Raw genomic sequence first — 57,671 nt, 5'->3', positions numbered from 1 at the left:
GCCGCAACAATAGCATCAATTAAGGACTGCTGGATATCTGTTAATTTCGCGCCTTCTATTTTAGCAATAGGCTTAGTTTGATTGTACCCCCAGACAATTACTGTTGAGATCCCATTTTTTGCAGTATATTGTTGTAAATTTCCTTTGGAATCATATTGATCGTAAGTAACCTCTGTAGAAGGATTATTCTGAAAATCATATGACAATACTGAGGTCGGAAGCAAGTTCGATGGATGATCATATTTTGTTTCCGTTTTTGAAAGGCTTTGGGTGGCAACTCCAATAGTTTGAGTGGTTTCCGTTTCTAAAGGAATTCCTATCATATTAGCATTGATCAGCTTTTGGTTGTTTTTTTCATAGGCATAGCTGTAGTTAGTTTCCTTGATAATTCCATCGGGTAAAGAGGTTTTCTCTTTCGTTACCTGATAATGATTGGGGCTTAAGCTTTTGTACTGAGTTTTGGTTACCAGATTGGTACCGTCCAGTATTTCAGTTCTGGTATTGGTAAATTCTTTGGGTAGTTCTTCAAAATTATTAAACTCATAATAAAAGAACTGAAAACCTAAATAAGATGATGAAAATAAAAAGCCCAGATTATACTTTAAATAGGTAAAATCCTGAGGTTTCAATACCCTGTCGTAGTCGATTCCATAGATTCTTTTAGGCTTTTTTTGTTCTTCAACACCTGTAGGGAAATTGGAGCTATATTGATATTTCTCCTCTGTGAATACATTAGATATTGTTCCAACCTCTTTGCTATTCAGCGGATGTTCATAGCAAGGTACTGTTGCAGACGCAAGATGCGCTTCCCCCATAGGTTTGATAAATAAACATGATCCTAAAAAGGCTCCCAGCCTGTTATTATTCTGGAAATAATGAGAGACTTTTATTTGTTCATTCGTCTGGAAATTAGTCTGAATTTCATCAGCTCTTACATACTGTATAGCAGTACTGCTATTGTTTTGCATCGGAAATCTACTTTGAGAAGCTACGAATATTTTGTTTTTACCGTATTGTAAAAAGTCCATCTCAAAATTGGAAATTCCTGATTCAATTCCGGCATCACTTTTATAAGCATATTCCTTTACCAATGAAAGTGTATTGGCCGAAGAATAGTTTTCAATTTTTTTAATTCTTAATCCTCCAAACGGAACTTCAAACCCTGCATCTGTTTTTTTTGTCAATATATTATCCAATTCTTTCCAACGTAAACTCACTGTAGCTTCATCCTGATTATAATTGAAATACTGCATTCCCGGCAGACTGCTTTGAGTCCCTGAATATACTTCTACCTTTAATGTATTATTAGCAGGAGTAAGTTTATTGATAGGGATTTGTGCCATTTTAGATAGATTACGTAACAGTAATCTCGGAACAATCACTTCATTGTTTCCATTGAGTACAGAATAGTAAATAGCACAGCTCCCACGTTCCGGTAAATTACCATCTTCATAAATACATTTAGTAGTTTGTCCATCTATTTGCAAATTAACATTTTGGAAACCGGTAAGATCCGATATATTAATTGCAATAGGAGATGTATAGGTTTTGTTGAGTTGCTGTGAAGTATTTTCATTGGTGGAGAAATGTTTATATTGTATTTTGTAAGGGGTGATATTATGAAATTCATTCCCTCTTCCTGCTGAATTGATGTTATCAATTCCTCTATTATTTTCAAAAATAAATTTAGTTTTTCCACCGGTAGGATATACTATTTCCTCCAATATACCTGCTTTGGTCGATTCCTGATCCACATCCCTTTTATTTTGTTCTTCCAATACAAGATCAATACTTGGCGTTAGTCCCTGATTATTCATCTGACCATTGTAATACCCCCACCAGTCACGGGCATAAGAGAATCTGTGAGGAAGTAACTGACTATTATATTGTAACTGATAACTGTAAGGCTTAATTGTATTGGCGTCAAAAATTACTTTATTTAAACGTAATCTTTTGGCGATATTATCATTAGGTTCATATCTGTTGCAGGAATATACAGGAGAAGGAACAGTGCTCGTCATATAATCATACTGAAGCTCTATTTTATTGATCACCCTGTTGTTGTTTTTAACTTCAATATTATCAAGTTTTCTTCCATAGGTAGCATAATCCAGTCTTTCACTTTTATTAAAGATGACTTCCCCAAAGTCACCATAAATTCTTTTGATAAAAGTATTGGTTCCTTTTGTTTTTCCATAATTGGTAGTGACCTCGTTCCTAGAATTATTCCCCCCTTCGGAAACAACCGTCTTGGTTTGATTGACCAGATCACAGTCATCATAATTAATGGGATCATATTCAAAATTTAATACCCTATTGGTTGGGCTTATAATTTTAGAAAGTATCCATGTATTATTATAGCTGTTTGTTCCTCCTGTTGGTGGAGTACCAATGAAACCGTCTCCAATAGAATAAGTATGGGAAAAATAAATTGTACTTCCTTTTTCATATACATATTGATACCCTAACGGGTTTGTGACAATCCAGCTTCCGGTAGTCTGATTATATTTTATTTTATAGTCTGATTCAGGGAATTGAACAATCTGACCAATCGGGTTTTCTGTGCTTCTTTCCTGGTTTACCATAAAAGAAATACTTTTTCCATCAGGAAGCGTGAGCCTGTAATCATCAGATTCAAGATCTAATATGCCCTGCTGATGTTTAATGCAAATTTCATCACATATTGTTTGTTGATCCGGTGTTTGAGCATTTCGTATGGCGTATACATTTTTAACAGTATACTGCTGCTCATAAAAGAAACCATAAGAAAGATCATCAGGGACTTGTCTTACATTTCTGGCTAAAGTGGAAATAGGTAGATTCCAGCCCAATCCAACCCATGTTGATCTTTCTCCCACAGTGATTCCACTGCTGTTGTAGGAAAGGCTAAGGTTGAAGTCAATATCTCCTTCTTTTATGGTATATATGGGAATTGAGATATTAGGTACCCCTGTATTTAATGAAACTGGAGTTTCAAAATTCTTAAATAAAGCATTGACTTCAGGGGTTTGTGGAACAATTCCCTGAACATAATCTTTATCCTGTGCCCAATAATAATGGCTTGCAATGCAAAGAGCCAATAATACTATTTTATTCTTCTTCATGGTTATTTTTTAATCAGTTTAGCATTCGCCATTTTATTGGTATCCGTTTTTATCGTCACCAGATAGGCTCCCTGAATTAAAGCCTGGGTATTGATCTTCGTTACTCTGTTCTTGGTTTTTATGCTCTGAAGCTGTCTTCCGCTCATATCGTACAACAAAATATCAGCTTCTTTAAAATCAAAGCCAATTTCTACATAAGCATAGTCTGAAACAGGATTTGGATAGATTTTGATATCATATTTTTCAATGAGCTGATCGACTTGTTTATCGCCCAGTTTTACAATCTTCCAATTTTCTTTCCCCAGTTCTTCTGCACTGGTTCCGGCCAAAATAATAGAGCCATCTCGGTTCAGTTTTAAGTCGGAAAGCCTTTCTTCTTTTTGTCTGGATTCTCCTTTCACGTGTTTTCTCCACTGTTCATTTCCGTTCTGATCCAGATAGAGCATCCAGAAGGTTTCATCATCGGTCTGTATTCTTCCTTCAGCCTGAGTATAGCCTCCCAGCAATATTCCTTTTGTAGAGTCTTGATTCTTGGTTCTTGTATCTTGGCTCTGAATCACACTCATTCCCATCAGAATATCCCGGTTCTTGAAATTGTAGGATTTCTGCCATTGTTCTTCGCCTCTTTCATTTAAAGCAATTAGCCAAAGGTCTGTTCCCTCTTCAATACCTACCGTTTTATTTCCTGATCTCTCCGATCTGGATTCTCCACCAATGATGAAACCTGTTGAAGTTAAAGCCAAAGTTCTGATATGATCATCTCCTTTTCCTCCAAAGTTCTTTTCCCATTCTACTTTTCCGTTTTTGTCTAACTTGACAATCCAGTAATCGCCTTCACCGAAGTTGTCGCTTTGTTTTGAGGTTGCAGATAGTAGGTTATGGGTTGCAGTTCTGTCAGACGGAATATTGGTATTAGTCGTTGATTGCTGATTATTTGTTTTAACAGATGTGCTTCTTGAATAAATTCCAAGCAATGCGCCGCCGTCTTTCGTGGGAATCATCTTTTCGACTTCATCTAAACCTTTTCCACCTAAGATTAATTGGGAAAGTTCTTTTCCGTTTTTATCCAATTTTGTGATCCAGACATCTTTGGAGCCGTAGCCTTTTGATGAGCCCTGTACATTCCCGGCTACAAAGAATCCTAGGTCTGTAGTTTGAATGACTGCTCTGGCTTCTTCATCGGAAGTGCTTCCTAAGGTTTTCTGCCATAATTCATCGCCAAATTCATTGATTCTGATTAACCAGATATCGGAGCCTCCTTTGGAATCTTCTTTTTTATCGAGCCCTTTTCCTGAATAGGATGTTCCGGCCAAGAGAAATCCGCCATCCTGAGTAGTAACGGTTGCGGATAAATAATCATGGTTGGATCCCGAAAAATATTTCTCCCAGACTTCCTGTCCCTGCTGGTTGAGTTTTACCAGATGGAAATCATAACCGTTGTTTTGCTTACTTCCAGCCTCCAGCTTCCCGCTTCCTGACTGTATAGAACTTCCGGTGATCAGATACTGCTGATCGATCGTGGTGATGACCTGGCTTAGAAAATCCTGGGTAGAGGATTTGATGTCTTTCTGCCACACCACTTCCTGAGCAGATACGCCCAGGATTGTGCATAGAGTGAATGCACCGAGATAAAGTTTTTTCATTCCCGTGTTGTCGTTTTTTGAGTTAGTAATTAGTTTCTTAAAACTTCGCAAATTTAACATTTTTTAAGGTAGAAAGTCACTTTTATGTGGTACCGTTAATCATGTTATTTATCATTTATTCTAGTATATTTTCATTCTACGATATGGCAAAAATATCTACCCACAACGACAAAACTTGTCGTATTAAAATCCAATTGAATTCATTGATTTTATACCACAAAAAAACCACTCTTCCGAGTGGCTTCGTATTTTTTAATTTAATCTTACTGATAAATTACTTCATCATTCTTCTTGATTTGGTAGCTTTTTTTATATGGAGTTAAAACATAGCTGTCTTTAATATGAGAACCGCTTTTCCAGACCTTTCCTTTTCCCTCTTTATTCAGGATAATGCTTTTTGCAGCTCCATCCGGAATAAAAACTTCAGCTTTTTTCATGTCTTTTGAGAAAATTATTGCTGTCATTGAAGTATAGCTTTTATCCGAATTTACTTCTTTGAGTTTTATTTTCTGCCTGAAAGTTTGTATACAGTCATTTTTTAACTGTGAATAGGTATATCCCGCGGAACCAATACAACCATGAACATCTCTGTCACCTCCCAGAACAGGAGTACTTTTTTGCGCAAAAACAAATGAACCAAGGAACATGGCACTGAGTAAAATTATTTTTTTCATATATAAAATTTTTGTTTTCTGATGGATTAAAAATATCCCAAAAATGTGATATTAATTAATTTCTCCCTAAGGTACAAAAAAAACCACTCTTGCGAGCGGTTTTTCTTTTTTGAAATCTGATCTTACTGATAGATCACGATATTATCTTTTTTAAGCTGATAACCGTTCTTTTTGTAAGGAACCAATACATAACCATCCTTTTTCCATGCTTTGGCTTTACCTCCTGCTCTGGTAAGGATAATACTTCTTTCACCGGCATCTTTTACAAAAACCTCAGCTTTTTTCATGTCTTTACTGAAAATAACTGCAGCTATTGAAGTATAGCTTTCTTTCGGAGCTACTTCTGTTAACTTAATCTTCTGTTCAAAAGTTCTTACACAGTCTTTCTTAATTTGAGAGTAAGTATACCCCGCAGAACCAATACATCCGTGCGCATCTTTGTCACCACCTTTTATTACTCCTTTCTGTGCAAATGCTAAAGAACCAAGGAACATTGTGCTTAATAAAATTGTTTTTTTCATGTCAATTTGTATATAATAATTACACGAGGTATTATTAAAAATCATGCCAAAAAAGACATAATACACAATTCTGTGAGCAACTTTTCTTCTATTACTTGGTCCAGTTAATTTTTGAATGCTGAACCTGATCAGAGCTTGTTCCGATCATGATATCAAATTCACCTGATTCCCAGTCGTATTTCAAATCTCCGTTATAGAATTTAAGCGTTTCAGGAGTGATATCGAAAGTAACTTTTTTGGATTCTCCTTTTTTCAAAAATATTTTTTGGAAACCTTTCAATTCTTTTACCGGTCTTGTAATAGTTCCCACCATATCTCTGATATACAACTGAACAACCTCAGCTCCGTCATAGTTACCGGTATTGGTTACCGTAACAGATGCCTGAACGGTTTGATTTCCTTTTGGATTCGCACTGGAAACTGCCATATCAGAGTAATTGAATTTCGTATAACTCAATCCATATCCGAAGGCATACAATGGAGTATTACATTCGTCCATATAGTTTGAACGGAATCTTTGGTATTCACATTTATCCGTCAATTCCTGACTTAATGGGCGACCTGTATTTTTAGCATTATAATAGATTGGCACTTGTCCCAGGCTTCTTGGGAAAGTCATTGGAAGTTTCCCGGACGGATTTACTTTTCCAAATAAAACGTCTGCAATTGCATTTCCTGCTTCAGATCCTGCAAACCATGCGTTCAAAATAGAATCAGGAGTATCTTTTACATTGGTTAAAGCTAATGGGCGACCTGTAAAAAGAACCATGGCAATTGGTTTTCCGGTTTTCTTTAGTTCATTTAATAAGTCAACCTGAGACTGAGGGATGGTAATTTCAGTTCTAGAAGATGATTCACCACTCATTTCTGCAGATTCTCCTATGGCGAGAACAATAACATCTGCTTTGTTGGCAACATCCACAGCTTCTTTTAACAATTCTTCTTTCGAACGGTTGTCTCTGTCTGTTTTTTTACCGTGAGCAGCATAGATGTCTTCTAATTTAGCATCATAATCAATATTGGCACCTTTAGCAGAAAGGAATTTCACCTCTTTACCATAGTTTGCCTGAAGCCCCTGCATCAGGTTTACAGCTTTATCATGTTTTGCAGCAACACTCCACGTTCCGGCCATATTGAGTGAATTGTTTACCAATGGTCCAATGACCGCAACCGTTCCTGATTTTTTCAAAGGAAGTACCTGATTTTCATTTTTCATTAACACCATAGACTGAGCAGCAACATTTCTTGCAACATTTCTGTTTTCCATGTTGTAAACTTCTTTTGCCGCCAGTTTTGCATCCCCATATTTGTATGGATCTGTAAATAATCCCAGGTCATATTTTGCTTCAAGAACTCTTTTGGCTGCCAGATCAATTTCAGCTTGTGTTACTTTTCCTTCAGATAAAGATTTTTTTAATGTTGTTAAAAAACCTTCTCCTACCATATCCATATCAACACCTGCTTTCAGAGCCAGTGCAGAAACCTGCTGAAGATCTCCCATACCGTGATCAACCATTTCATTGATCCCTGTGTAATCCGTTACCACAAAGCCTTTAAACTTCCACTGATTTCTTAAAACTTCGGTTTGAAGCCATCTGCTTCCCGTTGCAGGAACGCCGTCCACTTCATTGAAAGAAGCCATCACAGAAGCTACTCCTGCATCAACAGCTGCTTTATAAGGCGGGAAATATTCATTGAACATTCTCACGTGGCTCATATCAACCGTATTGTAATCTCTTCCCGATTCTCCTGCTCCATATAATGCAAAATGCTTCACACAAGCCAGAATGGTGTTTCCAACAGATAAATCTTTACCCTGATAACCATACACCATATTTTTTGCAATTTCACTTCCTAAATACGGATCTTCACCGGAACCTTCGGAAACTCTTCCCCATCTTGGTTCGCGGGAAATGTCTACCATGGGAGAGAATGTCCAGTTGATTCCATCAGAAGATGCTTCTTTTGCTGCTACTCTTGCTGACTGCTGAATCAGATTCATATCCCATGAAGCGGCTAAACCTAATGGAATCGGGAATGTGGTTTCATAACCGTGAATTACATCCATCCCAAAAATCAAAGGAATTTTCAAACGGCTGTTTTCTACTGCTACTTTTTGAACGGCTCTGATTTTTTCCGCTCCTTTTATATTGAATAATCCTCCTACTAAACCCTGTTCAACTTTTTTACCGATATCTGAACTTTTAGCCAGACCTGTGGTAAAGTCACCTGAACTTGGTAAGTTAAGCTGGCCGATCTTTTCATCCAAAGTCATTTTAGATAAAAGATTATCTACAAAAGCTTTCTTTTTAGCCTGATATTGAGCTGTCTGATAAGACTGAACGGGCTTCGTTACCATTTCCTGTGCAGAAAATACAGGAGCTAATGCTAAAGTGGCAATTACAATTAACTTTTTCATAAATCTATCTTCTTAAATTATTGTTTTTATATTTTTAGTTTTAATTCGATGGGTTTATCTTTCAATCATAGTGTGTCAGGCTATTTTCCTTTCTTTTTTGACAGCATCCATTCATACAGCGCAGGATTTGAATAGGCTGAATCCCATGAATTATGATTGTCATTCGGGAAGATAACCAATTCTGCTGTGGGATTTACAGGATGCAGCTTTTGATAAAAATTAAAAGCATTAGCGGGCAAAACAATATCATCCATGCCGCCATGAAATATTTTCATATTCAAATTCTTAAATTGATGAATATTAGCAGTCATTACCTGATCTGTAGGGGCACAAACTGAAGCCACAGCAGCAAACATTTCCGGATGCTCCATGGCCAGCTTTAAAGTTCCCCATCCTCCCATGGAAAGTCCTGTAAGATAAATGCGGGAGGTATCAATTTTATATTTCTTCTGAATTTCTTTGATCAGATTATAGACGGTAACGGTATCCCACCATGTTCCTTCCGGACATTGAGGTGCCAGAACAGCCACCGGTTCTTTGATCAGATTTTTATAGGTGAACGGGCTGTGAGCTTTTACCAAATCCAGATTAGTTCCACGTTCTCCTGAACCGTGTAGAAAAACAATCAAAGGTACATTCCCTTTTGTATTCTGTGGGTAATCCAGAATATAGGATACTTTTTCCTGTCTTTTAATTTCTTTATTGAGTTCTCCTTTTATCTCCTGCGCATTCATTTGTAATGAAAACGGCAATAGTAAAAGAGGGATATGTTTCAGTTTTAGTTTCATATTGTTATTTAGGTTTTGGCTAAAGCCAGCGGATTTGACCTTTTTTATTTAAACGGACTAAAGCCCGTTCCTATTAAATTATTTTATTCCATATTTGGTTGACTGGAAGCTTAGTTTTTTTAATCCCTGCTGAATTTCCGGTGCATTCATAAACAACTTCCAAAGGAATCCAGATCTGTAGTTTTCAACCATTGGTGCAATGGTTCCCTGGTCTATTGCAAGATATCTTGGGGTAAACCAATTGTTATAATTAACAGAAGTGGCATCATAAGGGCCTGCAGATCCTATGAATTCAGGTTTCTGGGTATACATGAATCTCAGGAACGCCATTGATTCTTTTGGAGTATATGGAAAGCTGCTTAAGGCTGCTGTAGGAGTGATCACTCCATTATCATTATTGCCAGGCATATGAGCGGTGTATCCTGTGCTTCCATCCTCATTTCTGGTATAACCGGCTGTAAGTCCCCAATAGCTAGGTCCATAACCTTTCCATTGTTTTGGATTTTCAACGCAATATTTATAGTCGATGAGGGTTTGATTTTTATTGACGTCAAAGTAGTTTTTGACAAGCTTATCGGATAATCCTGTTGGATCAAGTCCGATATACGAATATTGCGCCCAGAAAAGCGGTCCGCCATATTCTTCAGCATAATTGTGTTTTACATACAGGGGTAACCCGTATTTTGTTTTGTCTGTAAGGTAGGTTCCATTTCTGGTCCAGCCTTTATAATAGGTTTCCGCATCAATGGAATAGGTAGGTGAAGATGCTGCTAAAATATAAGTGATCAGACATTCATTATATCCTTCAAGAGGAAAATTCATTTCCCATTGGTAATCCGGTGACCAGTGCCAGTAAAGAACTTTCTGACCTCCTTTTGTATACCAGTTCCATTGGATTCCTTTCCATAGCTCATCACATTTTGCGGCAAGGGCTTTTTCTTCGGCACTTCCATTTTTAAAATATTCACGAACCATCAGTATTCCTGAAGTAAGGAATGCCGTTTCCACCAAATCACCACCATTATCTTTTTTTCCGAAAGGAACGGTCTTTCCAGTTTCCCCGTTGATCCAATGTGACCATGCTCCTTTATGACGGTCTGCCTTTGCAAGAAAATCCATGATGTGGGTAAGTCTTTTCACGGCTTCTTTTCTTGGAACAAATCCTCTTTCTACCCCTACCAGAATGGTTGCCAGTCCAAATCCTGAGCCTCCTGTAGTAATCACGTGCTTATCATTATCCGGATAGACATTGTCTTCATGATAACGCTCTCTCCCAAGCATTGAATTGGGCTCTGCATAGTCCCAGAAATACTTCAAAGCATCTTTCTGTACTCTATCCATCAGTTGTTCATCTGTGATATTGCTTTTTACTGCTTCAACTTTTCCTGCTTCCTGTTTGGCAACGGGAGCATTTTTACAGGAATACACAAAGAATAAAGAGGTAATAGCCATTGATAATACGTTCCTTTTCATGAGATCTCTTTTTATAGGGTTTCTAACTAAAAGAAGAGGAGAACTTTCATTCTCCTCTAATGTTTATGATTTATTTTTAATATCCAGGGTTTTGAGCCGACAATCCACCTGATTCCATAATAAAATCTTGTGGAAGTGGGAATAATTCGTGCTTTCCAACCTTGAAAACTTTTCCTCCGTCGGCAGCCATTGCAGCCTGAGCCTGACCTGTTCTTACTAAGTCAAACCATCGGTCATGTTCAAAAGCCAATTCCAGCCTTCTTTGCTTCCAGATATCTGATCTTACATCTGCCTGAGAAGAAGCAGGAGTATTACCGATGTTAGCTCTGTTTCTTACCTGATTCAGGAAAGGAACAGCTGCAGATGTTTGTCCCAATTCGTTCATTGCTTCAGCTCTGATTAATAATACTTCAGCATATCTCAAATAACGAATGTTTACATCTGTGGAAGCCTGATCTCTATAATTAGAAGAATAAGCTTTATAATTATAGAATTTATTTTCTGTATTTGGACCTACATAATAACCATCATATAATGTCATATCTCTGTGGATAATCGTAGCATCTCTTCTTGAATCTGTTGCAGAGTAAGCATCATACAAACCTTGGGTAGGTGTAGCAAACCCCCAGCCCCAGCCTGTAGTACCTCTGGCTCCCTGAACCTGGCTATACTGTTGGATTGCTCTTCCTGCTGTTCCTCCACTCCCATTAATTTCAAAGATAGATTCAGCATTATTTTCTCCTGAAACTTTATAAATATCCTGGAAAACAGGGGTTAATGAGTAACCTGTAACCTGATTGGTTTCATCTACAGCCAACTGCCATTTTTTCTGATATAAATACACCTTAGCTAAAAGAGCATGAGCAGCACCTTTTGTAGCTCTTTGTCCTCCAGTTCCAGAAGGCAAAACTGCTGCGGCATCTTTAAGATCTTTTTCTATAAATGCATAAATTTCTTCTTTACTTTTTCTTGTAAGCGTCATTAATTTATCTGCTTCAACTCCTGTTACAGGAACATGGTCTACTAATGGAACTCCTCCAAAAGATCTCACTAAAGTAAAATACATGAATGCTCTTAGAAATTTAGCTTCCCCCGTTAATCTTTCACGTAATTGAGGATCTGCTTTATCTAATTGTGGAAGATATTTCAATGCTTGATTACATCTATTAATACCCTGATAGTTAGAAGCAAACAACTCTTTAAATGATGGAGTTGAAGGTGTAAACGTTAAAGCGTCTAAAATATCTTTGTCTGAACCTGAATCACTCGCACTTGAACCTTTATCTGCATCATCAGAAACAATTGATGTAACCCCGATCCACGCAAATGTACTCATATTCCAGTCTAAAAACTTAGCGTAAATAGCCGTAACTAAACTATTTGCTCCTGCATCATTATTGTATATTTCACCCAATGCACCCTCAGGAATTGCTTCCGTAGGTGACACATCGATAAAGTCATTACTACAACTTTGGTTAACAGCTCCTAAAATTAAAAATGCAGCTGCTATGATATATTTCTTGTTCATTTTTTAAAAATTAAGGTTAACACCAAATACAAAAGATCTCAATGTAGGGTAAGCATCTAATTCTACCCCTGCACGTTTATATGGATCTCCTTCTGCAGTAGGATCCGTAGGATTATATCCGGATAATTCTGAAGAATATCCTGAGTATTTCTGGAACACAAAAGGATTAATTGCACTCACATAAAGCTTAATTGATTTTACATAATCAGTTAAATTCTTAAATGTATAACCTACCGAAATATTATTGATTCTGAAGTAATCTCCGCTTTCTAAATAGAACGTTGATGCAATTGGAATATTTGCAGGATTTACAGGATTGGCAGCATTAGTGTTTGTAGGTGTCCAGAAATCATTTGCTACAGAAGCCTCAACATTTTCTCCCCCATTTCTTTGGGCTTTTTTACCATTGTATACTTTAAATCCAAAAGCTCCGTACCCACTAAGGGCAAAATCCCAGTCTTTATAAGACATTGAGATATTCACTCCTAACGTTGACTTTGGTATGTAAGAATCAAAGAAACGTCTGTCTCCCGGATCTGCACTTCCCGTAACACCGTTACCATTTAAGTCTTTAAACTTCAGATTACCGTTTGCATCATAACCATCTGCTTCCCATAAATAGAAACTTCCTAATGCATATCCCACTGCATTAGCATTGAAAAGTTTTGTATCTTGTCCGTTTCCAAGATTTCCTCCCACAATTTGAGAAACAGGCTTAGAAAGATCAATGCTGGCAAGTTTGTTTTTATTATAAGAATAATTGGCACCAATTGAATAGGTAAAGTCTTCACCTACTTTATCAGCCCAATTCAGACTTACCTCAGCTCCTTTATTGACAACACTTCCCATGTGTGAATAATTCAAATCAGAAATTCCGGTTGCCATATATGGAACCACCCCCAAAATAAGATTTTTGGTTTTTCTGTTATAGATATCGAAAGTACCTGTCAACCTTTTATCCAGGATACCAAAATCCAATCCTAAAGAAGATTCTTCTGTAACTTCCCATCCTAAACCTGGATCGTAACCTTTATTGACAGTTACTCCATTACTTACTGGTGAGCTTCCAAATGCATAATTGTAAGTTGCTCCCATTGATAGTGGTAAATAATTCAAAGGAACATTCTGGTTACCGATTTTACCCCATCCACCTCTAAGCTTCAACAGATCAAAGAAACCATCTTTCATGAAGCTTTCTTCAGAGATAACCCAACCTGCACCAAATGATGGGAATGTACCCCACTTATTACCAGCCGCAAACTGAGAAGAGCCATCTCTTCTGATCGTTCCGCTTAATAAGTAACGGTTCATGAATTTATACTGGAATCTTCCGAAATAAGAAATTGTAGTATTTCTGTTTCCTTTTATTGATTCAAGGGCTTTTGTATCACTATCACTATACAGGTTACCATAGTAATCAACTCCGCTAAGGTTCCAGTAATCTTTTGAAACAGGAACATCTTTTCTGTTGATAATTAAAGTCTCCAGACCATTCTTTACCGAAGCTTCTGTACCTACAACAACTTCAATATCATGGTTTTCAATTTTCTTTGTATATGTTAAATAATTATTGAGCAACCAGTTGAAATAGTTCTGACTTTTATTGGTTAACCTTGTTAGTGGTGATGTAGCCGAGTATTGGTTTTCCGTTCTCATCGGATCACTATCTAACCAGAAAGATTTTGAATTTACAAAATTATAGTATTTATAATTACCATACTCTCCACTAAACTGAGAGGTAAATTTTAAATCTTTATAGATATCTATATCCAGTTTTAATCCACCTTGTAATAAGAAATTTCTACCTCTTTGATTATCGTAAGCAAGCTGCATTACAGGGTTACCTACGTTATTAAATCTTCCTCCTTCATAATCAATATTTCCGGTAGTCTTATTGTAAATAGGCTGACCATATTTTCCATTAGGGTAATATACAGGAACTAATGGTGATTGTTTATAAGCATTAGTAAAAGCTCCATACGATTTAGGAGTATCATTGGTAAAGGTAGCACTTAAAGTCTGAGCTAATCTGATACCTTTGGTAATTCTGAACTCGTTATTTGTTCTTACTGTAGTCCTGTTATAGTTTGTTCCTTTAAGGATAGATTGTTCATCGTAATTGCTTAAACTTAAAAAGTATTTTGCAACTTCTGAAGATCCGGAAATAGATAAGTTATGTTGGTTGTAAATCCCTGTTCTTGTAATTTCTTTAAACCAATCAGTATCGTATGGCTGATTAGGATTCAAATAATTACTGGCTTTACCCGCATTATTATAATTGGCAAATTCAGATCCGTTAGCCATTTTGATGGTTTTTAAAGGAGTTCTAAATCCAACCAATCCATCATAAGAAACGCTTAGCTTTCCTCTACCTGATTTCGTAGTAATAATGATTACCCCGTTAGCGGCTCTGTTACCATATATCGCCAATGCTGCAGCATCTTTCAATATGTCATATGTCAGAATATCATTAGAGTTGATATTGTTGATGTTATCAGTAAACATTCCATCAACTACATACAAAGGTGTTCTTCCTCCTAGTACAGTACCAAGTCCTCTGATCATCACTGTCGGAGTAGATCCTGGTGCGTCAGAAGCAATTACCTGTACTCCGGCTGCTTTACCCTGAATGGCCTGTGATGCATTCAATACTTTAGTTTTAGTTACTTCGTCTGCACTGATAGAACTAATAGAAGTAGTGTTATCTACTTTTTTACGACTACCATATCCAATCATCACGACTTCGTCGATCTTCTGGACTTTAGCAGAATCCTGTGTAACCTGTGCATTCACATTCATACCGAAGTACAAAACGGCAATGAGACATGGATACTTTAAATTACTTTGTTTCATATAGTTTCAATTTTATTCAAATAAATCAAATTCAATTTTGTCTTTAAATAGTGGAGTTATTTAAAATCTCAAAAAAAGACATTAGCCAAAAATATAAAAAATATTGAACAATGTTAAATTATCTTAAATATTTAAAAATCATCCTTTTTTATTAAATCAAAAATGACAAATATTCAAGTTTTATAATTTTATACTCAATATAACTATCAATTTTTCATTATTTCATCAATGTTAAATTACTATTTTAGGCAAAAAAATTCACCAAATCCCGCACTCACTTTAATATTTTGTTAAATAGAGAATAGTAATTACCTTTGGTGCAGTTTTTGACAAAAGCATCTTAGAAATACATAATAAAAAGATCAATGAAAAAATATATCATTGCAGCCGCTCTTATCATCGGGACCGGTGCTGTTATTACTACCAGTGTACAATCATGCACGTCACTGGCTACATCAGACATGGGGCTTTCCATTATTAAAAGAATCCTGCTCAATGGTATTGATAAAGGAATGGGTATTTACGGAAACAAAGAAGCGTTTTTACAGAATAATATGGTAGACAAAGCGCTTCCTAAAGAGCTGAGAGATATCAATTCTACACTGGAAAAAATTGCGCCTTCCCTGGTAGCCAAAGAAAGAGATTATATAGCACAGGCAGCGGCTTACACTGTGAATACTTCAAAACCTATTTTGCAGGATGCTGTAAACAGCCTGAACGCTCAGGATGTTACAAGAATTATGGAGGGAACTACCGCTACACAGATTCTTAAAGAAAAAACATCTCAACAGCTTATTGCTGCTATCGCTCCTAAAGTAGATGAAAAACTGAATGAATATGGAATTGTAAAAACCATTAATACCGCATTATCAGGAAGTAATTTTCTGGGCAGTCTTTTAGGAGGCAATAACAATACAGTCAATTCAGGAGGATTGAGTAAACTTGCTTCTGAACAGCTGGTGAATGGATTATTCAACATCATCGAAGATTATGAACATCAGAACTCCAAGTCTCTGCTGGGACCATTTGGAAAATAGGAAAAATTTCGTTATATTTATATTATATTAACAATTGCAGATGGATATATTACAAGGAAATCAACACGCAAGTCCTGAAGATTTTTATCAGTCTTTAAAGGAGAAACTGGAGGATCATCACGATTTTCCGGAAGATTATTTATTTAAATTTATTATTCCTACAGACAAGGCGAAACTTACTGAAATTTACAAAGTTTTTGATGGTATTAAATTTACCCTGGGAAACCGCGAAAGCAAAAATGGAAAATACACAGCCTGCAATATTAATGCATTTGTTCTGGATGCCAATCAGGTAGTGAATATTTATAAAGAAGTAGCCAAAATAGAAGGCGTTATTCTATTGTAAAAACACCAACCGTTTCATAGTAATGAGGCGGTTTTTTATTATATGAAATAAACAAAAACAGAATGAACATCCCACTGATCTTATTGAGCACTACCCTAGCGGTCACTACCACAAGCTGTATTCATAAAAACAACAGCGAAAATGCCTCATCGAATATCACCACTGCAGTTCAACAACAAAAGATTGAACAGGTTCAATTAATAGAAAGAACAAGAGGATTCAGCAGAAGCATTGTTGTTACTCCTTCCTCAAAAGCATCCAATATCAACGAAGAGATCACGAATACCAAGCTATCTCCTGCAGAATGGCAGGCAGTTTCCCAACTGGCAGGAAATATTGATTTATCCAAGATATCAGATCTTAAAGCTCCTACTACAGGCAGACATTCTGACCGGGCAATGATAGCCTCTATGATCATTACCTCTGGCGGAAAGGAGTATACATCTTCAGATTTTGATTCCGGGAATCCTCCAAAAGAGCTGGAAGCTTTATATAATGTGATCAACGGACCTAAGAAAACAGAAACCCAATAACATAAAAAAATCCGCTCTTACACAGAACGGATTTTTATTTATTTTTCAATAAAGAATTTTACATTTTCAATAGGCCTTCCCAGCATTGCTACCGAGCCTTTCACCAGAATTGGTCTTTGTATCAGAGAGGGATTTTCAGAAAGAATTTTTATCCATTCTTCTTCTGAATAGTTTTTATCTGCATAGTTTTCTATATACAGCTTATCTGCTTTACGGATAATATGGAAGACACTCTGGTTCAACTTCTTAAGCACCGTTCTGATCTCAAGAGGGCTTAACGGATCTTCAACAATATTGATGATCTCGAAAGGCACTCCGTTTTCGTCAAGATACTCCAGTACAGCATTTGACTTTGAACAGTTCCCGTTATGTAATACTTTAACTACCATGATATAATTATTCAATAATTAAACTTGATCTAAACAAATTTAAAAAGAATTACCCTGAGTATGTCTTAATATTCTGATAAAAATATGTTAAAACAAGCCATGCAATTCTGCCTCAATTTTCTCCAGAATAAATCCGAAATCTTCCGGTTTTTCTACAAAATCGAGATCATCCACTTCAACGATCAGAAGTTTTCCTTCCGTGTAATTGGAAATCCATTTTTCATATTTCTGATTCAGTTTTGAAAGATATTCAATACTGATGGATGCTTCATATTCACGACCTCTCTTATAGATTTTTTTAACCAGATTAGGAACATCTGATTTTAAATAAATCAGCAAGTCGGGAGCAGATACAAAAGATTTCATCAAATCAAAAACTGATGAGTAGTTATTGAAATCCCTGTCTGAAAGAAGATTCATATCATTCAGGTTCTCTGCAAAAATATGAGCATCTTCATAAATCGTTCGATCCTGAATAATGTTTTTGCCACTTTCTCTGATCTCTTTTACCTGACGGAATCTGCTTCCCAGGAAATACACCTGCAATGCAAAACTCCATTTGCTCATATCTGAATAAAAATCTTCCAGATAAGGATTATGATCTACATCTTCAAATTGTGCATCCCATCCGTAATGCTTGGAAAGCATCGTTGTCAAAGTTGTTTTTCCTGCTCCGATGTTTCCTGTAACCGCAATATGCATAATATTCTTTTTCCTTGTATTTTACTGATTAGTTGATAAGTTTTTCGATGGCTTCAGTCTGAACTTTAGAAGTGTCTTCAATCAATTTCTGTAAGGTATTGTCTGAAGGTTTCTCTACCGTATTCTCATTCGGTTTTTCCTCAGTTGTTTCTACTGGTTTATCTGTAGACTGCTGCAGAGGTTCCGGCTGAGCTTCGAGCTGTTTTTGCTGTTTGGCTTTCTTTACTTTTTCAAGGCTGTAAAGATAGAGTTTGTTCCCTTTGATTGCAAAATAAGAGAGGATGTTTTTATCCACAATTTGCGCTTCCTGATCTTCAAAAACAGTCTCCATCCCTTTTTCCGGAACGTATTGTGAAATGAAATTAGTGGCTACAACCAGAATAACATCATTTTCTCTTCGAAACCGTTTTCCGTTTTCTAATGGGGCTTCAAACAGTTTTTCAAATTTCAGGCTGTAAATCCTGATATGTTTTCTTGTTAAGACATACACCTTATTTTCATAGACCAGCATATCCATTAAATCTTCAAAACTGATATCAAATGGATAGGAATTAATGGTTGTATCATTCCTGAAATTGTACTGTATCAAACGTTTTGTACTATCATCCAAAAGCCACAGCTGCTGCAGGTCTTCGGCATAAGCCATTCTGATAAAACCAAATTTCTGTTTAAAATCCAACCTTTGAATTTCATTCATATTCTGGTCTACAAATTTCATTTCCTGGGCATTTTCAGAAAACAAGGGTACATTCAGAGGATTTTGTACGTTCTGCACTTTGTATGGAACGGTAAGCATCATTTTTCCAATCTGCTTTCCTAAAGAATCGTATTTGGTAAAACTAAAATCTTTGTTTTTATAGATATACAGATTTCCATAGTCATCGGCTAGCATATCTTTCGCTTCCTTTAGTTTCAAAGTATCTAAAGGAAGAATATTCTGCGCTGAAGCTGTACAGAAAAGGAAAAAAAATATTAAGTTTAAAAACTTCACTCTGTTTTTTTAATGGGGACAATTTACTGAAAAATAATTTCATCCAAAAGATGATAAAACCTGGTAGAATCTTCTTTGAACTTAATCAAAATCGAGACCATCTTCTGGATAAAAAGAAGTGTTTTAAAGAAAAATACAATGAATTTTATTTAAAAGCGACTTCGTATATTTTGGACCAGTTTTTTCCTGTTACGAGCATATTATCTCCTTTAAAAGCAATTCCGTTTAATACATCATCACTTCCTTTGGTATTCTGTTTTGCAATTTCTGTGAAATCAAAAGTTCCCACGACTTCTCCATTGGCGGGATTAATCTTTAGAATCATGGGTTTAAGCCAAACATTGGAATATATAAAACCATTGTGATATTCAAGCTCATTGAGTTGATCATAAATTGTAGCACTTCCGCCAACACAAACGGTTTTTACTACTTTTGACGGATCATTGACATCAAGAAAATAAAGATTTTTGGAACCATCGGTTGCAATCAGGTTTTTCCCATCATATGTCAGTCCCCAGCCTTCTCCAATGACGTTGGGAAGTGGAAATTGAGATATTTTTTTCAAGGTATTTTTATCGTAAATAAAACCAATTTTATTTTGATAAGTCAGCTGATATATTTTATCTCCAACAATTGCACATCCTTCAGAGAAAATTTCAGCGGGCTGCTTTGCCATGATTTTGGGTACAGATGATCCTAACGTATATTTTATAAGCTGTGAGGCTCCTTTCATTCCGTCACTTTCATATACTGTATTTCCTTCCACAACAAAACCTTCGATAAAGTTTTTAGGATCGTGAGGATAATCAGCAACTATTTTATAGGGAATATTCTGCTCCGGAGTTTTGGTAAATACATTAATGGTAGCATCCTGGTTCAGGACTTCACCTTTTTTTGTTTTGATGATAAAGATGACCTTGTTATCTCCCAGTGTGAAAAATTTAGGATCAATCGTTAAATCTGTTGTTTCCTTCCCTCTGAAACTGACGGCTATACTTTCTGTATTTGCTGTAATTTCTTCCGGCAATTCAATTTTATCTCCGAAATGGTAGCCTTTTTCTTCTTTTGAGTTGTTATAATCTGCAAGAGAATCAAGCATTTTTTCCTTGTTACTGCAAGAGACGAGTAATAGAACTGCTGCAAAACCAATGTTGATGTTTCGCTTCATAAAGATATTAATCATTTGCCAAAAATACTAAATTTTAATCCTCAAAACGAAAATAACGCCCCCAAGGGAGCGCTACTTCTTCTTTTTATGAATAGCATCAGATTATTTGATCTGAACTTCGTAAATCTTTGGCCAGTTTTTTCCTGTAACCAGCATATTATCTCCTTTGAAAGCAATTCCGTTGAGTACATCATCACTTCCTTTAGTATTCTGTTTGGCAATGTCTGTGAAGTCAAAAGTTCCCACTACTTCTCCATTGGCAGGATTAATCTTCAGAATGATCGGCTTCTGCCATACGTTGGCATAGATAAATCCGTTGTGGTATTCCAGTTCGTTCAGTTGGTCATACGCCTGAGAACTTCCGGCAACAGCGATATATTTAATCAGTTTCGAAGGGTCATTTACATCAAGGAAATACAAAAGCTTACTTCCATCAGAAGCAATCAAACTTTTCCCGTCATAGGTCAATCCCCAGCCTTCGCCTAATACATTTGGATAAGCAAATTCTGAAAGCAGCTTTAAAGAGCTTTTATCATAGATATATCCTTTTTTGCTCTGCCATGTCAACTGATAAACTTTATCGCCAACAATAGTGCTCCCTTCAGAAAAATCTTCCTGAGCCTGTTTGGTAGACGCAAGCGGAGTTGTTGTACCCAATGTGTACTTTAAAATCTGTGAAGATCCGTTCTGCCCGTCACTTTCATAGATGGTATTTCCTTCCACCTGGAATCCCTGTACAAAGTTTTTAGGATCGTGCGGATATTCTGCTACAATCTGATAAGCGATATTTTTTTCCGGATTTTTTGCAAATACATTGATCGTTGCATCCTGATTCAGGACTTCACCTCCTTTTGTTTTGACATTGAATGTAACAGCATTATCACCCAACGTGAAAAATTTAGGATCAATCGTTAAATCTGTTGTTTCTTTATCTCCAAAGCTGATGGTTACACTTTCTGCATTTTCCGTTACCTCTTTCGGAAGCTCAAGCTTATCTCCGAAATGGTATCCTTTCGCCTCCATTGAAGTATTATAGGTGTTCAGTGTATTAAGAATTTCTTTATCCTTATTACAAGACGCCAGTAATAAAATCGCTGCTAAACCCGCTATTATATTTTTTTTCATTGAATTTCTAAATATTTCTCCAAAAATAGCAAATTTTATTCCGTAGTGCCAATATTATCTACAGGTTCACCAAATTGTAATATATAGCCATTGTTGTCATAGATGGCAAATTCTCTCATTCCCCACTCAAAAGTTTCAATCTCATAGCATATTTTGGCTTTTGTTTTAAGATCTTCCCAAAGGTCGTCCACTTTATTTACATTGAAATAAAACGAACCGGAAAAACCGATTGATGTATTCGCTTCATGCTGATTGGGCTGAGACAGCATAATGTATATTTCATCTTTACGAAGTGAAGCCCATTGCCATTCATCATTCCTGTCCATCAAAGTAAACCCCAGAACACGACTATAAAATCCTATGGTTTCATCAAGGTTTTCTGTCCATAGAACGGGACGAAATGTGGTAAACTGTATCATGATTCCTGCAGTTTAAAAGTATTTTTATTGATTTTCATGTTTAGAGAAACCCATGTTTCCTTATCAATCCTGGCTTCACTTTTAACCTCCGGATCAAAATCAAAGCCTACTTTCCTGTAACATTCAATAGCTCCGGTATTCCAGTCGTAGACGTTCAGTTCTGCGGTTTCTTTATCAAAATGACTGAAACCATATTTCAGGAGTTCCAGCGTTACTTTTTTGCCATATCCTTTTCCTCTGTTGTTTTCATCCCAGATCAGAATTCTTCCCAGCAGAAATGTCTTTTCTTTTAAAAAAATCTGAGCATGACCGATTGTATTTCCGTCATCATCTGAAATTTTAAACAGGGTTCTTTTTTCATCATTCAAATCAGCCTCCAGCTGTTCTTCTGTGAGAGGAAAGCGGTATACAGGTCCGGCAAACTGAAGAAGCATTCTTTCGTCTTTTATCTTTGAAATCAACTGAGGAGCATCCTGAATGGTAAATGGAAGTAAGGTAATCATCATTTATTTTTCTAAATATTCTTTTAAACTCTGTCCTAAAATAGTATTCCAGCCTTCTGTAAAATTTTCTCTTGAAAAGCCTTCTCCCAAGTCTTTGAAGTTTTCAATGTCTTCATGGGTCAGCTTTATTAAAGTTGATCCATCTTCAGGCAGTAATTCCCAGGTTACAATGGTCTTCAATGCTGAAAAATCAGGATAAGACCAGGTATGTTTCAATTTCTGATTAGGAATTACTTCTAAGATTTGCCCCTGATGGTGATATTTATTGGCTCCTCCAGGTTCATAGAAATTAAATTCAGCGCCTGTTTCCAATACAAAATCCTGGATATCAAAATACCAGGATTTCATTTCATTTTTATCGGTTAATGCTTTCCAGACTTTTTCTATCGGAGCATTTATTGTGAACTGAACAATGATTGGTGTACTCATATTATAGGTTTACTATGTTTAAATGTACACATTTTGTCCGTAATATTTAACCACAAAAGTCACAAAAGTTTCATCTCTTAATGGTTTAAAGCTTAAGTTCCTACTCATGAAGAGCATACTTAAGTCACTAAAATATAACGACTTTCATTTTGTGATCTTTTCACCATTCGAGCTTCTTCAGTCAATATTCTTTTGTGACTTTTGTGGCTTATTTTTTAATTATCCATGTGAAAAACCAGTGATCTTTGCTTCATCAAAATCCAATTGCATTTCAATGGTTCTCATGACGTGATCATCAAATATCTTTTCTCTTTTCATTCTGTGCAGTTCGTTTCTCTGTGCCTGAATGATCTGTCGTAAGACATCTTTGTTTTCATTAATGGCCGTTACATAATCTCCAGTAGAGGCCATACATTGGGCTTTATCGGCCATCAGCATCATTTCATTTTCCAGCTTATGTTTTTGATGGCGAACCAGACTGTTTGTGACTGCCAGTTCAGAGAAGTCATTATCCAGTTTATGCAATGCTGTTTCTTTTAGTTTTCGCATAAGAATAACTTCCTGTTTTTCTTCCGGTAATTCGCTTCCGGCATCCTGGATATTTAATAATTTCAGGATTGGGCTGAGCAATAAACCTTGCCCTACCAGGGTAATCAATATGATAACAAAAGTTACAAATAAAATAATATTTCTGTGTGGAAATGCCTCTCCGTTTGGTAAAAAAGCAGGAATCGATAAGGCCGCTGCCAGTGAAACTACTCCTCTCATGGCTGCAAAACTGATGATAAACGGTTCCCGCCAGTCCGGTTTTGGAACTTTTAACCGTAATTCTTTGGAGCAGACTCTGGGGAAATACATCAATGCATAACTGTACAGAATTCTTGTTCCGATAATCGCTCCGCCAATGACAACACTGTAGAAAATACCTTCTGAAATAGTATATTCTTTCATTCCTTCCACTACAATCGGAAGTTCTAGACCAATCAGAATGAAAATGATGGTATTCATCAGGAATATCAGAACACTCCATACATTCCCTGACTGTATCCTTGAGGTATGACTCAAATAACAATGAGAATTATATGACATCAACAGTCCTCCTGCAACCACTGCCAGTACTCCTGAAAAATGGAAATGCTCTGCTCCCACATACATAATGTAAGGTACAATAAGGGTAATAATGGTATCTATATTGGAGTTGGTTGGAATAATCCTTAGTAAAGCTCCAAACAGAAAACCTACTGCCACTCCTACTGCAATTCCTCCGATAGCCATGGTAAAGAAATCCTGAACAGCATCTCTCCAAATGAACTGTCCTGAAATAACGGCAGCCAGAGCAAATTTAAACACAATTAAACTGGAAGCATCATTGATCAGACTTTCCCCTTCCAGAATATTAGTAATCTTTTTGGGAATTTTCATATGCTTTAATACTGAAGTAGCCGCCACTGCATCTGGTGGGGAATTTACACCACCCAATAAAAACCCCATTGCCACAGTAAGCCCGGGAATAATAGAAGATGAAAGGTAAGCTACAACGATGGATGTTAAAAACACCAATCCAAAGGCCATTGAAAAAATCTGCTTTCTCCATTTATGAAAGTCCTGCCATGAAGTAAACCAAGCGGCTTCAAACAAGATAGGCGGCAGGAAAATAAGGAAAACAAGATCTGGTTCTATTTCAATACGCGGCATTCCCGGCACAAAGCTGATCAGCAATCCTGCAATGACGAGGAAAATTGGATAAGCAACTTTTAATTTCTGGCCGATCATTACCAATATCATCACAGACAGCAGTACTGCAATAGATATTATAACATAGCTGTGAATCATTTTAAGTAAGTTTTTTAAGTATTTTTTTAATTTAATTAAATAATGTATTCCGTTGGATTGATTGATATCAGCGGAAATCTTTTAATTCTCTATTTAATTACAGAACAATATTATTCTTCGGTGTGATTGCCGGCGGAAGATCAGATTCATCCAGCATATCTCTCATATCAATTTCTATAGTACGGCTGATCTGGGTAATCGGCACATCATTGGGACTTCCTTCGAATGGATTAACAGAGGCCTCTCCTACGCTGTCTAATGTATGAAAGCACCATGTTACCAATAAAGAAAACGGAATATTAAACCATAAAGTCCATCCTTCTACCACTGTTCCGTCTCCTAATTTATCGAGCTCTTTCAGTAATCCGAAAGGCACAAAAACAATGAATAAAAGCAAAAGGTATGTGGTGATGGAAGAGAAATTTCTCGGATATGGAAAGTTCTTAATTCTTTCTGCTTTTCCCTGGTCATCGGTAAACTTTATCAGTTGCTGATTGATCTGTGTCCATTGAAAATCATTGAGTTCTCCTTTTTCATAGGCTTCAGACAACGCTTTACTCTGCTTCGCCATCAGTTGGGTAGCCCTGTTCTTTTTGCTTAAAATATACTGAAGTTCAGGTTCGGAAAGATATTTTTTCAATTCTTCATCCAGTTTGGACAACCTCTCCGGAATGTCATACTTTCTGGCATATTCATCAAACTGATCTGTCCCCATATTTTCCCATGCTCTCGGCTCCCGAAGCTGAAATCTCAAGGCGGTAAGCCATGCATAATGACGAAGAAACATCTCTTTTACTTTACCCGGATCTTTAGAAATCAGCGCATCTCTCAGGATATATCCAAAACTACGGCTGTCATTAATAATCGCTCCATAGATCTGTCTTGCTTCCCAGAGCCTGCTGTAGCTGGCATTGTTTTTAAATCCGACAATAAAGGCAACAGCTGTTCCCATAATGGCAATCGGCTGCCATGGAACGGAAAGAAACTTCCAGCCTAAAAAATACAGGACGGTAGGAATGGCTGATAATACAACCAAGGCGTAAATGCTCCGTCTTGTCCAGATAATGAACTCTCTGGCTCCGAATCTTTTTCCTGAATGCATAAGTGTTTATTTTTTGTGTTTATTATTTTTTATTTTCAAATAAAGGCTTTTCTCAGAGCATTCAGAAGCAGTTTTTATCATCAGTTTTTAGTAAATGGAATATTGTTATAAAAACCAATCTGAATCTGCCCGCGATTTCTATTTTCCTGAATCTGGTTCATATAACCTGCTTCAATCCTCATATTTTTGTTGATGACATATCCTAAAGCTCCGTAGACTCTGTTTCTGTCGAAAACCGGACTGTTTAAATGCAGGAAAATTTCATTATACACTGATGCGTAAAGGGTCTTTGGCAGCATTTCTTTTTGAGTAATCGGAATATTCACGCCCAGCATATAACGGAACCTCATCCTGAAATCATCCTGAAGAAAACGTTCTTCCAGGCGATAACGGTGCTGAAGATAGAAACGTCCAAATTTCTGTTTGGTAATATACTGCTGGAAAATTCGGTGTTCTATATTCTCTTTTTTCTCCCCGTTTACATAAGGCTGGCTCAGAATAAACCCATATCCTAACAAAACATTGTTGTTATTTTCGGTAAGATCATACCCTATCCCGGTACGGATCAGCAACTGTTCCAGATCTCCAAGGGCATCAAAATTACGGTACTGAATTTCATTATGCCAGTTCAGCTTTTTGCTGATTTTGTTATTTCCAAAATACATATACCATGCTCCCAGATCATTTTTCTGAGCAAATGTCAATATGGATCCCAAACTTAATACTGTGAATGCCAACTTCGTAAAAACCTTTCTCATGTTTACCAATTACTATTATCTATCGTTTTTAACAAAATTAATATTTTAAATCAATAATAGCAAACAATATTTTGCACGCGGATATAAAGAAGTCCGGATGCAATTATCTGCACCCGGTTTTATATAAAAGATTATTCTGGAATCTGTTTTGTCAGAACATTCGTTTCATTCTGGTCAAAATAAGTACAGTTCATCCCGTGAAGATCCATTGTCCATCCGTTGATTCCGTTTTCGGCACAGTCTTTACAGAAAGTCATGTAATCTGTTCCTCCCTGCTGATGAAGTTTCAGCCTTATTTTAAAATTTTCAAGGTTTAAAGTATCGGAAACAGGAAGTGAATCATACTTACTTCCAGTCTGCACAGATTGATTGTCATGATTAAAATATTCAGTATTTCCGTCTGAAACGTATGCCTTATAATGGGAAACACCAAGCCTTTTTATCGCCTGAATATATTGAGGAAAATCGGCTCCGGTTTTTACTTTTTGGTGTTCTTCTTTAATGTTTTCGATCGTAAATTTCATTCTTTTGTATTTTTCTGACTGTTATTATTTAAGAATATAAAATTATTATTTTTTCATAAACAAATCATGTGTATCTGCTTATAAAACAAAAACTAATTTAATCAGAAAATATAAATTTCATTTACTTTTTAATGAAAACAACGGCATGAATATTTACTCGAACCTGTCTTTTAAATAGTTCATATCTGCAATTTTACTTTCAATGGCATATACCACTAAACCTGCCGTATTTTTGGCTCCGGTTTTCAGCAGAAGACTGTTACGGTGGCCTTCCACGGTTCTGGAACTTATAAAAAGCTGATCTGCTATTTCAGAAGTGTTGTATTGTTTACAGATTAATTCCAATACCTCTTTTTCTCTTTTGGAAATATGGTTGGCATCAAAAATACTGGACACTTTCTTTTTAGGCTCTGTAAGGTTTTGATGTAATGCTTCCATTACTTCATTATTGTAAAAGAAACCTTTGCTATATACTTCCCGGATTGCAGTAAGTAATTCAGCAGGGCTTGAGTTTTTTTTAAGGAATGAACACGCTCCGGACTGTATCATATTGACAATAAACGCTTTTGTATTATAGCTGGTCAATGCAATAATCCTGATCTGAGGATATTTGATATGGATTTGTTTGGTAGCTTCTACTCCGTTAATTTCCGGCATATTGAGATCCATCAGGATAATATCAGGCAGCTCTTCCAGGGTTATAAGCTCATCAAGCAGCTCTTTCCCGTTACTGAAATCACTTACCAGTTCAATATCTTTTTCTCTCTGTATCAACAATGAAATTCCCTGACGAAAGAGTGCTTCATCGTCTACGGTTATTACACGAATTATATCCTTTTCCATCTTATAACTATTTAAAATGTAAATTCTACGGTGATTCCTTTATTGTTTTCACTTTCAATTTTCAGTGTTCCATTGATCAGTTCTACCCGGCTTCTGATGTTTCGCAAGCCTAATCCTCCTTTCAAAGTATTTTCATCAAGATTAAATCCTTTACCATCATCTTTATAGATACAGGTATTTTTTCCTTCTTTTCCTAAAAATTCTATATCAATATGAGTACTTTCACCATGCTTTATGGAATTGTTAATGAGCTCCTGAAGTATTCTAAAGATATGCAAATTTTTTTCTTCTTCTGTTTTTGCAAAGTATAGACTGTTGGAATAAGTAACCTGCAGGGTTTTGGACATGTTAATTTCTGAGCATAGGGCATCTATTGCAGCATGAAGGCCAAATTTTTCTAAAATGGGAGGAAGCAGATCATGAGAGATTTGCCTGGCGCTTTCGGCAGTTTTGTTGACCAGATGTATTATTTTATTTTTCAGATCGGTGTATTCTTCTCTGGCCAGATTATCAAAATCCAACAGATGGATATTTAAAGAAACCACACTGAGTTTTGAGCTGATGTCATCATGCAGATCCTGAGCAATCCGCAGTTTTTCTTTTTCCTGAGCACTGATAATGGCGTGGGTAAGATCTTTCTCATATCTGATTTCCAGTTCTTTTTTCTGAATAAGATTTCTGGTTATTTTCTTATTAGAAAAATAATAAAATATGATCAGCGTAACGGCCAGTAAAGTAAATGCCAGAAAGGTATAAACGATAGTGGAAATAATTGTATTTTCATTCATTTTGTAAAATCATAACAGTAATTACACATTTTTTCTACGGGAAGAAAGATATTCTGCCAGAATAAAAATCTGGTATACAATAAACATGACGACATTAAAAACCCATATTTCTTTATGCAGTTTTCTGTTCATCACCGTATACAGATTTCCGGATAAAAATATCACAGTACTGCTTATCAGGTAAAGTAAAAGTCCCAGACTTATATAATTGTATTTCTTTTTAGTATCCAGTATATTATACAAATGAAATAATGCCAGAATTATAATGGAATAAGAGGTGACAAAAATTTCAAACAGGTTAAAAACATAATATTTCTCGGGGTATATTATATACTGTATAACGAGAACTACAGGAATGATAATTAAAAATGCAAGTGCTGTTTTTTTCTGGTATTTTTCTATTAAAATTTCATGAAAGAACAACCCCAGTAACAAAAACTGACCAATCAGATAATAATGAGAGAAAAACAGATTGTTTATCTTCTGAGAATTCAATACATAGAAAACAATTTCACATATTAATATCCAGGCTAGATAGCCGATGAAGAATGTATAGGCTTTTCCTGCTCTTGAAAAGCCCATACAGTATACTGCCAGATTGATCAGCAGAATGCCTTTTCCAATTAATGACAATATTTCAATCCAATGATCCAATGATTTCTAGTTTTTCAAATTACAGATTCCACCATTTCGCAGTGGAACATACACTTGGGCAAGGTGTTGTCATGTCATATACATAGTATCCTTTATCATAATCTACAATATCATTGTTATCAGCATCTACCCCAACCATCAGAAACTTAAATTCTCCTTCATCGGTAATGGCATTATATCCCCGATATCTCTCAAATCCTTTATCTTTAATGAAAATATCATGTACATCCTTCGCTGGGATAAGGTGAGCCCGTATAGACATTCCATCAATTACTTTTGTATTCTGCCAGTTGCTGATCCATGTTTTAGCATCTTCTAATAAGACTGCATGTTTAGGTAGTTCCATAGTTTTCTTGTTTTAAATTATATAATAGGTTTAGAATAAAGTCGTTATAACTACACATTACAAGTTATGAAAAAACTAACCATACTGTGAAATAAATTCATATTAATTAACATAATATTTATTTTTCAAAATTATAATAATAACCTATAGCAAGATTGCGTATTTCTACCCGTTTTTCAATTTGGCATTTAATACGTTGTTATCACTTTTATTTCCTTTATCGGCTACTTATCAGGATCACATTGAAAAAGCCGACAGAAATCTGCCGGCTTTTTTACTATTTTAAATACCAATATAAATCTTATGGATGCTGCTGCATTTTAGCAGGATCGTCATAATTTACCATCCAGTTGATTCCGAATTTATCACTAAACATTCCGAAATAAGCTCCCCAGAAAGTATCTGTCATTGGCATTGTTATTTGTCCTCCAGCAGAAAGACCACCGAATAATTTGTCTGCTTCTTCTTTAGATTCAGCGTTCACAGAAATAGAGAAATTGTTCCCTGTTTTGAAATTGGAAGACCACTCTCCTCCTATATCGCTTCCCATCAATATTGTTTCTTTAGAGATTGGAAGTGAAACGTGCATAATTTTGTTTTTGTCTTCTTCAGGAGTTTCTTTCCCTTCCATTGGAGGCATTTCTCCAAATGTTCCGATGTAAGGATATTCTCCTCCGAAAACAGATTTATAAAAATCAAATGCTTCTCTGCAGTTTCCATTGAATGTCAAGTAAACATTTACTGTTGCCATAATTGTTTTGTTTTTTTAAGTTGAGTTTGTTTTTTATTAAGGTTTTTCAGATAAAGCTTTTAATCTTGAAAGCCCTTTCTGATAATCTTTTCCAATAGCGTCCTCCATATTCATAAACAGCTTCATCAGAGTAAAAGGATAAGGAATCTCTGAGGTAAATCCCCATGTTGCCTTACTTCCGTTTCCTTCCGGAACTACTGTTACATAAGCGTTTGCTTCACTTTCATAAGGAGTAAGGAATTTAATTTCCGTATCTATTCTTTTACCTGCTTCATCCACTTTTTTCAATTCCTGACAACCTTTTCCTGCATTCTTATTTTTACTGTCCCAGCAAACTTTTTCTCCCGGTTGTCCTGTTGTTCCTGTCCAGTCTTTTTTCATCCCTGGATCAAGATCATTCCATGGACTCCATTGATCCATTGCTTTGAGGGTATTGGTATTTTGCCATACTTTTTCTACCGGTGCATTGATAGAAACTGACTTCTCATATTTACAGTCTCCTGAAATAAAAGCCGCCCAAACTAATAAAATGATTAGTATTGTGGTTAAAAATAAAATAATTCTTTTAAATGTTCTCATCATAAATGTGTTTTTAATTATTATCTGTGTTGGTCTATAAGAATCATATTTCCATCGGGATCTTTCAGGTAGATGTGTTCGGGGCCTGAAGTGGTTTCTTCCGCTTCTTTTCCGATTTCTATTCCACTTTCTTTTAATCTTTTCTGAATTTCACGTACATCGTCAAAAGATTCAAGATTTTGTGCATTTTCGTCCCATCCCGGATTGAAAGTAAGCATATTTCCATCAAACATCGCTTGAAAAAGGCCTATCAAGGTAGAACCGTTTTTCATGATGAGATAGTTTTGTTTTTCAGTTCCTGCCATGGTTGTAAACCCAAGTTTCTCATAAAAGTCTTTGGATTTCTGAAGATCTTTTACGCTTAAGCTAATTGAAAAAGCTCCTAATTTCATATTTTTTTTGTTTTTAAAGCAAGTTTATGTCCAACGAAAACCAATCCCCAAACAAGGATTCCTAAAATCCAGAACCAGATTGGAGTAGGTAAAGACACCATCATGTACACAGTCATTAGCAAGAAAATAATTCCGCAAATCAGTGCTGCTGTATATTTCCCATTATTTGAAATTTTTGTTGCTGTAAATCCGGAAATAACTGCTGCCAGGGCATAAGCCAGAATGATAAAAAACAGAGCCATAAAAGGCGCTTGGCCTACATAAACTTTCAATGCCTCCATATCTCCGGCTACCGCTTCCACAGGAGGAGGATATAAAGCATGTCCTATTTTCTCCACTACAGTAATACCAATGGATCCTGCAATAAGACCTGCCAATACAGCTAATATTCTTCTCAGCATGATTATTGGTTTTTGAGTTGGGTTTTAAGCTCTATGCTTCCATCATAGCTTTTCCAGTTTCCAATAAGCTCAATATACTGTCCTTCGATTTTCTCTGTTTTTCTGTTCCATTTGAAATTATAAACAAACCTTCCTTTAAAAAGTCCGGAATGTTTTCCTTTATTCTCTTCCGCCAGCTCATATTCTCCGTATACCGTACCCTGTTTCTTGGAATCTTTATATTTTGAAATGGTAATTTTCCCTTCAAATTTTGTATAATTGGTATCTACAAGAGAGTATCCTGAAACGAAATATTCCTGATCATTTTTTTTATTCTGTTCAGAAATATTGATCTTTAGTTTCAGCTCCTGACCTTTATTTCCGATAGTTCCTATATACGGTTTACTATTGTTCAGCCAGGTATTTGAGATATCGGGCATCTGAGCCCATACAAAATTGGCTGCCAGAATGAAGAGTAATAAAAGTTTTTTCATAGTGTGATTTTTTAAACGCCAAATTGGGCAAGATGGTGGTTCAGATGTTTGGCAAACATATTATTCCATTCCTGAGAATTCAGTTTTCCAAAAGAAAAAGATTCTTTACCATCAAACGCATCTGCACCTAACTGCTGGGTCTTCTGAATAAAACCGATCAGTCTTGTTTTTTCTTCATGAAAGTTCTTTCTGGTAGTAATCAAAAACTGTGGAGCGGTAGGAGAATCTCTTGGATATGCTTTTTCTCCCACTACCTTGGGTTTTACGAAAGTTTTCAGTATAAATTTGGCAATAGCTCCCGGCTTTTTGTGTTTTTCCGGTTCATAGATCATTTCATAGGTAATACAGCAGTGTGCCAGCATTTGGTCCACGGTCATTTTCCCCCACAAACCATGAGTATCTTCTACCAGCCTGTTGATCCTATCAATATAGTTTTGAGCATCTTTTGCATCAAATACGTTTTCCATATAATTTCTATTTTACTATGGACAAATATATCAGTTTTTTTGATTGATTTTATAGTTGGTTGAAAAAAGGAGAAATTGTTGGGATACGAGGTGTGAGATGCGGGTACGAGGTTGATTGTTGCCGGGTTCTAGCTGCCATTTTTTAGATTAAGTGTAGGAATTAAGATTGAAAGAATACGAGTTACGAGATTCGAGATTCGAGTGGCCAGCGATTCAACTTGGAAGCTGATTATCTCTGACTTATTTTTTTAATCCTCAATATTTAAAATTATCATAAGCACAACCGCCCATCAGATTAACTGAAACAATTCCCTAACATCTAACATCTAGCATCTAGCATCTAGCATCTAGCATCTAGCATCTAGCATCTAGCATCTAGCATCTAGCATCTAGCATCTAGCATCTAGCAAAGCAAAAAAAACTACTCAACATCCTCCTGGGAAGTATTCTCCAAAGCAATTTCCTGCGGCGCTGCTTTTCTGAAAATAAACCAAAGCTTAATCTTTAAAGCAATCCAGCCAATGATGGCATACACAACTAAAAGAATACTTAAATGTTTCAGGTAAGGGAAAGTAAGTTCTACCGAACCTTTTTGAATCAATAAGATTTTGAAAGCCTGTAAAAAGGGAGTTAATGGAATAATATTCGCGATAAACTGTACAAAAGCAGGCATTGCACTTAAAGGCCATGTAAACCCACTGATAATGAACGCTGGTGAAGCAATAACCATAAGGATCTGCGTAGCCTTCAAAGCATCCGGAATCAGAATACTTATAAATACTCCCAGAAATGAAACTGATCCTACAAAAACCGCTGTCAAAAGAATAAAATTAAATATTCCTTCAGGCATCGGAACATGGAAAATCATATGCATAAAGTAATAAATACCTACGATAAGAATAGAAAATACCCAAATCGGGATCACCTTAATAAGCATGGTTGGGAAAGCCCATTTTTTCATTTTCAGGTATTCTTTTACGAAAGAACCTCTTTCAAATTCGGCAGCAAAACTTACAGCCATCGCCAACAGAATTACCTGCTGTAATACTACCGCCAGCATTGCAGGCCACATAAAGATCAGGTAGTTTCCGGTAGTATTGAAAAGGGTGATATAATTAGCTTTGAAAGGCTCATACTGAGTAGCGGCCTTGGCAGCGGGCATTCCTGCTTTCTGAAGAGCTTTGATGGAAGCTCCGGCAGAAAATGTTCCTATGGTCAGCTGAAGAGCTTTGGAAGCAAAATTTGCTGTTAAGACATTTCCTGTATTGATGTAGACATTCAGTTCAGGGTATTTTTTCTGAAGCATATCTCCTTCAAATCTTGATGGAATAATCACCACAGCCGCAGCTTCATGTCTGATCACCTCATCTTTAATACTCAGAGGTTCCTGGAGATATCTGATAATTTTGATGCTTTTATTATCATCCAGCATTTCCGTCAGTTGGTTTGACAAAGGGGTATTATCCCTGTCGACAACCAAAACGGGAGTATTTTCAACTTTTCCGCTTTTGTAAACAAAGCCCAGCAAGGTTGCATAGAAGACTGGTGCCAAAAAGAACACCGTCCTTAAGGTTGAATTGCCGATAAAAAGTTTGAACTCACGTTTTAAAAGACGGAAAAATTCTTTCATCTGTATATTTTTATATGTTGAAGAACGAAATGAAATCCAATAGAAGTTTCATCTGTTCTTTTTCAATTTATTTCAGGATTATATTGGCATTGACCAAAATACTTTTAGCCTTATTCATGTCTTTCGGTTTTACTTTGATCTCATAGATCGCATCCTGCAGCTGATAGTCAGGGTAAGCTGTCGTGATATCTGCATATTTTGTCAGCTGTTTGATATACACTATATTTCCTGTCAGGGTTTCTTTGTTGTAAACGACCTGCATGGTCACCTCCTGTCCTTTTTTGTATTTTGAAATGGCACTTTCCGGGATTGTAAATCTGAAGTAAGTGCTTTCGGGAATATATCCATTGAATAAAGCAAAACCAGCTGTAGCAAGCTCACCCGTATTCAAGCTGATGGTTTCAATTTCCATATCGTTGGTAGCAATGATGTATCTTTCGGAATAGGCTACATTGGCTTCCTGCAAAGCTCCTTTAGCCTGTGAAGCCTGCCCTGCTGCCATTTCTACTTTTTCGAAACGGGTACCTCTTGTTACATCATCCAGTTCGGCGACTACCGCATCATACTGTGCTTTTGCTCCCTGTAGTTTTGCATAGATTTCGTCATGAGCCTGTGGAGACATCAAGCTGTCGCGGAACATATTGTTTGCTCTTTTGTAAGATTTCTGGGCAAATTCATATTGCTCTTTGAGTCCTTTATATTTAGCCTGAAGCTGTCTCAACTGATCGGCTGTAGCTCCGTTTTTCGCCATCTGTTCCTGGGCCGTAGCAGCATTTACAGCGCCCTGTGCCTGTGCAATTTTTGCGGAAACTTCAGGAACATCAAGCTGAGCCAGCGTATCTCCCTTTTTCACGGTTTGCCCTTCAGAAACATATATTTTCAGAATCCTTCCGGTAACTTTAGGAGCAAAAGAGATCACATCCTTTTTTGTTTTTCCTTCAGGATCTTTGTTTTTTTCATTTTTTTTGTCACAGCTCCCCAGCAAAAACAGAGCAGCGAAGAGTATAGATATATTTTTATGCATCATTTAAATTTTTAAGGGATTAAATAAAATTTGGTGATATCCAGTTCCTGGGTAGACCTCATCAGTTCTATTCCCGCTCTTCTCTGGTTGAAAATGGCATTCTGATATTCCAGTTCGGAAGCTTCAAGATCATTTTCTGCATCAATAAGCTGTGAAGATTTACTCATTCCGTATCTGAATTCTTTTTCGGCCTGTACCAATGCATTTTTTGCCAGCTCTTTTTCTTTCGCTTTCAAGGTAATCTGTGCGGAGGCGATATCGTAATTGGTTTGATTATTAGCCAGATTCAAGGTCAGTTTTTTCAGAGCATCTTCTTTCTGATTTTGCAGTACTTCTTTTCCTACTTTGGCTGTTTCTTCTGCATGTTTTCCTTCTTTACCATCAAAAATTTCCCATTTAAATCCTACTCCAGCTGTAATCAGTGGAAATACGTTAATGTTATTAGGTCTCCAGTCCAGTTTTTTTCCTTCATATCCAAGTATTGGAACTGCCGGGATGACATTTTCTGAGGACTTAATTCTGTTTCCGTACAGTCCGATATAATAGGCTGAAGCCATCAGCTGTACTTTAGGAATCATCCAGGTTTTTTCAGCCTTTATTTTATAGTCGGCAGCGCTGATGCCATGTTCCAGCGCTCTGATTTCAGCTCTCTGCTCTATTCCTTTTTCTGCGGCCAACAATTCTACCGGAGATAATACCGGATCAATCATTTTCAGCCTTTCTATGTTGATTCCTGTTAAAATATAAAGCTGGGTAAGAAGAAGTTCTTTTTTCCCTTCATATTCTACCATTTTAGCATCTAAAGTTGCCTGAGCCAGTTCAATTTTTTTATGATCATAAGGAGTAATCAAACCATAGCCAAGAGCTTTATCTGCAGTTTTTCTGTTGATATCCAGTCTTTTTTTACTTTCATCCAGTACTTTTTTAGACTGATGAATTAAGGCTAATTGATCATACGCTTTAGAAATGGTGGCAATCACCTCATCTTTTGTTTTCTCCAAAAGAATATCTTCAGATTTTTTCTTTTCTTCAACGGCCTTTTTCATGTATTTAACTTTGCCACCTGAATACAAAAGCATTTTAGCATCTGCTTTGGCAATCCCTGAAAATCCGGACACATTGAAATTATTGTTGAAAGCTCCTTCCGGAATATTGATAAAGGGAGCGAGATTAAATTCCGGTGACGTCAGTCTTGCTGTTCCATTGAGATAACCTGCTTTACCACTTAATTCCAGGGTTGGAAGAAAGATATCTTTCAGTTTGTGTTCATCAAGATCGGTAAGTTTGTTTTGGGTAATCTGCATTTTAAGGTTCGAGTCCCGAACCATAGCACTATCCAGAAGTTCTTTAAAATCCGGCGCAGACTGTGCCCAGCCAAAAGCGGGGAAAGCAAAAAAACTAAACGTAAAAATCAATAAATTGTTTTTCATGGTTTATGTTTATAACAAATATAATGCAAAAAAAGATAAAATCCTTAAAGATAATTCTACAATACAGTGAATTTAAAGTAAGTTTAAAATATGTTTAAGTTTAAAGCCCTACAAAATAAAGTTTTGCCCGAAGTGTTTAAATGTTAATTAAAACTTAAAAAATTTTGAAAAAATAATTAACTCTACTTTTACTGCGTCCTTTTTATTGTGTCTTTTCTTAGGAAATAAAAGAATCAACGGATATTCAATCGAAAAATAAATCTTGCCTTTTTATTCTTATTTTGAATATAGGAATCTAGATTCCTGCGGAATGGCAAACTGGATGCTTAGGCTCTGGAAATAAAAATCAGTAAAATTTGTGAGAATGGGCTTTAGCCAAAAATATATTACAAAGCGATGTCCGCAAAAGCATTATGAATCGGTTTAAGCTTGTTCGTAAAGGCGTTTCACTTAGCTAAGATAATGGAGAAAACGTTGAATTAGTTCCAATCTGATACTGTGCAAAAACGAAAACTCCCCGCATTACTGTGAGGAGTTTTCTGTATAATTATAATAAGCTGATTTACTTTTGAACTGCTTTTTTCATGGCAGCATCAGGGCGTAAGATTCTGTAACGTACTTCAATGTCTTTTGGTACATAGAATACCAATGGAAGTTTACTGTTGTATCTTACGATTTCAGGTTTTAAAGTCACAAACTTTTTAGTCTGTTTCTGCCCAGGGCATCCCATAAGAGTTCCTGCTGTTTCTCCTTTAGACTCTACTTCGTAATAGTTGTATCCCCATCCCTGAAGATCCTGAGTTTTCATTTCTCCCATTAAGAAATAGTTGTTGCAGTCTAACATTTTTTCAGTTCCGACAAAAAGTTCAACTTTTAAATCGTTTTCATTTTTTGCTACGGGAAGCTGAATATATACTTGTTTGTATCCTTCTTTAGCTTTTGGGAACATTTCAATCTGTAGTTTTTCAAACTTTTCTGCTTTCTTTTGTGCAAAAGCATTTACTCCGGCCATCAACACCAATCCTGTAATTAAAGTTTTAGAAAATTTCATCTTTTAATAATTTTTTTAATTGATATTATCTTAATTCCAAAAACTATTCCAAAATTAAACAATTGTTTGGTTTTTCGATTTAATTCTATTTTATTTTAAACCTTAAAACAAAAACTGCAGTAAAATTTATGCGGTTTTTTATACATTACTCTGAAATTGTTACGCCGGTTCCTTTTGTATGCGCATTCATCTGCGGTGCGTAGTAATTCTGCATGGTGGTAATTCCATTTGAGAATTTACCTGATGCATTGGCTACCACATCATATTCAAAAACATATTTTCCTTTCGGCATATACTGAATATAGAAATTGGTAGAGGCATCTTTGGTAGACTGATAGTATCCCAGATTATTCTTCCACTGGTATCCGGATAATACATCTACAGGCTCGAATCCTGCGGCACGCATATCTTTAATATGAATAAACTCCATGGCTCTGTCTGTATTCAGAATCATTCTTACCGTCACTTTATCTCCTACTTTCAGCGGTGTTTCGGATGAGATTTTCTGAAGTTCTTCCCCATTTACCGTTTTTACCTTTTTATAAAGTTCTTTGGTTACAGAAATATAATTTTCAGAAGATTTGATTTTATCAAGGTCTTCATAATACTGCCAGAACAATCCTCCCTGAACAATTCCCGGACCTGGCTTCGTAACCGTTACAGTTGCTAAATTTTTATCTACGGCATCTGTTTTCACTGTAGATTTCACATATCCCGTTGCATGAGTCTGAGGAACTAATTCCTTTCCGCCCCAAACAATAGTTGCTTTATCACTTTCTGTTCCCGTCCATGATTTTCCAGAATTCAAAATCGTGAAGATCACTTCTGCCGTACCTCTTGAGCTTCCCCATGAGTTTACTTCTTTCTGAGTAACCAGCCAGATTTTCACCTCTTCAATAAAGTTCTGATCATTAGATTTCAGCTTATTGAAAGCTTCCAGTGCTCCGGCATGGCTGACCACTTTAGAGCCAAACCATCCCCAGTCGTTCAGGTTTTGTTTCCAGTAAACTCCCTGTGTTTTTGTATCTGTGGAAGTCTCCTTAAGGTAGGTCATCAGCTTAGCAGATACCTCTTTCAGACCATAATCATTCATCAATAATGCAGCGCGGTGAAGTCCGAAGAATGTAAAATCGGTAATCTTAGCAGTCTTTGCTTTTTGTTTTACCAGCGTTTTCAGGGTTGCTCCTTTACCTTTCAAAGGATATTGCTGCTCCCAGTAGTTTCTGGTATCAAGATAATCCATTGCCCAGTTGTTCCAGACATTCCCTTTTTTCACATCAAAATATTTGCTCACTTCATTGTCTACATACTGAACCAGTTTAGCTACAATAGCTTTCTGTTCTGAGCTCTGATAATCTTTCACATTATCTTTTAACCAGGAATTGATTTTTCCTAAGTTTTTAAGGATATACAATGAGGTACCATAAGAACTTGGATAACCAGGATACCATGAGAATCCACCGTCAGGGTTTTGCAGTTTTTTCAACTCATCCCAATCCTGATTAATAGAATTTTTCATCGTATTGACATCAAACAATAATGCCAGTTTCTGCATCTGTTCGCCTTCATTTTTACTTTCCAGCACCCATGGTGTTTCTTCCAACAACAATTGTTTTAATTCCTGATTCTTTTCAAGGTTTGAATTTAATAATCCTTTGTTCTGATATTCCTCAAAAACCGTTTTCATTTTTGGATTTGCTTTGAATATTTCCGAAGCCAGTACATCCGCAAACCACTTGTTGAATATCACATCTGCAGAGTTATTCTGGTCATTTTTCAGACTTGGAAGGGCAAACATAATTTCCCAGATCGGATTGGTTGTCAGTTCCAGCGTATTGGAAACATTAGAAGCTGTTTTAGAGGTATTATTTTTAAGGTTATCCAATACAAATGTCTTCGTTTCTCCTTCTTTCACAAAAACAGGAACAGCATCCGTTACCAGCATTCTGTTTGGCAATACCGCAATGGCCTGCTGCTCTCCATCCGAATACGCTCCGGCTTTTGCTACCACTTTGAAAATAACAGAAGAAACATTGTCCGGAACTTTCAATTTCCATGTCAATGCACTGCTTCCATTTTCAGTTAAGCTGAAGTTTTGTCCTCCTGAACTCATTCCGAACTTCGAAGAAATATTTTCGTTGGTAAAGGCATCCAGAATTTGTAATTCCGCAGAACCATTTAGTTTTTTATCTGTAAGGTTAGATAACTTCGACTGTAGATTCAGTTCATCTCCTTCTCTCAGGAATCTCGGATAATTTGGAGTTACTGAGAATTCTTTTTGTGTTACCACTTCTTTTTCCAATGTAGCTGCTCTTGCATCTTTTGTATGGGCAAGGAACATCAGTTTCCATTTTGTCAATGCTTCCGGAGAAGTGAATTCGAAGTTGACATTTCCATCAGCATCAGTTTTAAGATCCGGATAGAAGAATGCTGTTTCATTTAGATTCTTACGAACAGCTACCTTGTCCAGATTTTCTTCAGAAGATCCAGGAGGAGAATTTTCTACCTTCGGAGCTTTTACAGGTTCAGGAATAACATTCTGCATAACCTCAATTTTATCTTCTGCAACGGATGCTCTGGCAGTTTTAAATCTTGCGCCCGCAATGGGTGATGGCGGCGGTGTATAAGCCGGAGCTTTAACTCCTTCCTGATTACTAAATCCTACAATGGTTTCTCTTGAAATTGAATAAAAATCACCATCAAACCAGTTAAACTGAGGAACTGCTATATATCTGTCTTCGAAATAGTTCAATCTTTTCTGATAATTTTGCTGCTGCAAGTAATTTCTGATTCCATATGAAGTGACTATTACAAATGGGGTATATAATTTTCTCCAGCTATAGCTATTAGCTGCAAACTGATCGAGAGACATATCATACATATTAGCCAATACTTCAGCATTGATCTTTTCATTATCATTCCCGGTTACTTTTACCGTCCATTTTTCCTTAGAATTTGGCTCAAGCTTATCTCTGAAAGTTACCGTTTCTATTTTTAAAGGTTTTTCGGTATCCTTTATTTTTAAAGAAACAGATTCTGTATTCACATCATTGAATGCCACCAGCTGAAACTGAAGGTTCAGATCTGAGACACTTTTATCTTTAGGAATTTCAGTGGTATATTCCAGTATTCCTTTTTTAAGCTGATGAACTTCTGAAACCGTTTTTCCAGATCCGTCCTGAACAAAAACATTGACCAATGCGTCAGGAATTGCTGAGAAAACATACACTTTCACTTTTTCTCCTCTTGAGACTTCTTCTTTCGGAGCTATCACGGTAAGGAATGTTTTTTGAGTCGGCTTTAAAGAAGCTTTATCCCAGACACTGAAATACTGGGAAGATTTTATGGTGTCTTTTCCTTCAATATTGAAAAGCTCCAGCTGATAATCTCCGGCATCCAGTTTTCCTAAATCAAGATTCGTTGAAAGCTGAGCATTGTCAGCAGATGGCTGTTGTTGTCTTTCTACCAGTACTTTTTCTGTTTTCCAGTTTTTGACCTCATCATTTTTATCAAAAAGATCATGTGGGAATTTGCTGATAAATTCTTCTTTCGAATATTTAGGCAGATTCTGAACATCAGATTTGAAATTATCTCTGAAAATTCTGTCAGGAGCCATTAGTTTTGACAACTTAACCTGATAAGGCTTCTTAAGATTCTGATCGTTATAGTTCTTGGTTTCTACCTTTACTTTTACATTTTCATCGGCAAAAGTATTACTGATATTTTCTGCCTGGATGTAGTGAGAAACTGAGGCTACCTTCAACTGGGTATTAGCGGTCTGTGTTTCCCCATTGATATCTGTAACCGAAGCATTGATGGCATAGTTATCAATTTGTATCCCTTCCAGTTTTTCATCTTTTTTAAGCTCTAAACGGATCGTAAACTCACCTTTTTCATTGGTCTTCGCCTCACCCAGAATTGAGTTTTCATTATCATTGTCCTGTGGATACCAGCTGAAATATCTCCATCTGATATTCTGCTTTTTGATTTCATAATTCACCACAGTGTTGCTGAGTGGAACACCGGAGAACATCACCGCTTTTCCTTTCAGCTCTATGGTTTGTCCATATTTATACTCTTCTTTTACCGGATTAAAGGTTACCTCAAACTTTGGTCTTTTGTATTCTTCTACCCTGAAGTTTTTATATCCCTGGCTTTCTCCTTCAATTCTCAGATAAAAATTACCGTTCAGTTTTCCTTTCGGAAGAATAAAACTTCCATGATAAGAACCAAACTCATTGGTGGTAAATTCCTGAGAAGAAACCTCCTCGTTATTGGTATTTAATAACGTAATTTTTTGTTTTAATCCAGAAAGCACAGCTTCCACTTCTTTATTCTGTCTTGTATTGATCACCTTGAAATAAACAGTCTGCCCTGGACGGTAGATGCCTCTGTCAATGAAAATCTGTGCCGTTGAACGCGTTTGTTTGTTGGGATTATAATCTTCCACAGATCCTCTGTTTCCATACACCTGCATGATCTGGAAATCATTTGTCTTAGGCTGCTGGATCAGAAAAGTTCTGTAATATTCTTTGCTTTGTGTGGAAGGGAATTTAAATACTCCGTTTGCATTGGTTGTTCCATCAATTTTATTTAATGTTTTATTGGAAACAAATTCATAAAAACGAAGTCCTTCATTCGTCACCGGCTTGCCATTTTCGCTATTTACCAGTTTCAACTCGTCGGTAAGAGGATTCCTGTCTGTTTTGGATTGATAAATAATTCTGTTTCCTGACACCAGAAAGTAGAAATTTTGTCGGGAATCGGAGTCTTTCATATCAGCTCCTGCAACTGTAAACTCTGCTACATATATTCCTGACGGAAGGGGCTTAACTTCCAGTGACGTTGTGTGATTCTGATAGTCCTTAGGATCCGGAAGCTGGAATGTTTCCTTCCTTACCAGATTCTTTTTTAGTTTTCCGAAGACATTGGAATAAGAATTATCAATGTATTGAAACAATGAGGTAAAATCATCTTTTACTTCATAAATATTCAGGGTAAATTCTGATACATTTTGATATTGGGCAACAAAATGAATCGGCAGGTTATTCTGTGTCTGAGATTCATATTTGATTGTAAGATACGGATTTACAATCTGAGCTTCCTTACTTTTGATATTCTCAATGAATGGAGATTTCGGATATTCACTTTTGGCTTGTGCAGCTAATGCAAGAGCTTCTTTGGGTTTCTTCTTGCCCACAAACTCATCCATAATTTCTCCCATGATCACCACTTTATAATCCCCTTCAACATTAGATTTTAAAAGATTCTGAAGCTGCTGAAGTTTATCCTTACAATGAGTGAAGTTACAGTTTTCCGTAATCTTCTCTTTCATGAAATACAGTTTGGAATTTCCGCTGTTTTGATCAATCAGCTCATCATAGATTGCACTGATCATTGTACGGTTGGCTGTCAGTTCATTTTTTGTGAAAATATTGTTTTCGGATAAAAACCCTATTTTCTTGACCGCATACCAATCCGATAATGTCGGAAAATACGCTATATCTTCAGTTCCTGAAAAAACTTTTTTATACTTTTCCAGAGAGACCTTTTTCATTTCAGGTTTTTCCTGATCAAGTTCCTGAAAACTTTTGGTCAGGTAATTTTTAAAATCAAGCTTACTCCAGGTTTCAATCTGGGAAATATCCTGGGAATTGATATTGGTTCTTCCGTTTATTTTCCATGAGTTTTGGTTGTAATAATCCATAAAAAAACCATTCAGCAGGACTTTGTACACCAATTTCCCTTCTCCGTTCAGTTTTCCTTCCGCATCTTTAAGTTTTTTGAAAAACTGAGAAGCAGAATCATTCTGATCATCATCCACTGTTTGGTTTACAATACTGAATTCCGCTTTCAGGGAACGGATCAGCTCAAAGGCATTATTTTCTTTCATGGCTTGTTTTTGTATGTCTAAAATAATGGGAAGATTAGATTTATAAGCTCCTTTCGTACTGTTTTCAGCAATTTTTTTCCATTGGGTATCGTAATATTTCTGTGCGGATACCGTTGAAAAGCTTAGCACTACAAGCAAAAGCAGAAAAATCTTGGAAAATCTTTTCATATATATTAATTTTGATAAATGAACATCTTAAAAATACTGAAAAAAACCGTCATAGACAGTCAGATTTATGTCTCTCTTATGGGAACTCTTTTTGCAGTATTTTTCATGAAAGAGCAAAACACATTCCGTTTCCCTACCTTTGCATTAATTTTCATCACTTATTTCAGTGGTTATCTGTATACTAAATACCAATATACCAGACATTTTTTCAAAATAGTTGTTATCAACGCCCTTGCGGGAATTGCCTGTGCTTTTTTAATCATCCACAATCATAATGAAATAAGGCTTTTGAAATGGTTTATTATTGTGGTGCTGGGGCTGCTTTACAACAGTTTTTTTCTCGATGTTTATATCCGAAAGATTCCTTTGCTGAAAGTTTTCTATGTAGGTTTGGTATGGGCGCTGGTCAACTGCTGGCTTACGCTTCCGGAGTTCAGTATACCGATCTTTCTGATCAGCTTTTTCTTTATCACCGCACTTGTTCTTCCTTTTGATATCCGGGATATGAATAGTGACACCGTAAAAACCTTTCCGATGCTGATAGGTGTTCAGAATACTAAATACATTGCCTACACACTTGTCTTCATCAGTAATGTGATTTCGATTTTTTATCTTGAATTATCTTATGCCACAGCTTTTTTTATGGCAAGCATTGTAACTTATATCCTCATCTATTTCTCTGATAATAAAAGAGATGACGCTTACTACTCTTTCGGAGTGGAAACTTGTTCCGCACTTCCTTTTTTATTTTTACTAATAATGGAGTATTTTTGACGAATGATTATCAAGAAGCTTTCCCTTTACAATTTCAAAAACCACGCTGAGAAAAAATTTGAATTTTCCCCGCAGATCAACTGTTTTGTAGGTAATAACGGTGTGGGAAAGACCAATATTCTGGATGCCCTGCATTATTTATCAGTAGGAAAAAGCTTTCTAGGAAATACGGATTTTAACAATATAAAAAAAGAGGAAGATTTTTTTACCATTGATGCTGAAATTCAGAATGAGGAAAGTGAAGATATCATCAGAATCACTCAGCCTAAGGAAGCTAAAAAGGTGATCAAAAAAAATGATAAAAGCTACGACAGACTCGCTGATCATATCGGATATCTGCCCAGTGTGATGATCTCCCCTTATGACTCTAATCTTATTTCGGATTCCGGGGAAAGCAGGCGTAAGTTTCTGGATGCGATGATTTCTCAGACAGATTCAGAGTATCTTTTTGACCTTATTCAATATCAGAAGACTATTCAGCAGCGAAATGCTTTACTGAAATATTTTGCCAAAAACAGAACTTGGGACAAGGATTCGCTGGAAATTTATGATGACCCAATTACCCGATTCGGGACTAAAATTTTTAAGAAAAGAAAGCAGTTTGTAGAACAGCTCAATCCAATTGTTCAGAATTTCTACCAAATTATTTCCGGTGGTAAAGAAACTGTATCTGTTATTTATGAATCTCATCTGCTGGAAGATTCTTTTGAAAATCTTTTAAAAGAAAGCATCGAAAGAGACCGTATGCTCACCTATACTTCAAAAGGAATTCATAAGGATGATCTTCTTTTTGAAATGGATCATGTTTTAATCAAAAAAATCGGTTCTCAAGGACAGCAAAAATCCTTCCTTATTTCTTTAAAACTGGCTCAGATGAGTCTTGTGAAAGAACTTACCAAAAAGACACCTATTCTTTTACTGGATGACATTTTTGATAAGCTTGATGATACGAGAGTTTCACAATTGATTGAACTGGTCAACAAAGAAAGCTTTGGACAGATATTCATTACGGATACTCATCGGGAAAGAACTGAAAGTGTGGTCAAGAAAATTAATGAGGAAAGTATAATTTTTGAAGTTTAGTGCCCGACAATACAGAAATACTTGGTTTTAATTTAAAAACAAAATATTAAATTTATTTATCCATACTGTAGTATTTTTTATCTTAACTTATCATCCAAAACGAATTCCGAAATTCTGAAACTCCAAAACACGAATCACGCAACCCGAACCTCAACTATGAAGAAGAAAAAACGTGAATATCAATCCTACGAACTGGTAAAATCTTTTGCCAGAATCTACGGTTTTGAACATAAACTTGTCGCTTTTGATATTAAAGATTTTCTTGAAGAGTATCTTGATGAAAGTCTTTTCAAGGAAATAAGAAGTGTCAATATTGAAAATGAATGCATCATCATTAAAATTGATTCTCCTTTACTGAAACATGACTTTACAATGCGAAAAAGCTTTTACCTCAAAAAGTTCCAGGATAAATTCGGGGTGGAAAAATTCAGTGACCTTCAAATATTATAAAACGTAAACCTATAAAAAATGCTGCCCACGGACAGCATTTTTATTTTATTGTTAATGTTCTTCTGATTTATTAGAATTAGAAATCGTACTGCTCATTAAGTCATCTGCTTTTTTGTCCAGCCCTGAGCGTAATGGCAGGAAGAATTTCAACGGATGCTTGATAAAATATCCGAATATTTCTTTATAAATCTCACTTACCTGTCCAAAGTTCATCTTTCTGGATCTGAATGCCAGGAACATCGACAAGCTGAAACTTACCAGAAAATTGAAGAAACCGATCAAAAATACGGTTACAAAAGACATCCAGAATGTATAGGAATCTACGGAAAAATCTTTTCCATACAATCCCAACGCAAAGTTACCGGCAGCAAAGGTAATGTGTCTTATATCCAGATCGAGACCGAAAAACATCCCCACCGGAGCTGTTGCCCCAAGGAAAACACCAAACCAGAAATTAGAAATGATTCCCGGCCAGTTTTTAGCATAATATTTTGAAAGTCCTTTGGCAAATTTCTTCCCAAAAAAACTTCTGATGGAAAGGTTTTTAGCAATTCTTTCCGGAATCTGATAAAACACAGAATTGTTCCCGATATTCCCGGAAATAATTCCTGAAATAAAAAGATAAAATCCGGCAATACTTGCATGCAGAATTGCTTTTGATTTAAATGGATCAAGATCTTTTAACAGTTTATCGGAACGCTCTACAGCAAGGTTTTGTGAGAAAAAGACATCCAGACCGTAAATAATGGCAAGAGCCACCGGAAAGGCAAGCAATACATTTCCCACAAAGGCAATAAACTGGCTTCTGAATAACTTGGAGACCAGATGGGCAAACTCCGTATTGTTTCTTTGAGCATTCCCTTCTTCTGACAATACTTTTGTCATGGTAGCCGCTGTCATTGCCGGCTGTTTTGTTGCCAAAGTAAATCCCATCAGATAAATCATGATGAATCCCATTGCATAGTTCATGGAGTACAGGAAAGCATGAGAGAAGTCACTCCCGGGAATATATCCATACAGCATTTTCAGAACACAAAGGGCTCCTACAATAATTCCCCCTCCGCTTGCTTTATAGAACATAGTCATATATTCCTTTCGGGTAGACGTAATATAATGGGTACCCGCTTCTGCCGTGTGATTGGTAATAAGGTGTGAAATCAGCCTTGTACTGTCGTTGATAAGATCTGAGATATTATTTTTATGGGATTTATAGCTCAGAATGTTAAAGACCAACTGTTTAGATTTTATCTGAATATCTTCATCGGTATCAATAACCAATAGCTGAACAATTTCATAAATTCTTTTGGTCTGCTGGCGGATTTTTATCAGGGATTGATTAATTTTTCCTGAAATACCATATTTAGCTGAATTTTTAAAAGCAATATTCACAAATTCCTGACATTGTTCCACATAGATCTTAATCTGCTTATATCTGCTGTCTTTTGAATGCAGCTGTAATTCAGGCTCTTTTATCAGATCATCGGCTAATGCCTCCAGCTCATTCTGCAGAGCAAGAAACGGATTGTCTAAATTTCTGTATTGAGGTGCCATTCTCACTACTTCCACTTCCATTGCCATTCCTGTTACCCTCCAGGAAAGAATATTCATAGAGAAAATGAGCTCTTTTTTCACATTGGGACGGATAATAAAATCCGAAGCTCCCAACATATTTAAAAATTCATTGATCTCATTTTCGGGAAGATTACGCAGGTATTTCAAATCCTTCTTCGGTCTCATACTGACATTGTCGATCATGTACCATACTGTCTTTTCGTTTTCAACAGGTGGCAGAACTTTGTTCAGTATTCTTTTTTTCAGTTCCGGAAAAAAGGCATTTTCTGAAAGAATATTAGCTTCTGTCAGTGAAAGGTTAAAAGGTCTTCCTTTAAAAATATTGTGAATATAATATTTAAAGTTCTCAGTAAATTGAGGATTGCTTCTGAAAAAATTGAGCACATCTGTGAAGTCTGCCTCTTTTATGGTCTCTAAAAACTCTGCAAAGGGTTCTAAAGAAAGGGTTTCGTTCTTAAAAGAAAAATACTTTTTAAGAACTGACTCAAAATTTGTGCTGGAATTAAAGAATTTCATTAGTACAAAGATACTATTTCAAACTCACATTCCTCATCTGTCTCATAATCCAATTATGTTTCTTTCTTAAATAGGGAGATGGATTTTTAGGATCATACTTCTTTGGATTAGGTAATACAGCGGCAATCCATGCTGCATCTGAGGTACTTAAATCTTTGGAGGATTTCCCAAAATAATATTGAGCAGCAGCTTCCACACCAAATACACCCTGCCCCATTTCTATGGAATTCAGGTATCTTTCAAGGATAATATCTTTAGTCCATACTTTTTCGATGATAAAAGTATACACAGCTTCCAGTCCTTTTCTCACCCAGCTTCTGCCCTGCCAAAGAAACACATTCTTTGCCGTTTGCTGGGAAATAGTACTTCCTCCTCTTATTTTTTTGCCTTTCTCATTATTTTTCATTGCTTTTTCGATAGCAGTATAATCGAAACCGTCATGATCAAAGAATTTCTGGTCTTCAGAGGCAATTACTGCCTTCTTCACATTATTTCCCATCTCATCATAGGAAATATAATCTCTGTGCAGTTTTCCGTATTCAAAAAGCCCTCCTATCTGAGTAAGAGTGATTGGCGGATTAAAGAATCTGCCCCAGATGATAAAAACTACATTCAGAACAAGAATGATGAAGATAAGCTGTTTAATTTTTTTCCACATAACTTGATAAAAAGGAAAGGCAAAAATAAGCAAATAGTACGAGTTACTGCAATTCTTTCATATAAGTAAGCTGATAATTGGGTAAAAGTTCAGGATGAAAGATCTTTATATAATCTTTAAGGATCAAATCTGCTCTTACCACACCGCTTTCAAAGAAATCATTAGCTTTCAATTTTTCTTTTCCTGCAATAGTATATATCTTCCCTTTATTGAATACATCCAGCTTTCCGTAGAAAGGATTCATTCCCAGCATTTCCTTTTTTGAAGTGTGGCTTCCTGCATTTACCCAGTACTGAACACCTCCTGCTTTAGCATATACTTCTTCAAAGCTCATTGTTAATGCTTTTTCATCTTTATTATCCTTCATGATGTAATTGGCATTAGCATCGGAAATATAATGAGCCACAGAAGTATTTCCTCCCGGAAGATACCAAACATCCCCATACATTTCGTTAGCCAGGACAACAGGTTTTTCCTTTGCTTTTGACGCAAGCTGTTTCAGATCGCTGTAGTTTTTCTCAACTTCCTGATATTTAGCTTTTGCTTCTTTTTCTTTTCCTAAAAATTCTCCGAAAAGTTTGATATAAGCCGTTTTTTCCAAAGGCTTCTGCTCCATATATTCATCCAGAAATATCACCTGAATTCCATTGTTTTTTAAAAGCTCATAGGTATTGTCGAAACTGGCAATATGATTGGTAAAAATAGCATCCGGTTTCATAGAGAGAATCTTTTCTACATCATATTTCTGTTCGCTTCCTACATTCTGGATTTTTCCTTCTTTAATCAGATTTTGGATTTTATCAGAATAAATATACTCCGGACTTGAAACACCTATGATTACATTTTCTGCTCCAAGCTCCGAAATATACCCTGCCATACTTGCATTCAACAGGATTATTTTCTTGAAGGGAGTCTGATTTTGCTTAAAATTATAAGTAAAATTCCCCGATTTTAGTTCCAGGACACCATCATGTTCTTTAAATTGGGTTCTATTTGAGATATTCGTCCAATCTGAGGACGAAATTTTTGATTCTCTTTTACAGGCAATTAGCGAGAAGACCGTAAATAAAAGTAAAATTTTCTGTTTCATGTTTCAAAGAACGGAAAAAAGTGGTATATTTGCAACCGTTAAACAACAAGATAACAAAAGGCCTCGTGGCGCAACTGAATAGCGCATCTGATTACGGCTCAGAAGGTTACAGGTTTGAATCCTGTCGAGGTCACTTAAGGAGACAACTATTTGATAGTTGTCTCTCTTTTTTTGTGCATAAAAATCTCTATATCAAACTTTTACAGCCTGATATTTTATGGTTTGAATTCTTTGATGTGAAATCCCTAGTCCATCTGAAACAGACAGTCTAAAAGTGCTCTGTCAGAGATTTCATCGGTATTGAAGCATAGTTTGAAATCCCATTAAGGTTCTAGTATTTTTTTCTCTTTTGGCTTATCATAATTTTTTGATACTAAATATAGTAATTCCAATATAATTTTAGCTTTCTTCTCATTTACCTGAATTCCATTCTTGGTTAAAATAATAATTGCTTGCTCATCGTCATTAAATAGTGTGTACTGATTAATTTAATTGTATCTATATATAGGATGACTGAAAAGTAAAATAGCCTTAAAAAATTAAAAATAATTATAACCAGCAATAAATACATTGGTACAATCTGTTCCAAGACTGTTATTAGGTTACGACTTTATAAGAAAAAGTTAATCTTTTGGACATGTCTATGCCTATATCTTTTACTGAGCAAAAGGATGCTGCTCCTATCATTCACGTATAGTATTTTCTTTCTGTTCGTAAAACTTGAATCGCAACATGAGTTTACAGAAATATTTTGATAGTTATCACTAAAGGACTTTTGACTACTGACATCAAGTTGTCACAAACCAGACTTAAATTTGTCTCACAATTATTTATTAAACAATAAAAACATGAGAGACCTACACAGTACAGCATCCAATCAAACCGAATTTCCAAAGCCTACTATGATTTCAGTTAACAATGTGGTATTAGAAGTATTTGAAGCAGGAAAACAAAATTCAGACAAATCGATTGTTCTCTGTCACGGTTTTCCAGAACATGCATTTTCTTGGCGTTTTCAGATACCAGCTCTTGTTGCAGCAGGTTATCATGTCATTGTCCCAAATCAACGTGGCTATGGTAACTCATCTTGCCCAACCGAAGTAACTGATTATGATATAAAGCACCTGACGGGTGACCTTATTGCTCTACTCGACTACTACGGATACAAGGATGCCACCTTCGTCGGTCATGACTGGGGTGCAAATGTTGTTTGGAATCTGGCGCTATTGTATCCTAAACGGGTTAATAAGATAATAAATTTAGCTCTGCCATATCAGGAGCGCGGAGAACAACCATGGATTGAATTTATGGAAACCATATTTGGAGAAGACTTCTATTTTGTTCATTTCAACAAAAAAGTGGGAGTTGCAGATTCTATAATGAATGAAAACACACCTCAATTCATGCGTAACATATTTCGCAAAGATGTACCTCCCGCTCCACCTGCTCCGGGAATGCTAATGATAAATCTCGCAAGAGCAGAAAAACCTTTTGGGAAGCTCTTAATGGAAAACAATGAACTATCTGTATTCGTTTCTGCCTTTGAATTATCTGGATTTACCGGAGCTATAAATTGGTACAGAAACCTTGATAGAAACTGGCACCTGATGGCGAACATAAAGCCAATCATTCATCAGCCAACTCTGATGATATATGGAGAACAGGATACGATTCCAAAGTCTGAAAACCTGAAAAATATCGTTCCTAATCTGGACATTGTCAGTTTAGATTGTGGTCATTGGATTCAGCAGGAAAAACCGGAGGAAACAAACCTTTCAATTTTAAAATGGTTAGCACAACAGAATGCATAAAACATATAGTCCACAAAGCCAAACAGATTGGAGACAATGGTTGGAAAAAAACCATCAGTCCAAACAATCTGTTTGGCTTGTCTTTTATACAAAAAAGTCGAATATCCCTTCATTAAGTTGGAGTGAAGCCGTTGATGAAGCTCTTTGCTTCGGTTGGATTGACAGCACAAGGAAAAAGATTAACGACATTTCGTTTATGCAGTTTTTTAGCAAACGTAAACCGAAAAGCAACTGGTCAAAAATCAACAAAGAAAAAGTCCAGCAGCTCATTGGCAACAAAAGGATGACAAAAGCGGGTTACGAAAGTGTTGAGATTGCGAAACAAAACGGATATTGGACAATCTTGGATGAAATAGAAGAAGTGATAATTCCGAACGACTTAGAAATTGCATTCGAAAAACATAATGGCGCGAAAGACTATTTTCTAGGTTTGAGCAAATCAACAAGAAAAATAATATTGAGCTGGATTATCCTCGTCAGAAAACAGGAAACCAGGAAAAAGCGCATAGAGGAAGTCGTAGAAAGTGCAGCGCTGAATCTTAAACCAAAACATTTACGATAGAAAAGCCTCAAACGGGTAGCTATTAATAAAGACTAGATGAAATTGAAAAAAGTTGATTTTTTTTTGTTTTATTTGGTTCAAATTATAAATACAACTACCTTTAGATTAGTAATCATCAGTTTATCAAGCAGTTGCCATTCAGCTATCCCTCAAAAACAGTAATAATCTATAAGTCAATGAGGCTCATTTTTTGTATCGAAATATTAAAAATTGTCAACAGGATTCAAACAAAAATATAAATAATTCATTTTCAAATACATATTTCTAAAATATTTTCTATATCAGTAAAAAAGGAGTTTGGATAGCGTCTTGTCAAGTTCACAAACAGCCAAATGGCTCAATTTAATCCAAATTGAGCCATTTTTTTATTCCAAAACAAGCCAGATTAGGATTTTTATTGTTTTAGTGAATCTATCTTAAGAAAATAAGAAATGGCAGTCATATTTGGACAGAAAAAATAAAATCCGTTTCATTTATGAATATCATAACTAAAGAATAGGAACTACACTTTTCTGCACCAATTAGATTTACCTTCAATAACACTATCATAAAGGACTTTGCTAAAAGCTACGTTTCCTATGTTCAAAAGATTTTTTATGAATTAAACTCATTAATGGCCAGCAGCCAATTTTATCACCATTCCTTTAAAAATAAATCCGTGAAAAGGCAATACAGAATACCAATATAATCTTCCCCACAATCCTTTTGGCCGGAAAACTGCTTTCTGCCAGAGCTTTCCTTTGTATAATTTGAACATCAGCCACGCCTCTCCGGGCAGTTTCATTTCAGCAATAAGAATCAATTTCCCTTCTTCCCTATCAGCATAAAGTACCCGCCAAAAATCCAGAGCATCTCCTTCGTGAAGCTCTATCGGGTGCGTTCTTCCTCTTCTGAGCCCCGGACCGCCAACCAATACATCCATATAACCCCGGATTTTCCAAAGGTTTTGTCCGTACCATCCGTTTTTGCCGCCCAAACCAAAAACACGGTCGAGACATTTTTCACGGTCGTCATATTTTTCACTTCGAACGTCTTTAAAACAGCCAAAATGCGGAACTTCAATAAATTCCTTCAGGGAAGAATCATTTCTGCTGCTTATAAAGCTGTCTTTCCAACTGGAAAGTATTTCGTTGGCCTGAATCTTTGCCATCGTTCTCTCCAAAGCCTGCTCGTAAGAAAATGGTTGAACTCCAGTTATTTTTTTAATCTCCAATAAACTTTCATTGTTACAAACCACCTCAATTTTCATACTTCCAACGAGCGAACTTGCCAGACTGTAAGTGGTTGAAGTAATGAAATATAACCAATACGAAGACAATTTCGGAGTCATTACCGGCAGTGTGATAATAGTTCTTTTCAAACCTCTGATTTTCGCAAAACCCAGCAATATTTCTTTGTAAGTCAAGACATCTTCACAACCGATGTCAAAACTTTTACGGTAAGTTTCTTTTTTGAATAAAGTGAAAATTAGAAAATCCAAAACATTCGCAATTCCTATGGGTTGACATTTCGTAGTGAGCCATTTTGGCGTAATCATGATCGGTAATTTTTCAACCAAATCTCGAATGATCTCAAATGATGCGCTTCCAGAACCGATGATAATACCAGCTCGTAAAACAGTTGTTGGAATTTTAGACTCAATTAAAATCTTTTCTACATTAAATCTTGAATTCAAATGCTTTGACAATTCTTTCTGGTTGACTAATCCTGACAAATAGATAATATGTTTGCACTCCGTTTTTTCAATTGCTGAAACAAAATTCTGAGCACAGATTTTCTCCGATTCTTCGTAATCACCATTCGCACTCATAGAATGCATCAGATAATATGCCCCGGAAATATCCTCCGGAATATTCTTCAAAGTTTCCTCTCTCAGGAAATCAACTTCGATGACTTCTATTAAATCATAATTGATCCCGGCGGGTCTGGAAAATCGGCTGACGTCACGGCAGCAGCACACCACTTTATAGCCTTGCTCTGTAATCACACTCATCATCCTTTTACCGATGTAACCTGTTGCTCCCGTTAATAAAATCTTTTTCATGAGATTAATTTTGAATCAGTTAAAGAATTTTTCTATGAATTTTAAATGTAATTTAAAGTTTTTCGAAGAGATGCCCAAAATAATCCTTCTTTGTTGTAAGATACGACGCATTGACTGAATTAGATTCAATTTCCAAAGGAATTCTTTTATTGAGCAAAATACCGCTGTTGTTGAAAGCTTTCAATTTTTCAGGATTATTGGTCAATAAATTAACTTTTGAAATTTCCAGCATTTTCAGCATCTCGATTGCAACATCAAAACTTCTACCATCTGCCGGCAAACCTAATCTCAAATTTGCTTCCACCGTATCAAAACCTTGTTCCTGAAGAGCGTAAGCCTTTAATTTATTGATGATTCCAATATTTCTGCCTTCCTGTCTGAGATAAATAATCATTCCTCCGTTTTCCGACATAAATTTCATTGCCGCATCCAGTTGTTGTCCGCATTCACATTTCCTCGAACGGAAAACTTCTCCGGTAATGCACTCCGAATGGAAACGTACATTAACAACTTCATTAAAATCTGTTTTTTCAGCCACCCAAACCAAATGTGGACACCAGTCATTTTCATTTTCAGAAAATGCATAGACGGTAAACATTCCAAAATCGGTCGGTACATTAGATTGAGCCTGTATTGTAAGCATTAGTTATATTTTGAATCATTATTATAGTACAAATTTATACTTTATTTATTTAACTAGTAAAATTAATTACTAAATTTGTTGATAAATAAAATCAATAATGGAACAAAAAAATATAATTACAGAAGATAAAATATTTGAATTGTATGGTGACTACGTTTTGAATCACGGTGAAAGACCAAAAAACATTTACCGCTTCGCAAAAGACAATGAGTTCGAAGAAAAAAACTTTTACGATTACTTTTCAAGCTTTGAACAGATAGAAAAATCAATGTTGGTCAATCTTTTTGATAAATCTGTAGAGGTAGCTTCGGAAGTTAACAATTCTGATGAAATTACTTCAAAAGAAAAACTGTTGAATGTCTATTTTATCTTTTTTGAAAATATGACGATGAACCGTTCTTTGGTTCTGATGATCTTGGGGAATGACAAATTACACTTGGCAAAAATTTCAAATCAGCTTAAGGAAACGCATCGACAATTCATCAAAACTCTTGATTTTAATGATTGGGAAATGATTCAAAAAGCGAAAGATGAGGTGAAAAATTTCCACGAAAAAGCTCGTGAAGAAGCATTGTGGATTCATTTGGTTTCCGTCATCGAATTTTGGAAAAAAGATACATCTCCATCATTCGAAAAGACAGATATTTTCATCGAGAAAACAATTGATACAGGATTTGAACTGATGGATAACGAACCTTTGAGAAAAGTAGTTGACCTCGGAAAGTTTTTATTTAAAGAAAAATTTAAAAAATAGCAGATGAAAACACTCAATAAAATACCAACAGGAAAGCTGGAACGAACGAGCAGCTTGCTGAAGGCAGGAGCAAAAGTAGGTGTTAATTACATTAAATATTACGGAAATAAAATCACAAAAAATAAAGATGAGGACGAAGCGAGAAAAGCTTTGAATGAAAACAACGCAACCGACATTTACGATTCTCTGAAAGAACTGAAAGGCTCAGCCTTGAAAGTTGCCCAAATGCTAAGCATGGAGAAAAACATTCTTCCGCAGGCTTATGTTGAAAAATTTTCTTTGTCGCAATTTTCTGTTCCGCCGCTTTCGGGAGCTTTGGTAAAGAAAACTTTTAGAAAATATTTCGGAAAAAATCCCGAGGATCTATTTGATGAATTCACGAATGAATCCGTTAACGCGGCAAGTATCGGACAGGTTCATAAAGCGAAAAAAGATGGTCAAAATTTTGCCGTAAAAATTCAATATCCCGGTGTGAGAGAAAGCATTTCAAGTGATTTGAAAATGGTAAAACCTATTGCGATGAAAATGTTTAATATCCAGAAAGAAGGTTCAGAATCTTATTTTCAGGAAGTAGAAAATAAATTGTTTGAGGAAACAGATTATGATCTTGAACTGAAAAGAAGTCAGGAAATTTCTAAAAAATGCAGTCATCTTGCGAATTTAGATTTTCCAAAATATTATCCTGAATTATCTTGCGAAAGAATCATCACAATGGATTGGATGAACGGAAAACATTTCTCGGAATTCACAAAATTGAAAAATTCTCAGGAAGATTTGAACAAAATAGGACAGACACTCTGGGATTTCTATATGTACCAAATGCACGTCCTAAAACAGGTTCACGCAGACCCACATCCAGGCAATTTCCTGGTTTCAGAAGATAAAAAACTGCTCGTGATTGATTTCGGATGTATCAAAGAAATCCCAAATGACTTTTATAAACCCTATTTTGAGTTGGCTCAACTTGAGAATCTGAATAATCCTGAATTTTATAAAGAAAAATTATACGATCTGGAGATTTTGAGTTCTAATGATTCTGCTAAAGAACAGGAATTTTTCACCAAATTATTCTACGAATTGCTGGAATTGTTCACAAGACCTTTTAACGCAGAAATTTTTGATTTTTCTGATGAATCGTTTTTTCAGGAAATTGCAGATCTGGGTCATAAATACGCCAAAATCAGCGATATGAAAGGAATGAATACCAACAGAGGTTCGAAACATTTTATTTATCTGAACCGTACATTTTTTGGTTTGTATAATATGATGCACGATTTGAAAGCCAAAAATGTCGTAATCAATCAGTACAAAAATTTTAACCAATAAATGCCAGCCAACTTACCTTCAAAGATTTGTGAAGTCTGCGGACTGCCCTTCAACTGGCGGAAAAAGTGGAAGAAAAACTGGGACGAAGTAAAATATTGCAGCGAAAAATGCCGAAAAAACAAAAAATCAACCTCCTCTGGTTCGGAAACAATTTAAGAATCAGAGACAATGAATCACTTTTCAACGTGATGCAGGAACATTTACCTTTTCTTGCAGTGTATATTTTTGACAAATCTTTTTTCAATTCAACCCAACTTAGTTTTAAGAAAATTGGAAAATTTCGGGCTAAATTTTTGTTGCAAACTGTTTCGGATTTGGAAAATAATTTAAAAGAAAAGAAGATTCCGTTTCTTAAAAAATTGGGTAAGACCGAAGATATTTTTAAGCAGATTTCTAAAGGTTTTGAGGTTGAAAAAATATTCTGTCAGAGAGAATGGACAAAGGAAGAAATTTATGGCTAAAGTAGCATCTTCAACGGCGCAATTGATATTTCCGCATCAGCTTTTTAAAGACACGGATTATCTGGATAAAAATCAACCTGTTTTTTTGGTGGAAGAGTTTCTGTTTTTTAAACAATACAAATTTCACAAACAGAAAATTGCCTTTCATAGGGCGAGTATGAAGTTTTATGAGGAA

The 57,671-nt window shown here is 36.0% G+C and carries 54 protein-coding genes and 1 tRNA gene (2 of these 55 only partly in view); 14 read left to right on the top strand and 41 right to left on the bottom strand.

Annotated elements, in window-relative coordinates; all coding sequences use genetic code 11:
- The 9 genes from JOE44_RS01030 to JOE44_RS00990 all read right to left on the bottom strand — a co-directional run.
- Positions 1–3,104: the 5' portion of a hypothetical protein gene (locus JOE44_RS01030; RefSeq protein ID WP_209783952.1), read on the bottom strand. Its footprint begins 262 nt before the window's first position; the window shows 3,104 of its 3,366 coding nt (coding positions 1–3,104); the start codon lies at positions 3,102–3,104; its stop codon lies beyond the left edge, outside the window.
- Between the two features lie 2 nt (positions 3,105–3,106).
- Complete coding sequence (locus JOE44_RS01025; RefSeq protein WP_209783951.1) at positions 3,107–4,747, bottom strand: T9SS type A sorting domain-containing protein; 1,641 nt, start codon at positions 4,745–4,747, stop codon at positions 3,107–3,109.
- A 263-nt stretch (positions 4,748–5,010) separates the two neighbouring features.
- Positions 5,011–5,421, bottom strand: coding sequence for a hypothetical protein (locus JOE44_RS01020; RefSeq protein ID WP_209783950.1), 411 nt, complete (start codon positions 5,419–5,421; stop codon positions 5,011–5,013).
- 122 nt (positions 5,422–5,543) lie between these two features.
- Complete coding sequence (locus JOE44_RS01015; protein ID WP_209783949.1) at positions 5,544–5,942, bottom strand: hypothetical protein; 399 nt, start codon at positions 5,940–5,942, stop codon at positions 5,544–5,546.
- 91 nt (positions 5,943–6,033) lie between these two features.
- Entirely contained in the window at positions 6,034–8,361 is a 2,328-nt protein-coding gene (bglX, locus tag JOE44_RS01010) for a beta-glucosidase BglX (protein ID WP_209783948.1), read from the bottom strand.
- 80 nt (positions 8,362–8,441) lie between these two features.
- Entirely contained in the window at positions 8,442–9,149 is a 708-nt protein-coding gene (locus JOE44_RS01005) for a prolyl oligopeptidase family serine peptidase (protein ID WP_209783947.1), read from the bottom strand.
- A 78-nt stretch (positions 9,150–9,227) separates the two neighbouring features.
- Positions 9,228–10,622, bottom strand: coding sequence for a glucoamylase family protein (locus tag JOE44_RS01000; protein WP_209783946.1), 1,395 nt, complete (start codon positions 10,620–10,622; stop codon positions 9,228–9,230).
- A 76-nt stretch (positions 10,623–10,698) separates the two neighbouring features.
- Complete coding sequence (locus JOE44_RS00995; protein WP_209783945.1) at positions 10,699–12,150, bottom strand: RagB/SusD family nutrient uptake outer membrane protein; 1,452 nt, start codon at positions 12,148–12,150, stop codon at positions 10,699–10,701.
- Between the two features lie 3 nt (positions 12,151–12,153).
- A complete protein-coding gene (locus JOE44_RS00990; RefSeq protein WP_209783944.1) occupies positions 12,154–15,003 on the bottom strand; it encodes a SusC/RagA family TonB-linked outer membrane protein in 2,850 nt (949 codons plus the stop codon).
- 365 nt (positions 15,004–15,368) lie between these two features.
- Here JOE44_RS00990 and JOE44_RS00985 point away from each other — a divergent pair, with 365 nt between their 5' ends.
- The 3 genes from JOE44_RS00985 to JOE44_RS00975 all read left to right on the top strand — a co-directional run bounded on the left by JOE44_RS00985 (position 15,369) and on the right by JOE44_RS00975 (position 16,919).
- A complete protein-coding gene (locus JOE44_RS00985; RefSeq protein ID WP_209783943.1) occupies positions 15,369–16,040 on the top strand; it encodes a DUF4197 family protein in 672 nt (223 codons plus the stop codon).
- Between the two features lie 40 nt (positions 16,041–16,080).
- A complete protein-coding gene (locus JOE44_RS00980; protein ID WP_209783942.1) occupies positions 16,081–16,386 on the top strand; it encodes a DUF493 family protein in 306 nt (101 codons plus the stop codon).
- Positions 16,387–16,448: 62 nt separating this feature from the next.
- Positions 16,449–16,919: a hypothetical protein gene (locus JOE44_RS00975; RefSeq protein WP_209783941.1), complete on the top strand. Its 471-nt coding sequence runs from the start codon at positions 16,449–16,451 to the stop codon at positions 16,917–16,919.
- A gap of 38 nt (positions 16,920–16,957) precedes the next feature.
- Here the strand turns inward: JOE44_RS00975 and JOE44_RS00970 are convergent, their stop codons facing one another.
- From JOE44_RS00970 to JOE44_RS00840, 27 genes are all read right to left on the bottom strand, one after another.
- Positions 16,958–17,308: an ArsC/Spx/MgsR family protein gene (locus JOE44_RS00970; protein ID WP_105680672.1), complete on the bottom strand. Its 351-nt coding sequence runs from the start codon at positions 17,306–17,308 to the stop codon at positions 16,958–16,960.
- An 87-nt stretch (positions 17,309–17,395) separates the two neighbouring features.
- Positions 17,396–18,010 (bottom strand): deoxynucleoside kinase, encoded by a 615-nt coding sequence (locus JOE44_RS00965; protein WP_002977952.1) that lies wholly within the window; start codon positions 18,008–18,010, stop codon positions 17,396–17,398.
- Between the two features lie 28 nt (positions 18,011–18,038).
- Positions 18,039–19,001 carry a hypothetical protein gene (locus JOE44_RS00960; protein WP_105680673.1) on the bottom strand — a complete coding sequence of 321 codons (963 nt, stop codon included), beginning with the start codon at positions 18,999–19,001 and terminating at the stop codon, positions 18,039–18,041.
- A gap of 145 nt (positions 19,002–19,146) precedes the next feature.
- Positions 19,147–20,169 (bottom strand): glutaminyl-peptide cyclotransferase, encoded by a 1,023-nt coding sequence (locus JOE44_RS00955; protein WP_209783940.1) that lies wholly within the window; start codon positions 20,167–20,169, stop codon positions 19,147–19,149.
- Positions 20,170–20,271: 102 nt separating this feature from the next.
- Complete coding sequence (locus JOE44_RS00950) at positions 20,272–21,294, bottom strand: glutaminyl-peptide cyclotransferase (RefSeq protein WP_209783939.1); 1,023 nt, start codon at positions 21,292–21,294, stop codon at positions 20,272–20,274.
- 35 nt (positions 21,295–21,329) lie between these two features.
- The gene (locus JOE44_RS00945; RefSeq protein ID WP_209783938.1) at positions 21,330–21,713 is read right to left on the bottom strand and encodes a VOC family protein; all 384 of its coding nucleotides are present in this window, start codon (positions 21,711–21,713) and stop codon (positions 21,330–21,332) included.
- Positions 21,710–22,219: a GNAT family protein gene (locus JOE44_RS00940; RefSeq protein WP_245169671.1), complete on the bottom strand. Its 510-nt coding sequence runs from the start codon at positions 22,217–22,219 to the stop codon at positions 21,710–21,712. The genes JOE44_RS00945 and JOE44_RS00940 overlap by 4 nt, the downstream gene beginning before the upstream one ends.
- Positions 22,220–22,645, bottom strand: coding sequence for an SRPBCC domain-containing protein (locus JOE44_RS00935; protein ID WP_209783937.1), 426 nt, complete (start codon positions 22,643–22,645; stop codon positions 22,220–22,222). It lies immediately after the preceding gene.
- A gap of 219 nt (positions 22,646–22,864) precedes the next feature.
- Positions 22,865–24,478 (bottom strand): Na+/H+ antiporter, encoded by a 1,614-nt coding sequence (locus JOE44_RS00930; RefSeq protein WP_105680677.1) that lies wholly within the window; start codon positions 24,476–24,478, stop codon positions 22,865–22,867.
- Between the two features lie 97 nt (positions 24,479–24,575).
- Positions 24,576–25,580: a bestrophin family ion channel gene (locus tag JOE44_RS00925; protein ID WP_209783936.1), complete on the bottom strand. Its 1,005-nt coding sequence runs from the start codon at positions 25,578–25,580 to the stop codon at positions 24,576–24,578.
- An 80-nt stretch (positions 25,581–25,660) separates the two neighbouring features.
- Positions 25,661–26,338, bottom strand: a complete 678-nt coding sequence (locus JOE44_RS00920) for a DUF2490 domain-containing protein (protein ID WP_209783935.1) — start codon at positions 26,336–26,338, stop codon at positions 25,661–25,663.
- A gap of 131 nt (positions 26,339–26,469) precedes the next feature.
- Complete coding sequence (locus JOE44_RS00915; protein ID WP_209783934.1) at positions 26,470–26,862, bottom strand: DUF1398 family protein; 393 nt, start codon at positions 26,860–26,862, stop codon at positions 26,470–26,472.
- A 153-nt stretch (positions 26,863–27,015) separates the two neighbouring features.
- On the bottom strand, positions 27,016–27,705 hold the full coding sequence (locus JOE44_RS00910; RefSeq protein WP_209783933.1) for a response regulator transcription factor: 690 nt from the start codon (positions 27,703–27,705) through the stop codon (positions 27,016–27,018).
- Between the two features lie 11 nt (positions 27,706–27,716).
- The gene (locus tag JOE44_RS00905; RefSeq protein ID WP_105680682.1) at positions 27,717–28,493 is read right to left on the bottom strand and encodes an ATP-binding protein; all 777 of its coding nucleotides are present in this window, start codon (positions 28,491–28,493) and stop codon (positions 27,717–27,719) included.
- Positions 28,494–28,514: 21 nt separating this feature from the next.
- Positions 28,515–29,147, bottom strand: a complete 633-nt coding sequence (locus JOE44_RS00900) for a hypothetical protein (protein WP_209783932.1) — start codon at positions 29,145–29,147, stop codon at positions 28,515–28,517.
- Positions 29,148–29,166: 19 nt separating this feature from the next.
- On the bottom strand, positions 29,167–29,493 hold the full coding sequence (locus tag JOE44_RS00895; RefSeq protein ID WP_105680684.1) for a hypothetical protein: 327 nt from the start codon (positions 29,491–29,493) through the stop codon (positions 29,167–29,169).
- Positions 29,494–29,794: 301 nt separating this feature from the next.
- Positions 29,795–30,244: a VOC family protein gene (locus tag JOE44_RS00890; RefSeq protein WP_209783931.1), complete on the bottom strand. Its 450-nt coding sequence runs from the start codon at positions 30,242–30,244 to the stop codon at positions 29,795–29,797.
- A 36-nt stretch (positions 30,245–30,280) separates the two neighbouring features.
- Positions 30,281–30,826, bottom strand: a complete 546-nt coding sequence (locus JOE44_RS00885; RefSeq protein WP_245169670.1) for an SRPBCC family protein — start codon at positions 30,824–30,826, stop codon at positions 30,281–30,283.
- A 17-nt stretch (positions 30,827–30,843) separates the two neighbouring features.
- Positions 30,844–31,215 (bottom strand): VOC family protein, encoded by a 372-nt coding sequence (locus JOE44_RS00880; RefSeq protein ID WP_209783930.1) that lies wholly within the window; start codon positions 31,213–31,215, stop codon positions 30,844–30,846.
- Entirely contained in the window at positions 31,212–31,616 is a 405-nt protein-coding gene (locus JOE44_RS00875) for a hypothetical protein (RefSeq protein ID WP_209783929.1), read from the bottom strand. The genes JOE44_RS00880 and JOE44_RS00875 overlap by 4 nt, the downstream gene beginning before the upstream one ends.
- 2 nt (positions 31,617–31,618) lie before the next feature.
- Positions 31,619–32,089: a hypothetical protein gene (locus tag JOE44_RS00870; RefSeq protein ID WP_209783928.1), complete on the bottom strand. Its 471-nt coding sequence runs from the start codon at positions 32,087–32,089 to the stop codon at positions 31,619–31,621.
- Positions 32,090–32,100: 11 nt separating this feature from the next.
- Positions 32,101–32,556 (bottom strand): DUF1569 domain-containing protein, encoded by a 456-nt coding sequence (locus tag JOE44_RS00865; protein WP_034699611.1) that lies wholly within the window; start codon positions 32,554–32,556, stop codon positions 32,101–32,103.
- 421 nt (positions 32,557–32,977) lie between these two features.
- A complete protein-coding gene (locus tag JOE44_RS00860; RefSeq protein ID WP_209783927.1) occupies positions 32,978–34,186 on the bottom strand; it encodes an ABC transporter permease in 1,209 nt (402 codons plus the stop codon).
- A gap of 67 nt (positions 34,187–34,253) precedes the next feature.
- Positions 34,254–35,210 (bottom strand): biotin/lipoyl-binding protein, encoded by a 957-nt coding sequence (locus tag JOE44_RS00855; protein WP_209783926.1) that lies wholly within the window; start codon positions 35,208–35,210, stop codon positions 34,254–34,256.
- A gap of 11 nt (positions 35,211–35,221) precedes the next feature.
- Positions 35,222–36,640 carry a TolC family protein gene (locus JOE44_RS00850; protein ID WP_209783925.1) on the bottom strand — a complete coding sequence of 473 codons (1,419 nt, stop codon included), beginning with the start codon at positions 36,638–36,640 and terminating at the stop codon, positions 35,222–35,224.
- A gap of 562 nt (positions 36,641–37,202) precedes the next feature.
- Positions 37,203–37,691: a serine protease inhibitor ecotin gene (gene eco / locus JOE44_RS00845; RefSeq protein ID WP_209783924.1), complete on the bottom strand. Its 489-nt coding sequence runs from the start codon at positions 37,689–37,691 to the stop codon at positions 37,203–37,205.
- A 145-nt stretch (positions 37,692–37,836) separates the two neighbouring features.
- Positions 37,837–43,752 carry an alpha-2-macroglobulin family protein gene (locus JOE44_RS00840; RefSeq protein WP_209783923.1) on the bottom strand — a complete coding sequence of 1,972 codons (5,916 nt, stop codon included), beginning with the start codon at positions 43,750–43,752 and terminating at the stop codon, positions 37,837–37,839.
- An 18-nt stretch (positions 43,753–43,770) separates the two neighbouring features.
- On the opposite strand from JOE44_RS00840, the gene JOE44_RS00835 reads away from it, so the two are divergent.
- The 3 genes from JOE44_RS00835 to JOE44_RS00825 all read left to right on the top strand — a co-directional run bounded on the left by JOE44_RS00835 (position 43,771) and on the right by JOE44_RS00825 (position 46,059).
- Entirely contained in the window at positions 43,771–44,526 is a 756-nt protein-coding gene (locus JOE44_RS00835) for a hypothetical protein (protein WP_209783922.1), read from the top strand.
- A 3-nt stretch (positions 44,527–44,529) separates the two neighbouring features.
- The gene (locus tag JOE44_RS00830) at positions 44,530–45,609 is read left to right on the top strand and encodes a DNA replication/repair protein RecF (RefSeq protein ID WP_209783921.1); all 1,080 of its coding nucleotides are present in this window, start codon (positions 44,530–44,532) and stop codon (positions 45,607–45,609) included.
- Between the two features lie 156 nt (positions 45,610–45,765).
- Positions 45,766–46,059 carry a hypothetical protein gene (locus tag JOE44_RS00825; RefSeq protein WP_209783920.1) on the top strand — a complete coding sequence of 98 codons (294 nt, stop codon included), beginning with the start codon at positions 45,766–45,768 and terminating at the stop codon, positions 46,057–46,059.
- 51 nt (positions 46,060–46,110) lie between these two features.
- On the opposite strand, the gene JOE44_RS00820 is transcribed toward JOE44_RS00825, so the two are convergent.
- From JOE44_RS00820 to JOE44_RS00810, 3 genes are read right to left on the bottom strand one after another with little or no spacing between them, the layout of a single operon-like run.
- On the bottom strand, positions 46,111–48,147 hold the full coding sequence (locus JOE44_RS00820) for a recombinase (RefSeq protein WP_209783919.1): 2,037 nt from the start codon (positions 48,145–48,147) through the stop codon (positions 46,111–46,113).
- 13 nt (positions 48,148–48,160) lie between these two features.
- Positions 48,161–48,805: a monofunctional biosynthetic peptidoglycan transglycosylase gene (mtgA, locus tag JOE44_RS00815; protein ID WP_105680699.1), complete on the bottom strand. Its 645-nt coding sequence runs from the start codon at positions 48,803–48,805 to the stop codon at positions 48,161–48,163.
- A gap of 43 nt (positions 48,806–48,848) precedes the next feature.
- Positions 48,849–49,895, bottom strand: a complete 1,047-nt coding sequence (locus JOE44_RS00810) for an ABC transporter substrate-binding protein (protein WP_245169669.1) — start codon at positions 49,893–49,895, stop codon at positions 48,849–48,851.
- A 59-nt stretch (positions 49,896–49,954) separates the two neighbouring features.
- On the opposite strand from JOE44_RS00810, the gene JOE44_RS00805 reads away from it, so the two are divergent.
- The 3 genes from JOE44_RS00805 to JOE44_RS00795 all read left to right on the top strand — a co-directional run bounded on the left by JOE44_RS00805 (position 49,955) and on the right by JOE44_RS00795 (position 52,268).
- Positions 49,955–50,028: transfer RNA gene (locus tag JOE44_RS00805), tRNA-Arg, on the top strand.
- 715 nt (positions 50,029–50,743) lie between these two features.
- On the top strand, positions 50,744–51,706 hold the full coding sequence (locus JOE44_RS00800) for an alpha/beta hydrolase (RefSeq protein WP_209783918.1): 963 nt from the start codon (positions 50,744–50,746) through the stop codon (positions 51,704–51,706).
- Positions 51,699–52,268, top strand: a complete 570-nt coding sequence (locus JOE44_RS00795) for a YdeI/OmpD-associated family protein (protein WP_209783917.1) — start codon at positions 51,699–51,701, stop codon at positions 52,266–52,268. The genes JOE44_RS00800 and JOE44_RS00795 overlap by 8 nt, the downstream gene beginning before the upstream one ends.
- Positions 52,269–52,878: 610 nt before the next feature.
- On the opposite strand, the gene JOE44_RS00790 is transcribed toward JOE44_RS00795, so the two are convergent.
- Both JOE44_RS00790 and ribA read right to left on the bottom strand, forming a co-directional pair.
- Positions 52,879–54,312, bottom strand: coding sequence for an SDR family oxidoreductase (locus tag JOE44_RS00790; protein WP_209783916.1), 1,434 nt, complete (start codon positions 54,310–54,312; stop codon positions 52,879–52,881).
- 52 nt (positions 54,313–54,364) lie between these two features.
- Entirely contained in the window at positions 54,365–54,955 is a 591-nt protein-coding gene (ribA, locus tag JOE44_RS00785; protein ID WP_209783915.1) for a GTP cyclohydrolase II, read from the bottom strand.
- 97 nt (positions 54,956–55,052) lie between these two features.
- Here ribA and JOE44_RS00780 point away from each other — a divergent pair, with 97 nt between their 5' ends.
- The 5 genes in view from JOE44_RS00780 to JOE44_RS00760 are tightly spaced (at most 3 nt apart) and all read left to right on the top strand, a layout consistent with a single transcriptional unit that may run on beyond the window.
- On the top strand, positions 55,053–55,709 hold the full coding sequence (locus JOE44_RS00780; RefSeq protein ID WP_209783914.1) for a TetR/AcrR family transcriptional regulator: 657 nt from the start codon (positions 55,053–55,055) through the stop codon (positions 55,707–55,709).
- A gap of 3 nt (positions 55,710–55,712) precedes the next feature.
- Positions 55,713–57,035 (top strand): AarF/UbiB family protein, encoded by a 1,323-nt coding sequence (locus JOE44_RS00775; RefSeq protein ID WP_209783913.1) that lies wholly within the window; start codon positions 55,713–55,715, stop codon positions 57,033–57,035.
- Positions 57,036–57,191, top strand: a complete 156-nt coding sequence (locus JOE44_RS00770; RefSeq protein ID WP_209783912.1) for a DUF2256 domain-containing protein — start codon at positions 57,036–57,038, stop codon at positions 57,189–57,191.
- Positions 57,143–57,496 carry a deoxyribodipyrimidine photo-lyase gene (locus JOE44_RS00765; protein WP_209783911.1) on the top strand — a complete coding sequence of 118 codons (354 nt, stop codon included), beginning with the start codon at positions 57,143–57,145 and terminating at the stop codon, positions 57,494–57,496. Before JOE44_RS00770 ends, JOE44_RS00765 begins: the two co-directional genes overlap by 49 nt.
- On the top strand, positions 57,489–57,671 hold the beginning of the coding sequence (locus tag JOE44_RS00760) for a cryptochrome/photolyase family protein (RefSeq protein WP_209783910.1). 1,296 nt of this gene lie beyond the right edge of the window; the window shows 183 of its 1,479 coding nt (coding positions 1–183); it begins with the start codon at positions 57,489–57,491; its stop codon lies off the right edge, out of view. The genes JOE44_RS00765 and JOE44_RS00760 overlap by 8 nt, the downstream gene beginning before the upstream one ends.

The sequence above is a fragment of the Chryseobacterium sp. PvR013 genome, assembly GCF_017833095.1.
Taxonomy (GTDB): Bacteria; Bacteroidota; Bacteroidia; order Flavobacteriales; family Weeksellaceae; genus Chryseobacterium; species Chryseobacterium culicis_A.
This window is presented reverse-complemented; position numbering and strand designations above follow the sequence as displayed.

Bases quoted from the DNA above. Each gene is read 5' to 3' on its own strand.
- JOE44_RS00895 (WP_105680684.1), bottom strand. From the start codon at position 29,493: ATGGAACTACCTAAACATGCAGTCTTATTAGAAGATGCTAAAACATGG.
- JOE44_RS00795 (WP_209783917.1), top strand. From the start codon at position 51,699: ATGCATAAAACATATAGTCCACAAAGCCAAACAGATTGGAGACAATGG.
- JOE44_RS01000 (WP_209783946.1), bottom strand. From the start codon at position 10,622: ATGAAAAGGAACGTATTATCAATGGCTATTACCTCTTTATTCTTTGTG.
- JOE44_RS00965 (WP_002977952.1), bottom strand. From the start codon at position 18,010: ATGCATATTGCGGTTACAGGAAACATCGGAGCAGGAAAAACAACTTTG.
- JOE44_RS00825 (WP_209783920.1), top strand. From the start codon at position 45,766: ATGAAGAAGAAAAAACGTGAATATCAATCCTACGAACTGGTAAAATCT.
- JOE44_RS00765 (WP_209783911.1), top strand. From the start codon at position 57,143: ATGCCGAAAAAACAAAAAATCAACCTCCTCTGGTTCGGAAACAATTTA.
- JOE44_RS00920 (WP_209783935.1), bottom strand. From the start codon at position 26,338: ATGAGAAAGGTTTTTACGAAGTTGGCATTCACAGTATTAAGTTTGGGA.
- JOE44_RS00930 (WP_105680677.1), bottom strand. From the start codon at position 24,478: ATGATTCACAGCTATGTTATAATATCTATTGCAGTACTGCTGTCTGTG.
- JOE44_RS01015 (WP_209783949.1), bottom strand. From the start codon at position 5,942: ATGAAAAAAACAATTTTATTAAGCACAATGTTCCTTGGTTCTTTAGCA.
- JOE44_RS00775 (WP_209783913.1), top strand. From the start codon at position 55,713: ATGAAAACACTCAATAAAATACCAACAGGAAAGCTGGAACGAACGAGC.
- JOE44_RS00790 (WP_209783916.1), bottom strand. From the start codon at position 54,312: ATGAAAAAGATTTTATTAACGGGAGCAACAGGTTACATCGGTAAAAGG.
- JOE44_RS01005 (WP_209783947.1), bottom strand. From the start codon at position 9,149: ATGAAACTAAAACTGAAACATATCCCTCTTTTACTATTGCCGTTTTCA.
- JOE44_RS00980 (WP_209783942.1), top strand. From the start codon at position 16,081: ATGGATATATTACAAGGAAATCAACACGCAAGTCCTGAAGATTTTTAT.
- JOE44_RS00870 (WP_209783928.1), bottom strand. From the start codon at position 32,089: ATGAAAAAACTTTTATTACTCTTCATTCTGGCAGCCAATTTTGTATGG.
- JOE44_RS00970 (WP_105680672.1), bottom strand. From the start codon at position 17,308: ATGGTAGTTAAAGTATTACATAACGGGAACTGTTCAAAGTCAAATGCT.
- JOE44_RS00865 (WP_034699611.1), bottom strand. From the start codon at position 32,556: ATGGAAAACGTATTTGATGCAAAAGATGCTCAAAACTATATTGATAGG.
- JOE44_RS00860 (WP_209783927.1), bottom strand. From the start codon at position 34,186: ATGAAAGAATTTTTCCGTCTTTTAAAACGTGAGTTCAAACTTTTTATC.
- JOE44_RS00945 (WP_209783938.1), bottom strand. From the start codon at position 21,713: ATGATACAGTTTACCACATTTCGTCCCGTTCTATGGACAGAAAACCTT.
- JOE44_RS00820 (WP_209783919.1), bottom strand. From the start codon at position 48,147: ATGAAATTCTTTAATTCCAGCACAAATTTTGAGTCAGTTCTTAAAAAG.
- JOE44_RS00885 (WP_245169670.1), bottom strand. From the start codon at position 30,826: ATGATGAGAACATTTAAAAGAATTATTTTATTTTTAACCACAATACTA.
- JOE44_RS00940 (WP_245169671.1), bottom strand. From the start codon at position 22,219: ATGATGATTACCTTACTTCCATTTACCATTCAGGATGCTCCTCAGTTG.
- JOE44_RS00835 (WP_209783922.1), top strand. From the start codon at position 43,771: ATGAACATCTTAAAAATACTGAAAAAAACCGTCATAGACAGTCAGATT.
- JOE44_RS01025 (WP_209783951.1), bottom strand. From the start codon at position 4,747: ATGAAAAAACTTTATCTCGGTGCATTCACTCTATGCACAATCCTGGGC.
- JOE44_RS00810 (WP_245169669.1), bottom strand. From the start codon at position 49,895: ATGAAACAGAAAATTTTACTTTTATTTACGGTCTTCTCGCTAATTGCC.
- JOE44_RS00830 (WP_209783921.1), top strand. From the start codon at position 44,530: ATGATTATCAAGAAGCTTTCCCTTTACAATTTCAAAAACCACGCTGAG.
- JOE44_RS00850 (WP_209783925.1), bottom strand. From the start codon at position 36,640: ATGAAAAACAATTTATTGATTTTTACGTTTAGTTTTTTTGCTTTCCCC.
- JOE44_RS00990 (WP_209783944.1), bottom strand. From the start codon at position 15,003: ATGAAACAAAGTAATTTAAAGTATCCATGTCTCATTGCCGTTTTGTAC.
- JOE44_RS00890 (WP_209783931.1), bottom strand. From the start codon at position 30,244: ATGGCAACAGTAAATGTTTACTTGACATTCAATGGAAACTGCAGAGAA.
- JOE44_RS00905 (WP_105680682.1), bottom strand. From the start codon at position 28,493: ATGAATGAAAATACAATTATTTCCACTATCGTTTATACCTTTCTGGCA.
- JOE44_RS00915 (WP_209783934.1), bottom strand. From the start codon at position 26,862: ATGAAATTTACGATCGAAAACATTAAAGAAGAACACCAAAAAGTAAAA.
- JOE44_RS00840 (WP_209783923.1), bottom strand. From the start codon at position 43,752: ATGAAAAGATTTTCCAAGATTTTTCTGCTTTTGCTTGTAGTGCTAAGC.
- JOE44_RS00880 (WP_209783930.1), bottom strand. From the start codon at position 31,215: ATGAAATTAGGAGCTTTTTCAATTAGCTTAAGCGTAAAAGATCTTCAG.
- JOE44_RS00875 (WP_209783929.1), bottom strand. From the start codon at position 31,616: ATGCTGAGAAGAATATTAGCTGTATTGGCAGGTCTTATTGCAGGATCC.
- eco (WP_209783924.1), bottom strand. From the start codon at position 37,691: ATGAAATTTTCTAAAACTTTAATTACAGGATTGGTGTTGATGGCCGGA.
- JOE44_RS00770 (WP_209783912.1), top strand. From the start codon at position 57,036: ATGCCAGCCAACTTACCTTCAAAGATTTGTGAAGTCTGCGGACTGCCC.
- bglX (WP_209783948.1), bottom strand. From the start codon at position 8,361: ATGAAAAAGTTAATTGTAATTGCCACTTTAGCATTAGCTCCTGTATTT.
- JOE44_RS00995 (WP_209783945.1), bottom strand. From the start codon at position 12,150: ATGAACAAGAAATATATCATAGCAGCTGCATTTTTAATTTTAGGAGCT.
- JOE44_RS00925 (WP_209783936.1), bottom strand. From the start codon at position 25,580: ATGCATTCAGGAAAAAGATTCGGAGCCAGAGAGTTCATTATCTGGACA.
- mtgA (WP_105680699.1), bottom strand. From the start codon at position 48,805: ATGTGGAAAAAAATTAAACAGCTTATCTTCATCATTCTTGTTCTGAAT.
- JOE44_RS00800 (WP_209783918.1), top strand. From the start codon at position 50,744: ATGAGAGACCTACACAGTACAGCATCCAATCAAACCGAATTTCCAAAG.
- JOE44_RS00935 (WP_209783937.1), bottom strand. From the start codon at position 22,645: ATGAGTACACCAATCATTGTTCAGTTCACAATAAATGCTCCGATAGAA.
- JOE44_RS00950 (WP_209783939.1), bottom strand. From the start codon at position 21,294: ATGAAAAAAAATATAATAGCGGGTTTAGCAGCGATTTTATTACTGGCG.
- ribA (WP_209783915.1), bottom strand. From the start codon at position 54,955: ATGCTTACAATACAGGCTCAATCTAATGTACCGACCGATTTTGGAATG.
- JOE44_RS00955 (WP_209783940.1), bottom strand. From the start codon at position 20,169: ATGAAGCGAAACATCAACATTGGTTTTGCAGCAGTTCTATTACTCGTC.
- JOE44_RS01020 (WP_209783950.1), bottom strand. From the start codon at position 5,421: ATGAAAAAAATAATTTTACTCAGTGCCATGTTCCTTGGTTCATTTGTT.
- JOE44_RS00985 (WP_209783943.1), top strand. From the start codon at position 15,369: ATGAAAAAATATATCATTGCAGCCGCTCTTATCATCGGGACCGGTGCT.
- JOE44_RS00780 (WP_209783914.1), top strand. From the start codon at position 55,053: ATGGAACAAAAAAATATAATTACAGAAGATAAAATATTTGAATTGTAT.
- JOE44_RS00855 (WP_209783926.1), bottom strand. From the start codon at position 35,210: ATGCATAAAAATATATCTATACTCTTCGCTGCTCTGTTTTTGCTGGGG.
- JOE44_RS00975 (WP_209783941.1), top strand. From the start codon at position 16,449: ATGAACATCCCACTGATCTTATTGAGCACTACCCTAGCGGTCACTACC.
- JOE44_RS00910 (WP_209783933.1), bottom strand. From the start codon at position 27,705: ATGGAAAAGGATATAATTCGTGTAATAACCGTAGACGATGAAGCACTC.